This is a genomic window from Zoogloea sp., from assembly GCF_028689785.1.
Classification (GTDB): Bacteria; Pseudomonadota; Gammaproteobacteria; order Burkholderiales; family Rhodocyclaceae; genus Zoogloea.
Genome location: NZ_JAQVCN010000007.1, coordinates 56964 through 114634 on the forward strand (window position 1 = coordinate 56964; position 57671 = coordinate 114634).

Sequence of the window (57671 nt, forward strand, 5' to 3'; positions counted from 1 at the left end):
TCGTCCCGGGGGTTCTGCCTGCCTTTGCGGACAGGTGTGTCTGCGCTCACAGACACCTGGGCTCACTGTCCGCCAGCGATGCCCAGGGCGCTGAGCTTTTCGTAGAGAGACGCGCGGGAGATGCCCAGGTTGCGGGCGGCCTGGGCCTTGTTGCCCGCGGCGGCGGCAATGGCGGCGAGGATGGCCTCCCGCTCGGCGGTTTGGTGGACCTCCTCGAGGGTCTTCGGTGCGGCGCTGGTCCGGGTCGGCCGGCCGTCCGCCAGCCCGGGAAGGATCTGCTCGAAATCCTGTCGTTCGAGGCTGTCGGCGTCCGACATCAGCAGTGCCCGCTCCAGCACGTTGGCCAACTCGCGCACGTTGCCGGGCCAGTCATGGCGAGTCAGGTAAGTGAGGGCGTCCGGGGCGAGGGTGCGGGGCGGTTCGCCGAGGCGGCGGGCCACGCTGTCGGTCAGGGATTCGGCGATCACCGGCAGATCGTCCAGGCGTTCCCGTAGCGGGGGAACCTGCAGAGTCATCACATTGAGGCGGTAGAAGAGGTCGGCGCGGAAGCGCCCGGCATCCACTTCCTCCTGGAGCCGTCGACTGGTGGCGGCGATGATGCGTACATCCACGCTGATCAGGCGGTTCGAGCCTACCGGCTCGATCTCCTTCTCCTGCAGGGCGCGCAGCAGCTTGGCCTGCAGGGCTGGGGACATGTCGCCGATTTCGTCGAGAAAGAGGGTGCCCCCTTCGGCCAGCTCGAACTTGCCGCTCCGCCCCTTGCGGTCGGCGCCGGTGTAGGCCCCGGGTGCCACGCCGAAGAATTCGGATTCGAGCAGGGTTTCGGGGATGGCGGCGATATTCACCGCCACGAAAGGGCTGTTTGCCCGGGGGCCGGCGGCGTGGATCGCCTGGGCCAGCAGCTCCTTGCCGGTGCCTGTTTCGCCCAGGATGAGGACCGGGGCCGTGGAGCGGGCGGCCCGGCGAGCCTGGTCTTTCACGGCGAGGCAGCCCGGGCTGGTGCCGACGAAGTTGGCGAAGCTGTACTTGGTCCGCCGCGCCTCGTCCAGCTTGCGCCGGGTGTCGGCCAGCTCGTGGCGCAGGCTCTGGAAGCGCGACATGATGGGGGCGAGCTGGCGGGCGTCGTCGAACAGCACCAGGCCGAAGCCGCCGATGATCTCGCCGGATTCATCCCTGACCGGCAGGCGCATCACCACGAAGGCGTCGCTGCCGAAATCCATGATGTCGAGCATGATCGGCCGGCCGCTGGTCACCACGCTGCGCATCTGGCTGTTGGGGATCACCTCCTCCACGGGCTTGCCGATCACCGCGGCGGGGTCGGGCAGCTGCAGGTGACGGGGGTACTGTTCGTTCATCCACACGATGCGGGCTTCGCGATCCACGATCAGGAGCCCCTCGGAGAGCTCGGAGAAAGCGCCCAGCAGGGTGTCCATGACCCGTTGGCGGATGCGTTCCGCTTCGGCGGTAAAGCTGTTGGGCGGCATGCGGGTCTCCCTCTTCTTTTCCTTATCTGCGGGCTCGTTTCCGGTGGTGTGCTTGCTCAACGGAAAGGCGGATCCCGCGGAGCATAGCGCAGGGGAGAGAAAGCGGATGTCAGTGCTTACCGCAATGTGCCGGGGCCGGGCAGGGTACCGGATGCCGACGTCAGCATCTCATCCAGAAAGGCGCGGGCCGGCACCGGCAGGATCTTCTGGCGCAGATGCACCAGGTTCCAGGGGCGGTGCAGGGGAAAACCTTCTACATCAAGGATCACCAACCCCTCGCCGTCGAGGCGTTCGCCCAGCGCATGGCGGGAGATTACCGCCAGCCCCATGCCGGTCCCGGCCAGCTCCAGCAGGGCCTCGTTGCTGCCCAGGGCCAGGCGCACGCGCAGCTTGACGCCGGCCTGGCGGGCAAAGTCGTCGATGGCCCGGCGGGAGCCGGAGCCCGGCTCCCGCAGCAGGAAGGGCTCGTTGCCCAGCTCGGCCAGACTCACCCGCCGTTCGGCCGCCCAGTGGCCAAGGGGGGCGAGGACGACCATTTCGTTATCGAGGAAGGGGTGCACCACGATGTCCAGGTCGTCTGGCGGGTAGGACATCACGTACAGGTCGTCTTCGTTGTTGCGCAGGCGCTCCACCACCCGGTCGCGGTTGGCGATCTCCAGCTCGATGGAGATGTCGGGATAGCGCTTGCAGAAGGCCCCCAGCATGCGCGGCAGGAAGTACTTGGCGGTGGTCACCAGGGCCACCCGCAGCTTGCCGCGCTTGAGACCCCGCAGCTCGTCAATGGCCGACTCGAAGCGGTTCCAGATATCGTCCAGGCGGCGCGTGGTGGCGAGTAGTTCGTCCCCGGCCGCGGTCAGGCGCAGGGCCCGCCCGCTCTGGTCGAAGAGGGGCATGCCGACGGTCTCGGCGAGCTGGCGGATCTGGATGGAGACGGCTGGCTGGGTCAGATGCAGGGCCTCCGCCGCACGGCTGAAGCTGCCCAGGCGAGCGACGGCGGCGAAGGTTTCGAGCTGGCGGAGGGTGATGCGTCTGCGGGACATGTATAAGTTTTTTCTAATGGCAAAGTAGATTTTTGTTCATTGGATTTTATATCTCAACGCGTCCATCCTGCGAGCCGTCGCCCATCGGCGCGGGCTTTGGCCCGTTTCCACGGGCCTTGAGGAGAAAGCACCATGCATCAACGTGTTGTGAGCCCCCACCCCGATCATCGGGGCCGGGAAGAGGGATCAGTCCGGTCCCGGCATCAGGCGGTCGCGCAAAGGGAGAGGCTGCATCATGTCCTTTGAGCCCGTCGTCCTGTTCTTCATGCTGGGCCTGCTGGCCGGGGTGCTACGTTCGGATCTGAAGATTCCGGGGGTGGTGTATGAGGCCCTCAGCATCTTCCTGCTCCTCGCCATCGGCCTGAAGGGCGGTGTCGAGCTGGCCCGCCATGATGTCCTCGATTTGGCCGGCCCGGCCCTGGTGGTGGTGGGCGTGGCGGTGCTGATTCCCCTGGCCTGCTTCTCCGTGCTGCGCGGGCTGGCGGGCTTTCCCCGTGCCGATGCTGCCTCCATCGCGGCCCACTACGGTTCGGTCAGTGTGGTGACCTTTGCGGTGGCCAGCAGCTTTCTGGCCAGCCGTGCCGTGGCGGCAGATGGCTACATGACCGTGTTCCTGGCCCTGCTGGAGTTGCCGGCCTTGCTCGTGGGGGTTTTCCTGGCCCGCCGTGGTCAGGGCCAGGTGGGCTGGCGCACCCTGCTGCATGAGGTACTGGCCGGGAAGAGCATCGTCCTGCTGGCAGGCGGGCTGCTCATCGGCTGGCTGGCCGGGCCTGATGGCATCCATCCCCTGGACCGGGTGTTCTTCGACCTGTTCAAGGGCATGTTGGCCTTCTTCCTGATGGAGATGGGGCTGGTGGCGGCGGGGCGGTTGGCCGACCTGCGTCGGGCAGGGCCTTTCCTGGTGGCGTTTGCGGTAGGGGCGCCTGTCTGTGCGGGGCTGCTGGGGATCGTCACTGCCGGGCTGCTCGGCTTCTCGGTGGGTAATGCCGTGCTGCTGGCCACCCTGTATGCGAGCGCCTCCTACATCGCCGCGCCGGCCGCCATGCGCATCGCTGTACCGGAGGCCAACCCGGCTCTGTCCATCGGCGCTTCGCTGGGGGTCACCTTTCCTTTCAACCTGATCGCCGGTATTCCGCTGTATTACTGGCTGGCGTTCCGCCTCCATGGAGTCCTGGTATGAGCCCCGCGCTGACCTGCAGAAAACTTGTCACCATCATCTGCGAGGCGGAGCTCGAGACGCTGCTCCTGCCGGAGTTGGCTCGCCAGGGGGCCCACGGCTACACCCTCACAGAGGCTCGCGGGCAGGGTGCCCGGGGCGTGCGCGACGGAGCCTGGCGCGCCTCGTCGAACATCCGTATCGAAGTGCTGTGTGGCGTGGGGGTGGCGGAGCGCCTGGTGGAGATGCTGCAGACACGCTTCTATGCCGACTACGGCGTCGTGGTGTTCGTCGTCGATGTGGAGGTTCTGCGGCCCGGGAAGTTCTGATTGGGGCGGCTGGCGTTCAGCGTGCTGCAGCGAGCCCGATCTCGGACGCGGTGACAGGCCCGATCAGGGCTTCGCCGAGATGGCCCGGAATCTCGGCCCGGTCTTCTTCCAGGGGAATGCGCCCGGCCATGATCTCGGCGAAGCGCTGGGGGTGACGGGGCTGGCGGTCTGGTTCGGCATAGCCGTCCGGGTAGAGAGGCTGATTGGTGCGCAGGTCGTACTTGTCGCTGGCCCCCAGGGTATGGAGCAGTTCGTGGGCGATGACCACCAGGTTGCGCTCACGCTCGTTGCGGCTGGCGAATACCTTGATGACTCCGATCATGCCCTTGCGCAGGCCGAGGGAGTGGTCCAGGTGCGGGGTGAGGGCCGGGTCGTGGTAAAGCACGAACAGTCGGATCTGCGGCCGCGGCCCTGGTGCAGCGTCGTGGCGCCAGGCCCACCAGCGCAGCTGCAGGCTCCACCAGCCGATCTCCAGACTGCTGCCGCCAGCGGGAAAGGCTGGCGGTAGGGCGTCGAGGGGCGGGGCGAGATTGAGGGCCAGGGGTTGGAGCAGTGGGCTGCCATGGCGGTGCACCTCGTCCTGCAGCCACTCCCCGATGGGCGCAAAGTCGTCAACACGCACCCGGGCCAGGGCCTGGCGGGTGACCGGCGAGTCGTCGGCAGCGATGGGGTAAAGGGTGACGTGGAGGGAGTTCTTCCAGTCGGTGGCCTGGGCGCCGCTGCGCCATGCGCCGACCGCCACGGTGGCGAGAATGAAAAGCAGAATCCCGATACGCAGTTTGCGGAACATGGTGATGGAGACAGTGCCAAGGGATGATGAAAAAACCCGGCACGAGGCCGGGTTCCTTGCTGTGCTTGCCGGAGATCAGGCCACGGCGACCGGGATCTTGCCGATCTTGGCCTGCCACTCCTTCGGGCCCGTGTTGTGCACGCTGGTGCCGGAGGAGTCCACCGCCACGGTGACGGGCATGTTCTCCACGTCGAACTCGTAGATGGCTTCCATGCCCAGGTCGGCAAAGCCGACGACCTTGGCCGACTTGATGGCCTTGGCCACCAGGTAGGCGGCGCCGCCGACGGCCATCAGGTAGGCGGACTGGTTGTCCTTGATGGCCTCGATGGCCGTGGGGCCGCGCTCGGATTTGCCGACCATGGAGATCAGACCAGTCTGCTCAAGCATCATGCGGGTGAACTTGTCCATGCGGGTGGCGGTGGTGGGGCCGGCGGGGCCGACCACTTCGTCACGCACCGGGTCCACAGGGCCCACGTAGTAGATCACGCGGTTGGTGAAGTCCACCGGCAGCTTCTCGCCCTTGGCCAGCATGTCGGCGATGCGCTTGTGGGCGGCGTCGCGGCCGGTGAGCATCTTGCCGTTGAGGAGGAGCTTCTGGCCCGGCTTCCAGGAGGCGACCTGCTCCTTGGTCAGGGTGTTCAGATCAACCTGGGTGGCCGACTTGAGATCCGGCGTCCAGGTGACGGCGGGCCAGTCTTCCAGCTTCGGCGGCTCGATCTTGGCCGGGCCGGAGCCGTCGAGGTGGAAGTGGCAGTGGCGGGTGGCCGCACAGTTGGGCACCAGGGCCACCGGCAGATTGGCGGCGTGGCAGGGGTAGTCCAGCACCTTCACGTCGAGCACGGTGGTCAGGCCGCCGAGGCCTTGCGCGCCAACGCCGAGGGCGTTGATCTTTTCGATCAGCTCAAGGCGCAGCTCCTCCGGGCGGGTCAGCGTGGCACCGCTGGCGGCCTTGGCCTTGAGTTCATGGATGTCCACCGGCGCCATGATGGACTCCTTGGCCAGCAGCATGGCTTTTTCCGGCGTGCCGCCGATGCCGATGCCGATGATGCCCGGCGGACACCAGCCGGCGCCCATCTCGGGGATCTTCTTGAGGACCCAGTCCACCAGGTCGTCGGAGGGGTTGAGCATGGCGAACTTGGACTTGGCTTCGGAGCCGCCGCCCTTGGCCGCGCAGATCACCTCCACGTGGTGGCCCGGGACGAGCTCGAAGTGCACCACCGCGGGGGTGTTGTCCTTGGTGTTCTTGCGGGCGCCGGCCGGGTCGGCCAGCACGGAGGCGCGCAGGGGGTTGTCCGGGTTGGCGTAGGCACGGCGCACGCCTTCGTCGATCATCTGCTGCACGCTCATGGTGGCGTCCGGCCAGGTGACCTGCATGCCGACCTTGATGAAGACCATCCCGATGCCGGTGTCCTGGCAGATCGGGCGGTGGCCTTCGGCGGCCATGCGGGAGTTGGTCAGGATCTGGGCGATGGCGTCCTTGGCGGCGGGGTTCTCCTCGCGCTCGTAGGCTTCACCCAGTGCCTTGATGTAATCCAGCGGGTGGTAGTAGCTGATGTACTGGAAGGCGTCCGCGACGGACTGGATCAGGTCTTCCTGTTTGATGGCGGTCATGGGTGAAGCTCCCTCTCTTTAGTGTTTTGACAGCAAAACGGTCTGGTTCATGATCTTGTCCACCATCGCCATGGCGAGAGCGGACAACAGGAACACGACATGGATGATCACCTGCCACATGATCGTGTGCTCGGCCAGGTTGGCGGCATTGATGAAGGTCTTCAGCAGGTGGATCGAGGAGATGCCGATGATGGCGGTGGACAGCTTGATCTTGAGGACGCCGGCGTTCACGTGGGACAGCCATTCGGGCTGGTCCGGGTGGTCATCCAGTTCCAGGCGCGACACGAAGGTCTCGTAGCCGCCGATGATCACCATGATCAGCAGGTTGGCGATCATCACCACGTCGATGAGGCCGAGGACCACCAGCATGGTCTCGGTTTCACTGATGTGGCCGCCGGATTCGAAGACCGAGCCGATCAGATGGCCCAGTTCGGCCATGAATAGGTAAACGTAGATGCCTTGGGCAACGATCAGCCCGAGGTAAAGGGGCGCCTGAAGCCAGCGGCTCCAGAAGATGAAGCGTTCGAGTTGTTGCGGACCTTTGCTCATGATGGGGGTGCTGCTGTTGGGGGAGCCTGGATTTTATCATCGGCGAACGGCCCTCCAAGACGGTAAAATGGAGAACTTTGCTTTTTCGCCTCAAGGCCTTTACGCATGAATCTCCAGCCCATCACCGCCCTGTCGCCCCTCGACGGCCGTTACGAATCCAAGGTTTCCGCCCTGCGCGAGCATTTTTCCGAGTTCGGCCTGATCCGTAACCGGGTCAAGGTCGAGATCGAGTGGCTGAAGGCCCTCGCCGCCGCGCCCGAGCTGGCCGAAATTGCGCCCTTCTCGGAGGCCACCGTGGCCGAGCTGGACGCCGTGATCGCCAACTTCTCGGTGGCTGATGGCGAGGCCGTGAAGGCCATTGAAGCCACTACCAACCATGACGTGAAGGCCATGGAGTACTGGCTCAAGGAACGCCTCGGCCACAACCCCGAAGTCACCCGCGTCACCGAGTTCATTCACTTCGGCTGTACTTCGGAAGACATCAACAACGTCTCCCACGCGCTGATGCTGCGTGATGGCCGCGACGGCGTGCTGCTGCCCTCCCTCGACAAGATCATTGCCCGCCTCGTCGAGCTGGCCCACCAGCATGCCGAGCTGCCCATGCTCTCCCGCACCCACGGCCAGCCCGCCAGCCCCACCACCCTGGGCAAGGAAATGGCCAACGTGGTGCACCGCCTGCGCCGCACCCGCAAGGCTATCGCCGGGGTCGAGCTGACGGCCAAGTTCAACGGCGCCGTGGGCAACTACAACGCCCACCTGTCGGCCTACCCCGACTTCGACTGGGAAACCTTCAACGGTCGCTTCATCGAGTCCCTGGGCCTCACCTTCAACCCCTACACCATCCAGATCGAGCCCCATGACGCGATGGCCGAGCTCTACGACGCCACCGCCCGCGCCAATACCATCGTGCTGGACACCTGCCGCGACATCTGGATGTACATCTCCCTGGGCTACTTCAAGCAGAAGCTGAAGGCCGGGGAGATCGGCTCGTCCACCATGCCCCACAAGGTCAACCCGATCGACTTTGAGAACGCCGAGGGCAACCTGGGCCTCGCCAACAGCGTGCTGCGCCACCTGGCCGACAAGCTGCCGGTGTCCCGCATGCAGCGTGACCTCACCGACTCCACCGTGCTGCGCAACATGGGCGTGGCCTTCGGCTACGCTGTGCTGGCCTACGACTCCTGCCTGCGTGGTCTGGGCAAGCTGGAAGCCGATCCGGCCCGCCTGGCGGCCGACCTGGACGCCTGCTGGGAAGTGCTCGCCGAGCCCATCCAGACCGTGATGCGCCGCTACGCTGTGCCCAACCCCTACGAGCAGCTCAAGGAGCTGACCCGTGGCAAGGGCATCACCAAGGAGGCCCTGCAACAGTTCATCGGCACCCTGGCGATCCCCGAAGCCGAAAAGGCCCGCCTGCTCGAGATGACCCCGGGCAGCTACATCGGCAAGGCGGCAGAGCTGGCCAAGCGCATCTGACATCCCGCCGGCGCGCAGGTGCCGGCATGGGCAGAAGGGCGACATGGGTCGCCCTTCGCGTTTCAGTTTCAACCTGATTGAGGAGGTTCATTCATGGCTTTTGCCGACAAGCTCAAGGCCCTGCCGGGCGTCTCGCATCTGGCGTCGATCCAGCTGCTGGGGGCTGGCGACGAGGTGGTGGCCACCATCGAGAACAAGCCCGGCCAGGCCGGCTCGCTGGCGGTGTACAACCACCTGGCGCAGATCCACGGTGCCATCACTCCGACGGCCGCGGCCCAGGGCATCGAGATCTACTCGGAGCACAGCGAGGACGCACGCCTCAATCCGGGCAAGCATCCCAACATCGACCGCCTGATCGGCCTCGTTGAGCGGGGCGAGACCCTGCGCGTCAAGCATGTCTTTGCCGCGTGAGCGGCTTTCATGCTGTCTGGGAGGGCTGCCTGCGGGCAGCCTTCTTTTTGTGCGATCGATACTGTTGACACATACCGACCGATCGGTATGTAATTGACTCCACCATGAGTCGCCAGCCTGATATCACCCGCGCCTGCATCCTTGATGCTGCCTTCGCCGAAATCCACCGAGAAGGCTTTCGTGCGGCCAGCGTGGCCAACATTCTGGCGGCAACCGGACTCACCAAGGGGGCCTTCTACCATCACTTTCCGAGCAAGAAAGCGCTGGGGTTGGCCGTGATTGACGAGCGCATCGCGCCCTTGCTCGACGATTGGGTGGTGCGTCCGCTGGACGACGGACCCCCGTCGTCGCTATCGGCGTTGCTCGACCTGTTGGAGCGTGGCCGTTCGGCGGATGCGTCGGCGATCAATCTCGGCTGCCCGCTGAACAACCTGATGCAGGAGATGAGCGCCCTTGACGAGGATTTTCGTGCCCACCTCGGGGCCATCCTGGAGTGCTGGCTGCGCAAGCTGACCGCGCTGCTGCTGCGGGCGCAGGTTGCTGGGGAAATTCGCGCCGACGTCGATTGCGAGGTCTGCGCGCTGTTTATCGTTGCGGCCTGGGAAGGCGCCGTCAGCGTGTCGAAGAACCTGCAGTCGGCGGCGGTCTTCCATGCGACGATGGCGCAGCTGCGTACTTACGTGGAGAGCCTGCGCCCCCGGCGCTGATTTTTTTACCCTTTTACATACCAACCGGTTTGTATGTTTTGACCCTCAGGAGAACCATGATGAAAGTATCCGAAGCCATCCGCCAGCGCCGTGCCGTCAAGGCCTTTGACCCGACGCACCGTATCCGCGAGGATGAAATCGAGGCGCTGATGCAGTTGGTCAAGCTGTCGCCGACGGCTTTCAATATCCAGAACTGGCGCTTTGTCCTCGCCGAGGACCCCGCGCTACGTCAGCAACTGCGCGATGCCGCGTGGGGGCAGGCGCAGGTGACTGACGCGTCCCTGCTGTTTGTCTTGACCGCCGACCTGAAGGCCTGGGAGAAGGCGCCGAAGCGCTATTGGCGTGATGCTGCGGCGCCAGTGCAGGAGGCCATCCTGCCGATGCTCGACGGCTACTACCGCGGCCGTGACGCGGTTCAGCGTGACGAGGCGATGCGCTCTTGCGGGATTGCTGCGCAGACCTTGATGCTTGCGGCGCAGGAGATGGGCTACGACAGCTGCCCGATGGATGGCTTTGACTTCGATGCGGTAGCCCGTTTGATCCAGCTGCCGTCCGATCACGTCATTGCGATGTTCGTTGCCGTCGGCAAGGCGGCCCAGCCGGCGCACCCGCGCAGCGGCCCCTTGGCGCTCGACGAGATCGTGGTGCGCAATCGCTTTGTGGTGGCCTGATTCCGGATGCCAGGGCAGCGCTCAAACCAAACGGGCGGCCCTGGCGCGGATCAGCCACGCGCCGATGAAAATGCCGGCCGTGTCGGCAATGACGTCCCAGGGGTCGCCGACACGATTGGTGGTGAGGGTGTGCTGGCAGAGTTCGATCAGCACGCCGTAGGCCATGAGGCCGGCAGCCACTGGCTTGGTGCACTGGGGCCAGCCGGCCCAACCGATCAGCATCAGCCCGGCGAAAGCGACGGCGTGTTCGACCTTGTCCTGGTAAGAAACCACCGTAGGCACCGCTGACAGCGGAATCATGGCGAGGATGAACACGCCGATGAGGGCCGTCACGAAGCCGCCCCGGACGAGTGGCGACGACAGCAGCGGAGTAAGGAGTCGGGACAGCATGGGGGGCGGCCAGGTTTGCGGGACGCGCATTGTAAGACTGCGCAGCTGAGGCGAGTCAGGTATGGGAGCGCAGCTTTTCCCAGATCAGGCCGCTTGGCGCGTCGCGGCCGGTAAGCACGAAGTCCAGGGTGTGGCCATTGAACAGGGTCAGGTCGAGATCCTTGCGGGCGGATTCGCGACCGACCAGCAGCAGTTGATCTCCAAGCCGGATGTCCTGCTCGGCGTCGGGCAGCAGGCGGGGCTCATCACCCTCACGCAGCAGCAGCAAGGTGCTGCAGGCGAGGGGGGGGCGATCCGTAACCGGGGTGCGCAGCAACTGGCCAAGATGGAGCGGTTCGTGACGCATCAGCAGGCGATAGATCGACGGCGCCTGGGCAATATTGACGGTGATGCTCCAGACCGCAGGCACGTCCCAGCCGAAGCGCTGGGTGAGCGCATCGAGCAGGTGCTGCGACCACGCGTCGTCGGCTCGACGGACTGCATCGAGAAAAGGGGCAAGCAGCGGGGTGGTGAGGATGGCGAGACATTCGTGGGCGACGATCTCGCTGGGCACCATGACGAAGTCTGATTCGAATGCTGCGAACAGCGCACGGTTGGAGACGTGGTTCTGGCGGAGCACGGTGAACAGCCGCGGGTTGAGTTCCCGGGCGGTGACCACGGAGGACAGGTTGTTCACGTCGTTGGCGGTGGCGGCCACGATGCCCACCGCGTCAGTGATGCCGGCCGCACGCAGGGCGTCTGCGCCAGTGCCGTCACCCTTGATCCAGGTGTGGCTGGGGTCGATGGGCGGGGCTCGGTCGATGATGGTGACCGGCAGGGCCGCGTTTTCGAGGGCCTGGGTCATGACCTTGCCAAAGTTGCCGTAACCACAGAGCACCCACTTGCCGGCGGGTGGGTCGCGGTGCCGTGTCACCGTGGTGCCAGGCAGGCCGGTGAGCCATAGCAGAAGGTGGTAGGCGGCCGGCGAGTGCAGGGCGAGGGCCATGTATTCGCCGAACTTCTCAAAGGGGTTGATGATGTGTTTTGTGCCGAAGGAGGCCATGTTGGCCACGGTGTCTGCATGTTCGGCGCGGCACAGGGCTGGCAGGGTCGGGGCGAGCAGGCGGGCGGCAATGGCGACTGCCAGGTTGGTGCTGTCGTCGTTGGTCAAGGCGATGACCCCCCGGCAATACTTGCTGGTGAGGCCGGCAAATAGCAGGGTGTCGGGTTCGCCTGCGTCGGCGCACAGGGCAGGCATGTCGGCGGAGTAGCTTTGCAGCTCCAGGTCGCCTACCTTGGCTTCGTCCTTTTCGATCACCACAGCCCGGTAGCCGAGCTCGTCCAGAGCCTTGCAGATCAGGCGCCCGGTTTCGCCGTAGCCGCACACCAGAAAGAAGTGTTCGCGCAGGCGTCGCACCTGGCGGGCAAAGCGCTGCACGGCCACGGCGTTGAGGAAGTTCTTGTCCTGAAGCATCGCGAACACGGTGCCCAGGGTGTAGGCCCAGCCGATCACCGACAGGTAGATGCTCAGGGTCACCCACAGGCGCTGTTGCTCGGAGAAGGCGTAGGGGATTTCACCGAAGCCGATGGTGGTGGCGGTGTAGCTGAAGAAATATACCGCATGGAAGAAGCTCAGGCGCTGGATCGCCCCGTTGGCGTCGGGGGGGCCGGGTACCAGGGTGAGCCCTAGCACCGACAGGGCGAAGATGATGATGAGCACGATCAGCGGCGTGCGCAGCCGCCGCAGGACAAGAAAGATCGTGCTGGTCGGGGTGCTGCTGGTCACGGCATCAGCGCCGCTGCATGATGGTTTCGGCGATCAGGATGATCACCGAGATCACGTTGGCAAAGAGGGCGCCACCAGATAGGGAGACGATGCTCGCCATGACGCCGGCGCTCAGGCCGGTGCCGGCCACGTGCACGGCGTAGCCCCATACCATGGCAGCGGCGAGCAACTGCAGATCGGCCACCAGGCTGGTGGCCAGGTGGATGGCGCCGATCTGGGTACGGTCGCCAAACTTGAGCACGGTGGCAATCAGATTGACGACGATGGCGGCAAAGAGCTCATAGATGTCGTGGTGACTCGGGTTGTCGATCTCACCAATGAAGAAGCCGAAGTTGAGGGTGGCGGCAAAGACGATGAAGAAGCCAAAAATGACTTTCTCGAGGTTCATCTGAGGTGTCCAAAGTGGGCGATGCCGTAATGCTAGCATTCCCCGCCAAACGCCGGCCCCCGCGGCGCTAGCTCTCCGCTGCCCAGGCCAGGGCGCCTGTGTGCGTCCAGTAACCGAGATAGGCCTGGCGGTAGATCCAGGCCTCGTCGCGGCCACCAACGGTGTACACCCCGGGGCGCATTTTCGGCTTGCGTGGCGCCGCTGCGCTGAGGGTTGCCCAGATCCGGGGGCTGTTGGCCTGGCACTCACGCAGGGCTTGCTGTGCCTCATCGAGCCGCCCCAGGGAAAACAGGGCCAGGACCCTGCCATGGCGGCTGAAACTGTCATCGGGCTTTGCGTGTGCGGCCACCACCAGGGCCTCGGCGGCGTGGCCGCAGCTTGCCAGGTTGTGCACCAGCAGGTCGCGCAGACCGGCTTCGTCGTCAGGGTTGGCGACCTGCACTGACCAACGCAGGGCGGCGAGGGCGGTGTCGTCGCCGGGGGCTGCAAAGTGTCGGGCATGGTCAGCGGCCAGGCGCAGCAGGGGCTGGTTGCCCGGGTGGCGCCAGGGCAGGTGCCTGTCGGTGGCGTGCAGGGTGTCCAGCACCACCCTGCGCAGGGCCTCGCCGCGCAGCAGAAGGGTTCGAGTCACGGCCCGGGCGGAGGCCGGGTTGCCGACGGGGGCCTGCTGCATCATCTCGGCCATGTCGTTGAGGACCAGAAAGGACTGACCGCTCAGGCGCTCGCCGAGCAGCACGTCCACCCAGGCGCCAGCTGTGGCGGCGTCGTTGAAGGGGGAGACGGCGGCCCAGCGTGCCTCCAGTCTGCTCAGGCCCGGATCGGGGCTCAGCGCTGCCGCCTCGCGCAAGCGGTAATGGCAGACAGGGGCGGGCCAGGCGTCGATCCGTTGCAGGATGCGATCGATCAGGCGCTGCTGGTCGGGGCCGTCATCGGTGAGTACGGCGGGGTCGTGGCTAGCCATGTCATGAAGGTGGGCGATGAGGTCGGAGAAATCACGGGCGGGATTGCTGGCCAGGCGCATGGCCCATAGGCCGGCCTTGTGGCGAGCTTCGTCCCGGCGCCCTTCGGCCATGAGTGTGGTGACCTCGAGACAGGCCAGGGCTGGCGCGGCGGGGTTAAGGCGGGCGGCTTCGTCGAAGGCAGCCCAGGCGGAGGGGAAGCGCCCCCGGGCGGCATCGAAGGCGCATAGGCGCTGCCAGCCGAGGGCGCGCAGATCGGGTGAGGGGGTCTCCCGCAGGGCCGCCAGAAAATGCTCGGCCTTGCGTGGCGAGGCAGCGTCAAGATAGGTGTCGAGGATCAGGTCGGCCGCGGGGCCGCGGTCTGTCCCCGGGGCGGGCAGGTGCGTGAACAGGGCTTCCAGCAGGGCGATGACGCGTCTCTCATGGCTGTTTCCCCCCAGCCTGGGGGTGGCAGGGCTATCGGCAGGGGGCTTCCGGCGGACGGTGTCTGGTGGGCTTGGCATGACCACATGGGTTTAATGCAATGTTCATTATCTTAATCTCATTATATTCATATTGAATCGTCTTTTTCGGGGCAGGCGCGGAGGGCGCTGGGAGCCACTCCCCTTGGCGGGGAATCGGCAGCATTCCGGCCGGCACACCCGGGATGGCGCCAGCCACCGCAGCCAGCTTGTGTGGCCCGGGGAAGGAAGGGATGGCGAACAGGTCCGCGTCGGGGCGCCACGACGCTACCGGGGGGTTCGGTTTTCCAGACGCGGGCGGTGGGCTTTATCCGGATAACCGAACAAGCCTTCTTGGTGGAAAAATTGAAATCGTTTTGAATCAATGTCTTATGAGTAGTGGCGGACGAACGTCGGCCTGGCATGCGTTCTGCAATGAAAGAAGGGTCCGGCCGGCTGCATGCCGGCTCCCGGCCCCACCCAAGGAGACATATATGAACACCGCCACCACCCGCCTTGAGCACGATCTTCTCGGTGACAAGGAAGTTCCGACCGCCGCGTACTACGGCGTGCACACCCTGCGCGCCCTCGAGAACTTCCCCATCACCGGCATCACCATCGCCGTCTATCCGGACCTGGTCCGCGCCCTGGCCCAGATCAAGCGTGCCGCCGCCCAGGCCAACTGCGAGCTGGGCCTGCTTGAGCGGGAGCACATGGAAGCCATCGTCGCCGCCTGTGACGAAGTAGTGGCCGGCCGCCTGCACGAACAGTTCGTGGTGGACGTTATCCAGGGCGGTGCCGGCACCTCCACCAATATGAATGCCAATGAGGTCATCGCCAACCGGGCCCTGGAAATCATGGGGTACCAGCGTGGCGAGTACGCCTTCCTGCACCCCAACGAGCACGTCAACATGAGCCAGTCCACCAACGACGTGTATCCCACGGCGTTGAAGCTGGCTACCTATGTGGGCATCTTCCGCCTGGTGGACGCCATGGCCTACCTGCGTGCCGCCTTCGAGCGCAAGGCCGAGGAATTTGCCGACGTGCTGAAGATGGGCCGCACCCAGCTGCAGGACGCGGTGCCCATGACCCTGGGCCAGGAGTTCTCCACCTACGCCACCATGCTTGGCGAGGACGAGGAGCGCCTGAAGGAAGCGGCCCTGCTGATCCGCGAGATCAATCTCGGCGCCACCGCCATCGGCACCGGCATCAACGCCCACCCGGATTACGCCGGCCTGGTGTGCCGCCGCCTGGCCGAGATCACCGGCATCCCGGTGGTCACCGCCCCCAACCTGATCGAGGCCACCCAGGATTGCGGCGCCTTCATCCAGCTCTCCGGGGTGCTCAAGCGGGTGGCGGCCAAGCTCTCCAAGGTGTGCAACGACCTGCGCCTGCTTTCCTCCGGCCCGCGTGCCGGCTTTGGCGAGATCAATCTGCCGCCCCGCCAGGCAGGGTCGTCAATCATGCCGGGCAAGGTGAACCCGGTGATCCCGGAAGTGGTGAACCAGATCGCCTTCGAGGTCATCGGCAACGACATGACCGTCACCTTCGCCGCCGAGGCCGGCCAGCTTCAGCTCAACGCCTTCGAGCCCATCATTGCCCACAGCCTGTTCAAGAGCGTGCTGCACCTGAGCAAGGGCTGCGTGGTGCTGGCCGACCGCTGCGTGGACGGCATCACCGCCAACCGGGACGCCCTGCGCGCCAGCGTGGAGCGCTCCATCGGCATCGTCACCGCACTGAACCCCTACATCGGCTACGCCCATGCCACCGACGTGGCCGCCGAGGCCCATGCCAGCGGTCGCGGTGTCGCCGAGATCGTGCTGGAGCGCGGACTGATGACCGCCGAGGCCCTGGCCGAGGTGTTGCGCCCCGAAGTGCTGACCCGTCCGCGCGCCCTGCCGGCCCGCAAGCTCGCCTGATCCATCACCGGGATACGATCATGAAAGCCAACAAATCCTCACTGCTGATCTTTGCCGCCCTGATTCTCGGCATCCTCGTCGGTTACGTCTGCAATCAGGCGGCACCAACGCCCGAGGCGGCCAAGGAGATCGCGGGATACTTCGGCATCGTCACCGACATCTTCCTGCGTCTGATCAAGATGATCATTGCGCCGCTGGTGTTTGCCACCCTGGTGTCCGGCCTGGCCAACATCGGCGACTCCAAGACCGTCGGCCGTATTGGTTCCAAGGCGCTCGGCTGGTTCATCGGCGCCTCCCTGGTGTCGCTGACCGTCGGGCTGATCTTCGCCAACCTGCTGCAGCCCGGCCATGCGCTCAACATGCCCCTGCCCGAGGCCGGCGCCGCCACCAACCTGAAGACCGGTGCCCTCAACCTGAAGGATTTCATCACCCATGTCTTCCCGAAGAGCATCGTCGAAGCCATGGCGGGCAATTCGGTGCTGCAGATCCTGGTGTTCTCGGTGTTCTTCGGCCTTGCCCTCGGCAACCTGCACAGTCAGGCGGCCCGCAGCCTGGTGCAGACCATGGATGAAGTGGTCCATGTGATGCTTAAGGTTACCGACTACGTGATGCGTTTTGCACCGCTGGGCGTCTTCGCAGCGGTCGCGGCCGTGGTGACCACGCAGGGGCTGGGCATGCTGAGTGTGTTCGGCAAGCTGCTGGCCAGCTTCTACATTGCCCTGGCCGTGCTGTGGACCCTTCTCATCGGTGCCGGCTATGCGGTGCTGGGCCGCGAAGTGTTCCGACTCATCAAGCTGGTGCGCAGCCCCATGCTGCTGGGCTTCTCCACCGCCAGCAGCGAGTCGGCCTACCCCAAGCTGATGGAGCAGCTGGAGAAGTTCGGGGTGAAGAACCGCATCACCGGCTTCGTCCTGCCCCTGGGCTACTCCTTCAACCTCGACGGATCCATGCTGTACACCGGTTTCGCCGCCCTGTTTGTGGCCCAGGCCTACGGCATCCCCATGTCCATCGGTGAGCAGATCACCATGCTGCTGGTGCTGATGGTCTCCAGCAAGGGTGTGGCGGGTGTGCCCCGTTCGTCCCTGGTGGTGGTGGCAGCTGTCCTGCCCATGTTCAACCTGCCGGAGGCTGGCCTGCTGCTGATCATGGGCATCGACCACTTCCTCGACATGGGGCGCACGGCGACCAATGTGCTGGGCAATGCCATCGCCACCGCCGCTGTCGCCAAGTGGGAAGAGGGCATCGACCCGGTGGATCCGAGGCTGGACGACGCCGATGAGGCGCTGCCGGTAGCAGGTGAAGCTGTGCCGGCGAACGGCACGGCCTGAGCATCCCTCCCCATGCCTTCCTCCCTCGGGGTCGGGCCCTTTTTTCTTCCGGCGTGTGCGCCCCGTTGTCCGGGGGGGCTTTTGTGTGCAGTCGCCCCAGCCCTCGAACCGTAACAAGGAAAAGCCATTATGTGTTTGGTGCCCTTGCCCTGTATCCATCTTGTCACGCGGGATGCCGCAGCCTGCGGGCAGGTTGCGCTTCTGGCGAGCAGCCTGCCCGCAGGCTTCCGAGTCTGGCCGGATGCCGACAGCTTCCTTTCTGCGCTTGACCGTGAAGCTACCGGAGCGCTTCTCGTCGAGCTTGCTGGTACTGGTCCGGAGCTGGCATTGCTGGGCCGCCTTGGCCTCATGGGCATTGATTTGCCGGTGATCGTGCTGGCGCGTGACGCCACGGTGGAGCTATGCCGACAGGCCTTCAAGGCCGGTGCGCAGGAATTCCTGCCCCTGCCCGCCGCGGAGGGCAGCCTCCCGGAGGTTCTGCGCAAGGCCGTGGGCCAGCATGTGCTCGAACGCCAACGTCAGCAACGCTCCCGTCACGCGCGCAGCCTCTACACCCGTCTCTCCGAGCGGGAGCGGGAGGTGCTGGGCCTGGTGGTGGCGGGCCTGACCAACAAGGAAATCGCCCGGGCCCTGGTCGTATCGCCCCGCACGGTGGAGGTTCACCGTTCCCGCCTTGCCGAAAAACTCGAGACGGACTCCCTGGCCCAATTGGTCCGGCAGTACGCCGATCTGGTGGACGAGGACGCTTGTCGTCCGGATCTGGTCTGCGGGCAGGCCTGGGGGGCGCCGCTGGCAGTGACTGCGCGGCGTCCGGTATGATGGATTTCGGTCTATCCGCGATGCCTCTCGAGTTCATCTTTCTTGGCGCTGTCGCCTTCTTTGCCGGCATGGTCGATGCAGTGGTCGGCGGTGGGGGGCTGATCCAGATCCCTGTCCTGCTCAGCCACTATCCTCAGGTGGCCATTCCCACCCTGTTCGGCACCAACAAGCTGTCCAGCATCGCCGGAACCAGCGCCGCCCTGTGGCGCTACGCGCGAGCGGTGTCCATTCCCTGGACTGTGGTGGTGCCGGCGGCCCTGGCAGCCCTGCTTGGTGCCTGGGGCGGTGCTGCCGTAGTCGCCTGGCTGCCCCGCGACGCGATGCGTCCCCTGGTGCTGGTCATGATGCTGGCGGTGGCCGTCTACACCTTCCGGCGCAAGGATTTTGGCCATGCCGAGACCCGCGAACTGACCCCCGCCGACCGCTGGCGGGCGGTGGCCTTCGGGGGCGTGATCGGTTTCTACGACGGCTTTTTCGGGCCGGGGACCGGCAGCTTCCTGATCTTCGGTTTCGTGCGTCTGTTCGGCATGGACTTTCTGCGCGCTTCGGCCAGTGCCAAGCTCATCAACGTGGCCACCAATGTATCGGCCATCGGCTTCTTCGCCAGCCATGGGCCGCTGCTGTGGACTCTGGGGCTGGTGATGGCCGCCTGCAACCTCGCGGGTGCCCACATCGGCACTTGGCTCGCCCTGCGCCGCGGTACCGCCTTTGTGCGTCAGGCATTCCTGATCGTGGTGTCGGTGCTGATCGCCAAGCTGGCGTGGGATATGGTGAAGACGGTGTAAAGGCCGTCATGGCGTTCCTCCGTCATCGCCAGGGGGCGCGCTAGCGGGGGCAGAACGCGTTGCGCACCCACGCCGTATAGGTTCGGCCCACGCGGATCTCGGCGCCGTCCCTCAGGGTGACGACCAAGGCGGCAAAAGGCGCCGGCCGGATGCGCACGATCGCATCGCGGCGGACGATGTGGCCACGGTGAATGCGCATGAACTCATCCGGGTCCAGGCGCCGTTCCAGCGCGGCGAGGCTGTCCTGATACAGGTATTGGGCGCCGCTGGCGTGGATGCGCACGTAATCGCCCTCCGCCTGGAAACGCAGGATGCTCTCCTGGGCGACCCGCAGGTGTTCGTCGCGAACCTTCACCCAGAAATCCCGGGCTGCCCGCTCGCGCTGGCCGAGGGCGCGCTTGAGGGCGGCAATGGTTTCCTGGAGCTCGGTGACGCGATCTATTTGCTGTCGCGATTCCACGGCGACGCGCGCCCGCTCCAGGGCAATGCCGAAGCGTCCTGCATCCACCGGCTTGGTCAGGTAGTCGAGGGCGTTGGCATCGAAGGCGCGCAGGGCGTGGTGATCGAAGGCCGTCACAAAGACCACCGCCGGCGCCTTCGGCCCCAGCCCTTCCATCACATCGAAACCGCTGCCGCCGGGCATCTGGATGTCGAGGAGCAGGATGTCCGGCCATGATTCCTCGATCTGGCGGCGGGCTTCGCCCACGTCGGACGCTTCGATGATCTGCCCGACCCATTCCAGCCTGCCCAGCAGGCGGAGCAGCCGGCTTCGGGCCAGGGGCTCGTCGTCGGCGATCAGCACCGTCAGTCCGGGCACGCTTGCCTCCACGGCAGATCGATGCTGACCCGGTAGCGCCCGGGGGCAATGGGGCCCGACGAGAGGCGGCCATCCCCCTGAAACCGCAGCGTCAGGCGTTCGGCGACATTGCGCAGGCCTATCCCCATGCCCACCGGCGTCTGCCTGCTGCCGCGCTCCGGCGGCATGTCGTTTTCCAGACTGATATGCAGGCGTTCGCCGTCCCGGCGGGCGGCCAGCACGATCTCCACCGGTCCGCTGGTGGCCCCCACGCCGTGCTTGATCGCATTCTCGATCAGGGGCTGGAGGATGAGGCTGGGGACGAGGGCTCCACGCACGGCCCGGGGCACCTCGATGCGAAAGCTCATGCGGTCGGAGAAGCGTTCCCGTTCGATGGCCAGGTATTCCTCCTGGAGCGTCAGCTCGTCCGCAAGAGGCAGATCGTGCATGGGGTCGAGGGACAGGGTGGTGCGCATGAAGCTCGACAGGGACAGCACCATGCGCTCGGCCCGGCTGGCCGCGCCTTCCTCGATCAGTGCGGCGATGGAATTGAGCGTATTGAACAGGAAGTGCGGATTGACCTGGTAGCGTAATGCCCGCATTTGCGTGCTCAGGGCTTCCTCGCGGATGGCGGCCAGCCGGCGCTCCCGTTCGCGCACCTCGAAATGATAGAGCAGGGCGACGAACAGGCAGGACCAGCCGAACAGCATCGACGCCCCCTCGATCAGCATGTAGCCCGAATAGACCGGGTCGAAACTCACGGGCTTGGGGTACTGGCACAGCATGTAGTTGAAGAAATCGACCGCCGTGAACACCGGCGCGGTGACGGCGGTCATCAGGAAGCACAGCAGGGCCTTGCGGGTGAAGGACAGGCGCCGCAGTCGGAACAGCAGCAGCGACATGCCATAGGTCATGACCGCGCCCGCGCCGAACAGCACGAACTTCAGCGGTGCCGACTCGATCGGGTCGATGTGGATGAAGTAGCCCAGCACGCTGTCGGCGACAAACATGCTGGCCCAATAGACCAGGCTCAGGCGCAGCGTCGCGCGGACGATGTCTTCGGGATAAGCCGCCGTGGCGGGGGCCCGCAGCCCGATGATGGTAGCCATGGCGGCATTATCCCTCCGCCGGGGCGGGCTGTTCGTGCAGTTCATCCCCCCGGATCAGCCATTGGCAGAAATCCCCCGCATTCGGCGGCACCACCGCTCCGCTTGCCTGAAAGTGCATGGCGGCTTGCAGGCGGCTGATTAGACTGCCGCGGAAATGCCGTGGGCAACGGGCTCCAGGCGCTTTTCATCAAATTTCTTCGCGGAGTCACATCTTGAAAACTCTTACCCGTGTTCTCGTTCTCACGGCCCTGCTCACGGGGGCGGCCCGTGCGGATGTCATTTCCTTTTCGGATTCGTATTCCCCGGGGGTGGCCAACAGCTGGAACCACAGCTTTGCCCTGGATCGCTTTGACACCCGCCTCGGCGTCTTGAATTCCGTGACCTTCAATTACGGTGGCAGCGTGACGAGCCAGTTCCGTCTGGAAAATCTCGAGGCCCGACCTGTCACGCTGATGACCCAGGCCGGGGCCAACCTGGTCTTCTACGGGCCGGTGTCCAGAAGCATCGCGGCCTACGCGTCCGCCAGCGAAGCGGTGGGCGCCTTCGACGGTGTGGTGGACTACGGCGGCGTCTCCGGCGCGCTGATCGGCCCCGTCACGGCGACCAACGCCAATACCATGGGGCCGCTGGGGGCGCTGGCGGACCTGCTCGGGGTCGGGCGCTTCACCATCGATGCGCAAGCCTTCGGCTCGCCCTCGGCCCGCGGTGACGGCCAGCTTGCTGCGGATATCGTCACCGAAATCACGGGATGGATCAGTGTGAGCTACGACTACACACCGACGGTCGGCAACCTTCCTGAGCCAGCGACCATGGCCTTGGTCGGCATCGCCGTGCTGGGCATGGGCGGTCTGCGCCGCCGACGCGCGGTTGGCCTCTGAAGCCGGCGTCCGGCGCGCAGTGATTCAATTTCAAGGAGCTTTCATGATGACTCAAGTTCAACGATGGTCCCGATGGGCGCTGGGGAGCTGCCTGCTGCCCCTGCTCGCCGCCTGCGGTGGGGATGGCTCGGTGTCCGGCGTCGGCTACAGTGTCGGCGGGCAGCTGACCGGCCTGACTGCCGGGAAGAGTGTGGTGTTGCAGAACAATGGCAGGGACGACCTCACCATCACCGCCAACGGGGGCTTCACCTTTTCCCGGCTGGTGTCGGCCAATGGCACCTACGCCGTGACCGTCCGGACCCAGCCTGCGGGTCAGTCCTGTGCGCTGACCCGCGCCTCCGGCACTGTGACGGGCAACGTCACCAATGTCAGCGTGCATTGCCAGGACATTTCCGCCGCCATCATCAAGCCCATCTACCTTGCCGACACCTATCGTGCCGATCGTGCCGGTTTGCTCACGCAGGCCAATGGACGAGGGGCGAGCGGCTATTCCTATTTGTCCGGGCTGGCGATTTCCGCCTCGGAGTACATCAACCTCTATGTGAAGGATCTGGCCACGACCTACACCTGGGAGGCGCTTGACCTTCCCTCCAGCGCCGCCGACCTGCAGGCCCAACTCAATGCCCAGGGGGCGCGAGGCTATGCGCACAGCGGCTTCCTGACCGACGGCAATACCAACAGCGTGTATTACGTGAAGGATGCTCAGGGTCTGGCGCCGTTCAGCTATGAGTTGCTCCCGGCCCAGAACAGCAGTACCGCCTTCCTCAGCCAGGCCAACGCCCAGGGGGCGCGGGGCTTTCACCTGGTGGGGAATTTCATCATCGGGGGCAGCACCGTGGCGATCTATGGCAAGGACAGTAGCAGCGCGCGCTATACCTATGCGCTTCAGGCCTCGACCGGCTACGCCGCACCCGAGAACTTCCTCGTCCAGGCCAACGGGCAAGGGCAGCAGGGATATCGCTTTGTCGGGGAGTATTTTTTTTCGGGTGAAGCAGGGGGGCAGGCATCGAAGAACATCTACGTGAAGGACACGACCCAGAGCGCCACCTTCGATTACAAGGCGCTGGCGGTCACCACCGGGGGCAGCGCGTTGATCTCGCAGGCCAATGGGGAGGGCCAGTCCGGCTATTTCTATGCCGGGTCGATGATCTTCTTTCCCAACGGCCAGACGCAGCCCGGTGTGACCCGCAACCTTTACGGCAGGCCGATCAACTGCACAGGCGCGGTGCTGTGCCGCGGCAGCAAGCAGCTTTGAGGCGGGTTGTTGTGTCTGCGTGGGGGGGGGGGCGAATTTTTCAATCCGCTTATTGCTGGTTGAGGCTTTGCTGGGTGGATTTCCCGGCGTTTGGCGCATCGTTGGCCGGGATTTCGCCCCGGCGGGCGACCTACTTTCTTGCTTCGCCAAGAAAGTAGGCAAAGAAGGCGACCCGGCTTCACCGGTCGGCCTTCGGCCGACTGCCCTGCGCTGCTCCCAACGGGCGGCCGGCGCGGAACTCGCCCTTCGGACTCAGACAGCCGCGCCGGACTTCCCCGCCCGTTGCTGCGCTGCTCGGCGGCTCAGACGGGCTTTCCGCCAAGCACCGAGCCTCTCCGGAAGCCGATATGGCGACCGACCGTTGATCACCTGCATTTTCTTTCCCCTCTGACGTGCCGACTGGAGGTGATGACGGGCGGAAAAAGGGCTTCGCATGTCTGAGCCCGAAGGGCGAGTTTGCGAAGACCCCGCCCGGCATTGCCGGAAGGAGGGAACCCCCGAAGGGGGCGCGGCAGCGGGGTACGTTTCTTTGCCTTCTTTCTTGTCGTACAACAAGAAAGAAGGTCGCCCGCCGGGGGCGAGTCCCCGGCCAATGTGACATCAAACACCGGAAATCCGCCCAGTAAAGCCTCACCCCGTAAGGCAAAGGGGGTAAGGGGCCTCCGGCCCCCGCCAACCTCATACCTTGCGATAGATCTCCGCCCCCGCCTTCACAAACTCCACTGCCTTGGTCTCCATGCCCTTTTGCAGCGCCTCGGCCTCGGCGATGCCCTGCTTGGCGGCGAAGTCGCGCACGTCCTGGGTGATCTTCATGGAGCAGAAGTGCGGCCCGCACATGGAACAGAAGTGGGCCACCTTGGCCGACTCCTTGGGCAGGGTCTCGTCGTGGAAGCTCTTGGCCTTGTCCGGGTCCAGGCCCAGGTTGAACTGGTCGTCCCAGCGGAACTCGTAGCGGGCCTTGGACAGGGCGTTGTCACGGATCTGTGCCCCCGGGTGGCCCTTGGCCAGATCGGCGGCGTGGGCGGCCAGCTTGTAGGTGATGATGCCTTCCTTCACATCGTTCTTGTCGGGCAGGCCGAGGTGCTCCTTGGGCGTCACGTAGCACAGCATGGCCGTACCGTACCAGCCGATCATGGCCGCGCCGATGCCGCTGGTGATGTGGTCATAGCCCGGGGCGATGTCGGTGGTCAGCGGGCCGAGGGTGTAGAAGGGGGCCTCCTTGCAGTGCTTCAACTGCAGGTCCATGTTCTCCTTGATCAGGTGCATGGGCACATGACCCGGCCCCTCGATGATGGTCTGCACATCGTGCTTCCAGGCGATGTCGGTCAGCTCGCCTAGGGTCTCCAGCTCACCCAGCTGGGCCGCGTCGTTGGCATCGTAGATCGAACCCGGACGCAGCCCGTCGCCCAGGCTGAAGGCCACATCGTAGGCCTTCATGATCTCGCAGATCTCCTCGAAGTTCGTATAGAGGAAGCTCTCCTTGTGGTGGGCCAGACACCACTTGGCCATGATCGAACCGCCCCGGGAGACGATGCCCGTCATGCGGTTGGCGGTCATGGGGATGTAGCGCAGCAGCACCCCGGCGTGGATGGTGAAATAGTCCACCCCCTGCTCGGCCTGCTCGATCAGCGTGTCGCGGAAGATCTCCCAGGTCAGTTCCTCGGCCTTGCCGTCCACCTTCTCCAGGGCCTGATAGATGGGCACCGTGCCGATGGGCACCGGGGAATTACGGATGATCCACTCGCGGGTCTCGTGGATGTTCTTGCCGGTGGACAGATCCATCACCGTATCGCCGCCCCAGCGGGTGGCCCAGGTCATCTTGTCCACCTCCTCGTTGATGGAGGAGCCGAGGGCCGAGTTACCGATGTTGGCGTTGATCTTCACCAGGAAGTTGCGGCCGATGATCATCGGCTCACTTTCCGGGTGATTGATGTTGTTGGGGATGATGGCGCGGCCACGGGCCACTTCCGAGCGCACGAACTCCGGGGTGATCTCGGTCGGGATGGCGGCGCCGAAATCCTGGCCCTTGTGCTGGCGGCCCAGGAGGGCGGCCATCTTCTCGCCCATGGGGCCGGTGGCACGCAGGCTCTCCAGATAGGCGGCGCGGTTCACGTTCTCGCGGATGGCAACGAACTCCATCTCGGGGGTGATGATCCCCTGGCGGGCGTAGTGCATCTGGGAAACGTTGGCACCCGCCTTGGCGCGGCGCGGTTTGCGGTGCAGGCCGGGAAAGCGCAGCTCGTCCAGTTTGGGATCAGCGGCGCGGGCGCGGCCGAACTCGGAGGAGAGATCGGGCAGCACCTCGGTGTCACCGCGCTCCTCGATCCAGCGCTGGCGCAGGGCGGGCAGGCCGGAGCGGATGTCGATGCGGGCAGTGGGGTCGGTGTAAGGGCCGGAGCAGTCGTAGACGAAGATCGGCGGGTTCTTCTCACCGCCGAAGCCGGTGGGGGTGTCGGCCTGGGAGACTTCGCGCATGGGCACGCGGATGTCGGGGCGGGAGCCCTCGATGTGGATCTTGCGGGAATTGGGCAGCGGGGCAACGGCGGCCTCGTCCACGTGGGCCGAGGCGGCGAGGAATTTTTCGGTGGCGTTCATGAAGGCTCCTTGGGGAGGGCCGCCAGCGGATGGAAAGGCGGCAGGAGCCACGTTTCCCTACGCCGGCATGACCCGGATCAGGTTCGGAGGGTAAGTCTCAGCCGTGCGACTGCGCACACCGGCACCCCTAACGTATGGCCCGCAAAGTACTGGAAGCGCTTTGTAAAGGCAAGATTTGGCGGGGTTTTTGTGGTTTTCCACATGTGGCGGCGGGGTTTGCAGAGAAGGTCGGTGCGGAGGGCTGGGGCGCCGGCTAAAGCTTTTGGGCCGGGATGCCGAAATGTGGGGCATTCGGGCCTTGTATGGCCCCGCACTCTTCCGGAGAAGAAAACATGCGCTCACGCATGCATCCCCTCGCTGCACTTCTGCTGGCTGCAGGCACGTCCTCGGTCCTGGCCGCAGACTGGCAGATGATTGCTTCCGACAAGAAGCGCACCATCGAACTCGACCGCGCCAGTATCCTCCAGTCCGACCCGGGCACAAAGGTGGCCTGGGGGCGCATCGTACTGGCCGAGTCCGAGGCCGAGGCTGCGGGCTACACCACCGTGAAGGCCCTCAACCGCTATGACTGCCGCAACCAGACTTTTGCCACCATCAAGCGCGTCTATCTGGACGCCGATTCGTCGGTGGTGAAGGACGAGAAGGTCAAGGTTGAAAAGGACATGCCAGTGGCGGCCGGCAGCGTGGATGAGAAGTTGTGGCGCGACGTGTGCAAGCCCACTGGCGGCGGCGCGCCCAAGAATATCTCCCAGCTGGCGATGAACGCCTCCAAGGCCGCCCAGGCGGCCCAGGCCGGCAAGCAGGATTTGCGGGTGGCGGACTATCGTCCGGTCAAGGGCACCGAAAGGCCGGCTGTGACCAAGGTGTCCGAGGGGAAGGGTGATCACGCCAACGAGCCGGCAATTCCGATCAAGAGGAACTTCATCGACAAGCCTGCCCCGCCTCCCAAGGCCGAGCCGGTGCCCGAGAAGCCTGTCCAGGCAGAAGCGCCTCCGCCTGAAGTGCGGCGGGTGCCGGCCTATGTGCCGCCGCCGCGTCCGCGGCCCCGGGTGGTACGTTCGCCGGTGGTGTCCGGTGAGGCCTACGCTGCTCATGGCGCAGGGGGCCCTGGTACGCCGCTGGCCCATCATGAGATTCACTGGAGCTACGAGGGGGAGGGCGCACCAGCCAACTGGGGCACACTCAAGCCGGAATGGCAGCTGTGCAACGTGGGCGAGCGGCAGTCGCCGATCGACATCCGTGACGGCATCAAGGTGGATCTGGAGCCGATCCGCTTTGATTACCGCCCGTCCAATTTCCGCATCATCGACAACGGGCACACCATCCAGGTGAATCTGGGCCCGGGCAACACCATCGCAGTGATGGGGCGCACATACGACCTGGTCCAGTTCCACTTCCATCGCCCCTCCGAGGAGCGCATCAACGGCAAGGGCTTCGACATGGTGGTGCACCTGGTGCACAAGGATCTGGACGGCCGCCTGGCGGTGCTGGCAGTGCTGCTGGAACGGGGGCAGGCCCACCCGGTAATGCAGACCCTGTGGAATAACCTGCCCCTCGAGAAGCACTCCGATTACTCGCCCGAGGGCGTGGCCATCGACCTCAACCAGTTGCTGCCCGAGAACCGCAGCTACTACACCTACATGGGCTCCCTCACCACGCCGCCGTGCAGCGAGGGGGTGATGTGGATGGTGATGAAGCAGCCGGCTCAGGTGTCCGCCGAGCAGATCGCCATCTTCTCCCGGCTGTATCCCATGAACGCCCGGCCGGTGCAGTCCGTCCGCGGGCGCCTGATCAAGGAGTCACGCTGAGGGGGCACTGATCACGCGAGAAAGGGGCCGGTCTGTGGATCGGCCTTTTTCATATGAGCCCGGCCGTGGTGTCTTTCTGCAGATGAAAGCCCCGCCCCAAATTGCCCGCAGCCAGCGCGGGTCAAGCGATTTGCATCAGCCAGTTCTCCACCGTCGCAACCGCCTCGGATACTTGCCGTCGGGTGGGTTTCAGCAGATGGTAGGCCATGCCGTCGAGTACGGGCTCGGCGACGATCTGAAGCAGCCCCATGCGCAGTTCTTCTTCGACCAGCAGCAGGCTCAGTAAGGCGACGCCCTGGCCTGCGACAGCGGCCTGTATGGCATGGCTTTCCTCGGAGTACCTGATGCCGGAGGACAGGTCTTCGGGGGCGTGTCCAGTCTTGCACGCCCAGGCAGCCCAGGTCAGGTCCACGGGCTGTGGGCGGTGCCAGTCGAAATGGATTCGTGGCCATTGCGCCGCATCCTGGCTGATTGCTGCCCGTAGTTCCGGGCTGGCGACGGGGGCGAAGTGATCTTCCCGCCACAGGCAGGCGATGACTTCGGGATAACGGCCGTGCCCGTACCTGATCGCCAGATCCGCCGTGCCGGCGTTGAGGTCAACGGGGGCATTGGAGGCATGGACGTGCAGGTCGATGTCTGGGTGGGTTGACTGGAATGCGTTCAGCCTGGGCACGAGTCACTTGGTGGCAAAGGCGGGCGTGACCGACAGCGTCACCGACGCCCGCGCGGGCCTGCGTACCTGTTCGATAGCCTCGGCGATGATCTGAAAGCCGCTGCTCGTTGCCGAGAGCAAGGTCTGACCACAGGGCGTCAGTTCGACGGCGCGAACCTTGCGCACGAACAATGGACGTTCGATGTACGCCTCCAGTACCCGGATGCGGTGGCTGATTGCCGTGGCTGTTACGGACAGCTCTTCCGCCGCCTGCTTGAAACTACGCAGGCGGGCAGCGGCCTCGAAGGCGCGCAAGGCGCTGAGGGAGGGGAGTCGGAGTGTCATGGATGGATGATCTCATGTCATCCATTTGCTGAGTATTGATCGTTTGTCTGCGCCTCTCGATCCGATGAAACTGCTCCGAACCTGATTCCACTTCATCCATCCGGAGCCTTTCAGCATGACTACGCTACTGCATATCGACGCCAGCGCCCGCTTTGGCGGCTCAGACATCAATCCCCATGGATCGCACACGCGTCGGCTGACGGCGCGCTTCGTTCAGCAATGGGCGGCCGTCGACCCTGGCGCGAAGGTGATCTACCGTGACGTGGGCCAGGAGCCCCCACCACCTGTCTCCGGTCGGTGGATCCATGCTGCCTTTACGCCCGAGCGCGAGCGTGAGGCGTGGATGCAGGAGGTATTGCGTGTCAGTGATGCGTTGGTGGACGAATTGCTGCAAGCGGATCTCATCGTTGCTGGGGTACCGATGTACAACTTCGGTCCGCCAGCGCAGTTCAAGGCTTACATCGACAACATCGTGCGCGTGGGGCGCACCTTCGGGTTCGACCGCAGCCGCTCTGGCGACCCCTACTGGCCGTTGTTGGAGAATGCCAGGAAGCGCCTGGTGATCCTGTCGGCGCGCGGCGATCACGGATACGCCGAGGGACAGCGCTTGGCCGAACGCAACCATGTGGAGGCCTCCGTGCGGACAGCCTTTGCCTATATGGGTGTAACGGACGCGCACAGCCTCGCCGTCGAGTACGACGAGTTCGGTGATCAGCGCCTGGCTGATTCGATCAGCCAGGCCGAAGCAGCAGTGGACGAATTAGTGGCTGCGCTGGTGCGGAGTGGATGCCTTTGAGTGGCGCCGGCCTTCTGAATGAAGCCGGTTTCCGATGCCCTGGCTACGGACCGTGTTTATGGGGTGAGGGAGGGGGTTCAGCCCTTGACGCGTGCTTCCAGTTCAGTGATGAGCCGTTGGAGGAGGCCTGCTAGCCGGGCGGCCAGGATCCGGCATTGGGGGTCGGCGATGCGGGCTGCCTGGTCGGTCGCGGCAGCAAGGGCCTGAACCTCGAAAGCCTTGAGGGACCCGGCCGTGCCCTTGATGCTGTGGGCGAGGAAGGCGATGTCGGCGCATTCACCATCGCCGGCGGCGAGCTGCTGCAGGCGCTCGGCGCTGACCCGGTAGTTTTTCAGGGCCTTCTCGGCCAGGCCGGTGACAAAGCGCGTCTTGCCGCGGAACTGGGTCTCGAGGCCGGGCCAGTCGACCAGCGCTTCGGTGGGTGGGTCCATGGCCCCGCATGGAGCGGGCTGTGTCTGTTCGATCACGGTGAAGCTCCCCAAGGCTGGCAGGTTGAACAGGGCGTCGCACGGACGCGAGTCCTCCATATAACGGGTCGATGTCGTGGATCTTTAAACTTGCCCGAGCTCCGGGTGTGACGTGCTTGGCATTTGTGTCGCTGCGGCCAGGGCATCGCCGAGAAAGCGCTCGAAGCGTGGGTGGGCGCAGAAGCCCACATTGAAGCGCAGGAAGCCAGAGGGCTGATTCTGGGGGCGGAACACGTTGCCCGGGGCAAGCAGGATGTCCTCCCGGGCCGCTCGCCGGGCCAGCTCGGAGCTGTCGGAGATGCCGGGGATGCGTGCCCAGACGAAGGGGCCGCCGGCAGGCTCCGGGTCGGGCTGCAGCCCGACCCGTTCGAGCAGGCGCAGGGTACGGCCGGTGGCTTCGGCCAGGCGCCCTTTCAGGCGATCCAGCAGCTTGCGATAGTGGCCGTCGGTGAGTAGCTGGTGGATCAGCTGTTCCGATAGCTCGGCGGATGACAGCATGGAGACGATTTTCACGTCGGTGAACAAGTGCGCAAGATCGGGGCGACAGGCCAGGAAGCCGACGCGCAGGTTGCCCGAGATGGTTTTGGAGAAACTGCCGGTGTAGATCACCCGGGAGAGTTGGTCGAGGCTGGCCAGGCGGGTGGCGGCATCGGGGGCGATGTCGCCGTAGATGTCGTCTTCCACCACCATGAAATCGTGCTTCTCGGCCAGTTGCAGCACGCGGAAGGCATTGGCCGGCGACAGGTTGCAGCCGGTTGGGTTGTGCAGCACCGACTGGGTGAAGAACAGGCGTGGCTGGTGGTGGGCGAGGATCTCTTCGAGGGCCTTCACGTCCGGCCCTTCCGGGGTGCGCGGAACGCCGAGCAGGGCCACGCCGTACAGGCGCAGGTTGCCGAACAGGTTCCAGTAGCCGGGGTCGTCCACCAGCACGCAGTCGCCGGGCTTCAGGAAGTAACGGCAGACGATGTCCAGGGCCTGGTGCACGCCGTAGGTCAGCATGATCTGGTCGGGTGTTGCGCCGATGCCGATCTCGGCCAGGCGCACTTGCAGCTGGGCGCGCAGGGGCGCGTAGCCCTGGGCGGAGCCGTAGCTCACCGGGCGCACGTCGCTGCGTCGGCTGAGGGTGCGCAGGGCGCGCAGCACGCCGGCCTCGTCGAGCCACTCGGGGGGCAGGCTGCCGGCACCCGCGAGGATGCGCTCGGGGCTGTCGTGGGCCATCTCGCGCATCAGCCAGGCCGCGTCGATGGCCCGTTCCATGGCGTCAACAGACTGGGCCGCGCGGACCGGCAGCGGGCGGTTGGCGACGTAGAAGCCCGAGCCCCGGCGGGACTGCAGGTGCCCCAAGGCGACCAGCCGGTCGTAGGCCTCGACCACCGTGAAGCGGGATACGCCGTATTGCTCGGCAAACTGGCGGATGGGCGGCAGGCGTGCGCCGGGGCGCAGGACGCGGTCGTCGATGCGGGTGCGGATGGCGGTGACGATCTGGTCCACCAGCGGGGTGGGGCTGTCGGCGGAAAGGACGATCTGCAGCATGAGGCACGCTCCGGTGTATTGGTCGCCGGGCCGGGCCAATTGGGTTGAAATGGCCGGTACGGAAAGGTGTTTTGTCTGAATAGTGTATCTGTGTGAGTCTTAAAGTGTTCGTTATTGTCAGGTCTCCTTGGTTTTCTCATTCATAGGGAGTCCTGTCATGTTCCGGTGTCCGAGCCCTTTCGCGTGGTCCTGTCTGCTTACCCTTGCGATCATCGTTCCGGCGCGGGCTGTGATGGCCGGGGAGGTGCTGCTCGATGTCCCCGACCTGAAGTGGGTGATCGTGACCCAGGCCGGAGGCAGCGCAGTGCAGGTGCTCGATTTGAGTCGTGGGGTCACGCCCCTTGCCACCCTGCGCACGGCGGGGCGGGGGCGACGGCTGGCGGTGCATCTGCAACGCGAGGGGCGGCGGGTGTGGGTGCTGGGGGAGCGCGGCCTTGATGTCCATGACGCCTACAGCGGCCGATTGCTTGAGCACTGGGCAACCCCGGAAGGGCTGCGGCCGGAACGTCTGGAGGCGGGGCCGGGTGGGCGTCCGCAGGTGGTCAGTGGCATGCAGCGGCATGAGGCTTTGCTGGGGGCGGCCTTCCTGGTGCCTGCCGATCGTCGGGTGAGCCTGCGCTGAGGCTTGCGGCGGTCCGTGCCGGGGCACGCCGCGTCGTTCGCGATGGGTGCCTTTACAAGCATCCTGGGCTCCACTAAATTACTGACCGGTCAGTTAGTAGTTTGGTGGAGCATCATGAGCCCTGTTGAAATCGCCCGCCGGCAGCGGCGCAAGGAGGCCCGTCCGGCCGAGCTTGCCGCCGCGGCTTTGTCCCTCTTCATTGAGAAAGGCTTTGCTGCCACCCGGCTCGACGAGGTGGCGGCCCGGGCCGGCGTGTCCAAGGGCACCCTGTACCTGTACTTCGACAGCAAGGAAGCCCTCTTCAAGGCGGTCATCGAGGAGGGCGTGGTGCCCCTCTTCGAGGAGTTCGAGACCAAGCTGGAGACGCTGCAGGACGACCCCGAGCGCCTGCTGCGGGAGATCCTCCAGGGCTGGTGGGACAAGGTGGGCTCCACCGACCTGGGCGGCATCTGCAAGCTGATGATCTCGGAAGCCGGAAATTTCCCGGAGGTGGCGCGCTACCACCACGAGGCCGTCATCGTGCGCTGGATGGCCCTTCTTGGCCGGGCCTACGCCATTGGCGTCGAGCGAGGCGTGTTCCGTGACATGGACGTGGAGACGGTGCGCCAGTTGGTGTTCTTTCCGTTGCTGATGCAGGCCGTGTGGAAGAACTCCATGTCCTGCTGTGAGCTCACCCGGGCCTTGCCCGAGGCCTATTTCAGTACCTATTTCGAAATGATCTTTCGCGGCCTGCGGGCTGCCTCTCTGCCGGAGTCCCGTCCATGAATCGCAGCTTTATTGTCGGTGTCCTCGCCACGGCCGCGCTGGCCGCGTGTGCTAAGCCCGAGCCGGTAGTCGAGGCGCCGCGGCCGGTGGTGGTGCACACCCTGGCCCTGGCGCCGGTCGCCGCTGGCGCCCTGTACTCGGGTGAGGTGCGTGCCCGCCACGAGTCCGACCTGGCCTTCCGCATCAGTGGCAAGGTTATTGAGCGCCGGGTTGATGTGGGGGCGGTGGTGAAGCCAGGGCAGGTGCTGGCACGGCTCGATCCGACCGATGCCGGGCTCGCTGCCGAGGCCTCCCGGGCCCAGTTGGCGGCGGCCCAGAATGAATACGCCTTTGCCAAAGCCGAGGTGGAGCGCTACCGGGACCTGGTGGGCAAGAACTTCGTCAGCCGCAGCGTGCTGGACTCCAAGGAGTCGGCCTTCAAGTCGGCGGCCGCGCGGGTCGAGCAGGCCCGTGCCCAGGCCTCCGTGGCCGGCAACCAGAAGGACTACACCACCCTCACTGCCGACCAGCCCGGGGTGATCACCGCGGTGGCGGCGGAGGTTGGCCAGGTGGTGAAGGATTCGACGCCGGTCATGCGCCTGGCCCGGGATGGCGAACGGGAGGTGCTGATCGCCGTGCCGGAAAGCCGCCTGGCCGACCTGCGCAAGGCCGGAGCCATCGAGGTGCGCCTGTGGTCCAGCCCCGATGTGGCCCTGAAGGGCCGGGTGCGGGAGATCGCCCCCAGTGCCGACGCCGCCACCCGGACCTACGCGGTGCGAGTGACGATTCTTGAGGCCAGCCCGGCAGTGCAGCTGGGCATGACGGCCAACGTCATCCTGCCCGATGCGGCTGCCGCTGCCGGCGCCCTGCTGGTGCCGGCCAGCGCTGTATTCGAGCATCAGGGCGGCAGTGCGGTGTGGGTGCTGCAGGCCGAGGGCGATGTGCTCAAGCCGCAGTTGCGCCCGGTGACGGTGCGCCAGTTTCGCGAGGACGGGGTGCTGATCGCCGATGGTCTGAAGCCGGGTGAGCGCATTGCCGCCGCCGGCGTGCACAAGATCGTTGCCGGCCAGGCCCTGCGCGCCATGGTGGCTGCGGCGCCGGCCGTGGCGGCGGGGGGCTGAGGGTGATGCGCTTCAATCTCTCTGAATGGGCCTTGCGTCATCAGCCCCTGGTCCGCTACCTCATCGTGGCCCTGGCCCTGGTGGGGGTCATGTCGTACCAGAAGCTCGGCCAGTCCGAAGACCCGCCCTTCACCTTCAAGGTGATGGTGGTACGCACCGACTGGCCCGGCGCATCGGCCCGGGAGGTGGAGGAGCAACTGACTGACCGCATCGAGAAGAAGCTGCAGGAAGTGCCCTACGTGGACACCATCCGCAGCTATTCGCGCCCCGGCGAATCGGTGGTGCTCTTCGTGGCCAAGGATTCGACCCCGACGAAGGATGTGCCGGAGGTCTTCTACCAGGTGCGCAAAAAGATCGGCGACATCAAGGGCAGCCTGCCGGGGGGCATTCATGGCCCCTTCTTCAATGACGAGTTTGGCGATGTCTTTGGCAACATCTATGCGCTGACCGGTGACGGCTTCAATTATGCCCAGCTGAAAGCCGAGAGCGACCGCATCCGCGCCGAATTGCTGCGGGTGTCCGGTGTGGCCAAGGTGGAGCTGATCGGCGAGCAGGAGCAGCGCATCTACGTGGAGCTGTCGAACACCAAGCTGGCCACCCTGGGGCTGGACGTGCAGACGGTGACCGACGCCCTGGCGCGTCAGAATGCGGTGGCGCCGGGGGGGTATTTCGAGACCCGGGACGAACGCATCTACCTGCGCCCCAGTGGGGCCTTCGATACGGTCGAAGCGATCCGCGAGACGCGCATCCGGGCCGGTGGCAGGGAGTTCCGCATTGGCGACATCGCCACCGTGGCCCGCGGATTTGTCGAGCCGCCGGCGCCGCGCTTCCGCTTCCAGGGGCAGGATGCCCTGGGCCTGGGGGTGTCCATGGCCAAGGGGGGCGACATCATCGCCCTCGGCCGTGACTTGAAGGCCACTACGGCGAGCATCCAGGCGCGTCTGCCGGTGGGCATGGAACTGGTGGAAGTGGCCAGCCAGCCGACGGCGGTGCAGCGCTCCATCAGCGAGTTCGTGCAGGCCCTGGCCGAGGCGGTGATCATCGTGCTGGTGGTGTGCTTCTTCTCCCTGGGTTTGCGCACGGGCCTGGTGGTGGCCTTGTCGATTCCGCTGGTGTTGGGGGTGACCTTCTTCGGCATGCGCCTGTTCGACGTGGGCCTGCACAAGATATCCCTGGGTGCCCTGATCCTGGCCCTCGGTCTGCTGGTGGACGATGCCATCATCGCCGTGGAGATGATGCTGGTGAAGATGGAGCAGGGCTGGGAGCGCTCCAAGGCGGCGGCTTTTGCATACACCAGCACGGCCGGGCCGATGCTGTCCGGCACTCTGGTGACGGTGGCGGGTTTTCTGCCCATCGCCACGGCCCAGTCGTCCACCGGCGAATACACCCGCTCGATCTTCCAGGTAAACGCCATTGCGCTCCTCGCTTCCTGGCTGGCGGCGGTGGTGGTGGTGCCCTACCTGGGCTATGTGCTGCTGCCGGACCCCCGTGGGCCCAAGAAGGCGAGCTGGTTCTCCACCCGCTTTCCGCGCCTGGATGCCTTCAAGGACCGCATCGGCCTGGGGGACCCGCATGTTCTGGAGGGGGACGAAGACGCCGTCTTCCGCACCCCTTTCTACAACCGCTTCCGCGCACTGGTGGATGCCTGCGTGCGGCGGCGCTGGCTGGTCATCGGCACCACGCTGCTGATCTTTGTGGGGGCCATGGTGGGCTTCGGCTCGGTGCAGCAGCAGTTCTTCCCCAACTCCACGCGGCTGGAGCTGCTGATCGACCTGCGCCTGCCGGAAGGGGCCAGCCTGCGCGCCACCCAGGCCGAGGCCGAGAAGGTGGAGGCTATCCTCAACAAGGAGGCCGGCATCACCAACTATGTGGCCTACGTGGGCACCGGCAGCCCGCGCTTCTATCTGCCGCTGGATCAGCAACTGCCTGCCGCCAATTTCGCCCAGTTCGTGATCCTCACCGACGACGTGCCGGCCCGGGAGGCCCTGCGGGAGCGCCTGATCACCCTGTTCGAGCAGGACTTCCCCAATCTGCGGGCCAGCATCAACCGGCTCGAAAATGGCCCGCCGGTAGGCTTTCCGGTGCAGTTCCGGATCAGTGGGCCGGACATTCCCACGGTGCGCCAGTACGCCGAGGAGATCGCCAGCGTGATGCGTGGCAACGCCAACCTGTCGGACGTGCAGATGGATTGGTACGAGCAGTCCAAGGTGCTCAAGGTGGACGTGGATCAACACAAGGCGCGCCTGCTCGGCATCACCACCCAGGACGTGGCCAACTTCCTCAACACCTCCCTGCGCGGCCTGGCGGCCACCAGCTACCGGGAAGGTATCGAGTCCATCGATGTGATACTGCGGGCTGACGCCGTGGAGCGGGACAAGCTGTCGCTGATCAGCGAGCTTTCCATTCCCACGCGGGCGGGCAAGTCGGTGCCGCTGGGCCAGGTGGCCACAGTGAGTTATGCCTACGAGCACGGCCTGGTGTGGCGCCGCAACCGTGAGCCCAGCATCTCGGTGCGCGGGCAGATCTACGATGGCCGCATCCAGGCGCCCACCGTTACCGCCCAGGTGCTGCCGCTGCTGGAGCCCATCCGGGCGCGTCTGCCCGCAGGCTACCGCATCGAAACCGGTGGCGCGGTGGAGGAGAGCGCCAAGGGGCAGAGCTCGGTGAATGCCGGTTTCCCGCTGTTCCTGGCGGTGGTGTTTACGGTGCTGATGGTGCAACTGGGCAGCTTCTCGCGCACCACCATGGTGGTGCTCACCGCGCCCCTGGGCTTGATAGGGGTGGTGCTGTTCCTGCTGCTCTTCAACAAGCCCTTCGGCTTCGTGGCCATGCTCGGCACCATCGCCTTGTTCGGCATGATCATGCGCAACTCGGTGATTCTGGTGGACCAGATCGAGCAGGATGTGGAGAAGGGTCTGAGTGTGTGGGAGGCCATCGTCGAATCGGCTGTTCGGCGCCTTCGGCCCATCGCCCTGACCGCGGCGGCGGCCGTGCTGGCCATGATTCCCCTGACCCGCAGTGCCTTCTTCGGGCCGATGGCGGTGGCCATCATGGGCGGGCTGATCGTGGCCACCCTGCTGACCCTGCTCTTCGTGCCGGCCCTGTATGCGGCGTGGTACCGGGTGAAGCGCGAACCGGGCAAGGTGGCCACGTGAATGATCTAAGCCATGCCCAAGTACGCTAAAATTCGAAAGTTTTTGGCAATCGCTAATGCATGCAGATCATCAATATTAGCTTGTGCTAATATTTACCCGGGAGTCACACAATGAATTTCGAACAAGCACGGTACAACATGGTCGAGCAGCAGATCCGCCCCTGGGAGGTGCTGGATTTCGGCGTGCTCGACCTGCTGATGAGCATCCGCCGCGAGGAGTTCGTGCCGGAAGCCTACAAGTCGCTGGCCCTGTCCGAGGCCGCAATTCCCCTTGGCCATGGCTCCAGCATGCTGGTGCCGGTCATCGAAGGGAAGATCCTGCAGGCCATCCAGGTCAAGCGTTCCGACAAGGTGCTCGAAGTCGGCGCCGGTTCCGGTTACTTCGCCGCCCTGATGGCCGCCAAGGCTGACTGGGTGCGCACCGTCGACATCGAGCCCGCCATGGTCAACCTGGCCCATGACAACCTCAAGCGCTACGGCGTCGAGAACGTCATCGTCGAAGAAGGCGATGCGATCTGTGGCTGGCCCAGCAATGCCCCCTACGATCTGATCGTGGTGTCCGGCGGTGTGCCCCAGATCCCCGAATCCCTGCTCCAGCAGGTCAAGGTCGGCGGCCGCCTGTTCGCCTTCGTCGGTGACGAACGCCTGATGACCGCCCAGCTGGTCACCTGCGTGGCCGAGGGCCAGTACCGCACCGAGTCCATTTTTGAAAACGCCGTTCCCATGATGCGCAACGCACCGCGCAAGAGTGAGTTCAAGTTCTGAGCGACTGAGTCCATGAAGCAGATCACCCCCACCGAGCTGTCCGTCTGGCTGAAGGACGCGGGCCGCGCGGCTCCCGTCCTGCTCGATGTCCGCGAGCCCGTCGAGTTCGCGCATTGCGCCATTCCCGGCTCCATCCCCATGCCCATGGCCAGCGTGCCGGCCCGCATGCAGGAGCTTGAGCCGGATGCCGAGATCGTGGTGATCTGCCATCACGGCGGGCGCAGCATGCAGGTGGCGATGTTTCTGGAGCGGCAGGGTTTTTCAAATCTGATCAACCTGGCCGGCGGAGTGGCCCAGTGGGCGGCCCAGGTCGACCCGTCCATGCCCCAGTATTGATGCACTCGAACCCACGGACGGAGAACCTGATGAGACGGATTGCGCGACATGCGGCCCTGGCATTGGCTGCGGGCCTGACCGCGGCCGGCGCGGCGGCGGCAGACCTGGAACAGGTCTATCGCGATGCGCTGGCTTACGACGCAGCCCTGGCTTCGGCCCGGGCCTCCCGCGAGGCCGGTCTCGAGAAGCTGCCCCAGGGACGGGCGCTGCTGCTGCCCTCCCTGTCCGTGACAGGCAACACCACCTGGAACGACCTCACCCTCAAGCATCTCACGCCCGACGTTTCCCGCGGCTACAACAGCAATGGCTGGCAGGCCCAGCTCACCCAGCCTCTGTTCCGCTGGCAGAATTGGGTCCAGTACAAGCAGGGGGAGCTGCAGTCCACCCTGGCCGAGGCTCAATACCAGCTGGCCCGGCAGGACCTCACCCTGCGTGCTGCCCAGGCTTACTTCGATGTGTTGACGGCCCAGGATGCCCTGGCCGCGGTCAGCGCCCTCTACGATGCCAACACCCAGCAACTGGCCCTGGCGAAGAAGAGCTTCGAGGTTGGCACCGTCACCATCACCGATGTCCACGAAGCCCAGTCCCGGGCAGATCTGTCTTCTGCCCAGGTGATTGCCGCCGAGAGTGATCTGGCCGTCAAGCGTCACGCTCTGCTGGTGCTTACCGGCAAAGAGCCCGACACCCTCAAGAGCCTGCGCAAGGGCGTGGCCCTGAGCCGTCCCGAGCCGGCCGACATCCAGTCCTGGGTGAGTGCCGCCGAGGGCAGCAATCTTTCGGTGCAGGCTGCCCAGATCGCCGGCGAGATCGCCGGGCGTGAAGTGGAGCGCAACCGGGCCGGGCACCTGCCCACTGTTGATGTGGTGGCTTCCTATGGCAACAGCGCCACTGCCAATGCGCTGGCCAACTTCATCAATACCGACATCCGCTCGACCGTCGTCGCACTTCAGGTGAATGTGCCGGTCTTCCAGGGCGGTGCCGTCAGCTCCCGCGTGCGCGAGGCTGCCGCCCTGCGCGACAAGGCCACGGCCGATCTCGACAACGCCCGCCGCACTTCGGCCCAGAATGCCCGCCAGGCCTACCTCGGGGTCACCAGCGGGCTGGCCCAGGTGAAGGCCTTCGAGGCCGCTCAGGTGTCTTCGGCCTCGGCCCTGGATGCCAACAAGCTGGGCTACGATGTGGGCGTGCGCATCAACATCGACGTGCTCAATGCCCAGAGCCAACTCTATGACACCCGTCAGAAGCTCGCCAAGGCCCGTTACGACACCCTGATGGCCCAGCTCAAGCTCAAGGCGGCGGCAGGCTCCCTGGTGGAGGACGATATCAAGGCCATCAACGCACTCCTCGACTGAAAACCGGCATGCCGGGTTTCGGCGTGCCGGATTCAGGTAAGGTACGGGGCTGCTTTGCAGCCCTTTCCTTTTCATCCATTCGATTCAATCAACTCGTCGCCCCATGCGTTATACCGACCTGCGTGACTTCATCTTCCAACTGGAACGCCTGGGCCAGCTCAAGCGTATCTCCGTCGAGGTCGACCCTCACCTGGAGATGACCGAGATCTGTGACCGGGTGCTGCGTGCCGGTGGCCCGGCGATCCTCTTCGAGCGGCCCAAGGGGCATTCCGTGCCGGTGCTGGCCAACCTCTTCGGAACACCCCAGCGAGTGGCGCTGGGCATGGGGGTGAGCGGCGATGACTGGCAAGGCGCCCTGCGCGAGGTGGGCAAGCTGCTGTCCTTCCTCAAGGAGCCCGAGCCCCCCAAGGGGCTCAAGGATGCCTGGGACAAGCTGCCCATGTTCAAGCAGGTGCTCAACATGTCGCCCAAGGTGGTGTCCTCGGCACCCTGCCAGCAGGTGGTGAAGGAGGGCAAGGACGTGGATCTGGCCAGCCTGCCGATCCAGCACTGCTGGCCCGGTGATGTGGCGCCCCTGATCACCTGGGGGCTGGTGGTGACCCGTGGCCCCAACAAAACGCGCCAGAACCTGGGCATCTACCGCCAGCAGGTGCTGGGCCCCAACAAGGTGATCATGCGCTGGCTGGCCCACCGGGGCGGCGCGCTGGATTTCCTCGAATTCCAGAAGGCCAACCCGGGCAAGCCTTTCCCGGTGGCGGTGGTGCTGGGCTGCGACCCGGCCACCATCCTCGGTGCTGTCACGCCGGTGCCCGACTCCCTCTCCGAATACCAGTTCGCCGGTCTGCTGCGCGGGGCGAAGACGGAGCTGGTCAAGTGCATCGGCTCCGACCTGCAGGTGCCGGCCTCGGCCGAAATCGTGCTTGAGGGCGTGATCCACCCCGGTGAAATGGCCCTGGAAGGGCCTTACGGTGACCACACCGGCTACTACAACGAGCAGTCGGAATTCCCGGTGTTCACCATCGAGCGCATCACCAGCCGGCCCGATCCGATCTATCACAGCACCTACACCGGCAAGCCACCCGATGAACCGGCGATGCTCGGTGTAGCCCTCAACGAAGTCTTTGTGCCCTTGCTGCAGAAGCAGTTCACCGAGATCGTGGACTTCTACCTGCCGCCCGAGGGCTGCTCCTACCGCCTGGCCGTAGTGAGCATCAGGAAGCAATACCCGGGGCACGCCAAGCGCGTGATGTTCGGCATCTGGAGCTTCCTGCGCCAGTTCATGTACACCAAGTTCATCATCGTGGTGGACGACGACGTGAACATCCGCGACTGGAAGGAAGTGATCTGGGCCCTGACCACCCGCATCGACGCTACCCGGGACACCACCCTGGTGGACAATACCCCCATCGACTATCTGGATTTCGCCAGCCCGGTGGCTGGCCTTGGCTCCAAGATGGGCCTCGACGCCACCAACAAATGGCCCGGCGAAACCCAGCGCGAATGGGGCACCCCCATCGTCATGGATGAGCAGGTGAAAGAGCGGGTGGACGCCATCTGGGCTGAACTGGGGCTCTGATCGGGCCTGGCCGCATTCCGCTGGCGAAGGTCGGCGCGGCCTTGCTCCGCGTTTTTTCATACTCCTGGTTTAAGCACCCTTGAGCCTGCTCATGAGCATCCTGCCCGGGCGCGCCCTGCGCCAAGCACGTTTCGCCCTGCCATTCCTCGCTTTGGCTTTGGGTGGCTGTGCAGTCACGTCCACTGTGGTGTCCAGCATCGGTGCCCGCTCGTTGAACGGCACGGCTGCCCTGCCGTTCGGGGCAGAGGGCGTGGAGCTTGCCCTGGTGGATTCGCCGCGTTCCCTGGCGGGCGGATCTGTGCTCCATTTCGCCGCGATGCCTTACTCCTCCCTGAGTACCGAACCTGGCGGCGAGCCTGCGGGCCGGATTCTCATGAAGCCGGCCGAAGTGCGCTGGGAAAGCGCAAGTCAGGGCGAGGTTACCCTCCTGCATGAGGGCGTGCCGAGAAGATTCGATGTCAGGCGCAGTGCCGTCCGAGGGCAGGACGTCATTGCCGTCGAAAGCCTGTACAGGCGGTGGTACGGCTATCCGGCCCAGAGCTTGTTGGTGGCCACTCTGCCGCTTGACGTGGCCATCGACGTCGTCGTGCTTGGCGGGGTGCTCGTGTCGATGCCGGTGGTTTACGGGGTGCGTGCGCTTCGGGGTGGGGAGGCGGTTGAATCAGAGAAGAGCCTGAGGGGGAGTCCTCCGTCGGACGGCGCCGGACGCTGATCTGCCAGCCTTCGGCGGTCGCCGCTCTGTCCTTGCTCTAGGCGGTGCCGCCGGGCAGCGGGGGGCGTTGCTGCACCATAGCCCGTTGCCGGCGGCCCCTTGCTTCAGATCACCCCCTGGGCCAGCATGGCTTCGGCCACTTTCACGAACCCGGCGACGTTGGCACCGTCGGCATAGCTGACGCTACCGTCAGGGCGCTGGCCGTGCTTCAGGCAGGCGGCATGGATGCCCGTCATGATCTCCTTGAGGCGGGCGTCCACTTCGTCCCGGGTCCACGACAGGCGCATGGCGTTCTGGCTCATCTCCAGGCCGGAGGTGGATACGCCCCCCGCGTTGCTTGCCTTGCCGGGGGCGTAGAGTACGCCGCTGTGTTCGAAGAGTTTGATGGCATCCACGGTGGTGGGCATGTTGGCGCCTTCAGCCACCGCGACCACACCGTTCCTGATCAGAGTGGCTGCATCGGTGGCGTCCAGCTCGTTCTGGGTTGCACAGGGCAGGGCCACATCCATCGGGACGTGCCAGGGACGCACACCGGCTTCGAAACGGACGCCAACCTGACGGGCGTAGTCGGAGACACGGCCGTAGTGGTGGTTCTTCACATCCATCAGGATGGCCAGTTTCTCCGCCGTGAAGCCTTCCTCGTCGATCACGGTGCCACTGGAGTCAGAGCAGGTGATGGGCTTGGCGCCCACCTGCAGCAGCTTCTCGATGGCGTACTGGGCCACGTTGCCGGAACCGGACACCCCCACACGCAGGCCTTCAAAGCTGCGGCCGGCGTGGCGCAGCATGGCGTCGGCGAAATAGACGGTGCCATAGCCCGTGGATTCAGGGCGAATCAGGGAGCCGCCGAAGGCCAGGCCCTTGCCGGTGAACACGCAACTCGCGTGGTTGGACAGCTTCTTCATCATGCCGGCCATGTAACCCACCTCTCGCCCACCCACACCGATATCACCGGCCGGCACGTCGGTGTCGGGGCCCACGTGGCGGTACAGTTCGGTCATGAAGGCCTGGCAGAAGCGCATCACTTCGCCCGGGCTGCGGCCCTTGGGGTCGAAATCCGAGCCACCCTTGCCACCGCCCATGGGCAGGGTGGTCAGAGCGTTTTTGAAAGTCTGCTCAAAGGCCAGGAACTTGAGGATGGACAGGTCTACCGACGGGTGAAAGCGCAGCCCGCCCTTGTAGGGGCCGATGGCCGAATTGTGCTGGATACGGTAGCCGCGATTCACATGCACCTCGCCCTTGTCGTCCATCCATGACACCCGGAACATGATCACTCGCTCGGGCTCCACCAGGCGGTCGAGCAGGGCGTGTTCGGCATAGCGCGGGTTGTTGGATATGAAGGGCCACAGGCTGGACATGACTTCGCCGACGGCCTGCAGAAACTCGGGCTGGCCCGGGTTGCGCCCATTCACGTAAGACAGAAAGGATTCGAGAGAGGTGTATTTCATGAGGCATTTCTCGTTCGGAGTGTATGTGCGCACCATTTTAGTGCACATAGTGTCCGAATTGGTGCGTTAGCATCTTTTGACGGGAGAGCCGAGGAGACCGCAAGGCGGAAAGATGCACGTCGAGCATGCCGGAATAGCGCAGTGGACAGCTCGCCCCTATCCAAAAAGCCTATTGGGATGGAATTGATTCGACTCCGCGGGAACGGCGGTCAAGCTCACGGGGGGAGCACTTCAAACCGAGTAAAGCAGGATGAGCTCAGCTTTACGCTGAGGTGCCTGGCAGCTGGTTTCCCGTGCAAAGGACCAAAAAAATGCAGCCCGCAGGCTGCATTTTCTGTTGAAGGCGTGAGGTTCAGCGTTTGCGGCGCGCCATCGCCAAGGCGCCGAGGGCGCCGCCCAGCAGTGCCAGGGAGGCGGGCTCGGGGATATTGGTGCCCGGATCGGTGACGCCAAGCACGCCGACGGTGATGCCATGCCAGCCTTCGCTGGTGTCGGTGAACGTGATTGAGGTGAAATCGCCGAGCAGTTCGATCACGCCATGGACTTCACCGTTACCGAAGAAGCCGGTGCCGGCCGGATTGACAATCGGCGTGCCGCATCCCCAGTAGCCGCACCCGTAGCTGAGCACATTGATCGGGACACCGAAATCCACCGTATTGCTGTTCCAGCTGACCAGGCCAATCAGGGGATTGTGTACGCTCTGGGAGAAGGTGATGGTCTTCGTGCCGCCTGCGTTGAGGGCAATGATGTCGGCGCTGGTCGGCCCGCTATCGACACTCGGGCTGGTGTAGATGAGCGGGTTGGTGGCCCAGTAGTTGGTGCCGCCGGAGGTCTGGGCAAACTGGTAGGGGCCGGAGTAGGTGACGCCGACGGTGGTGCTGCCGACGGTCAGGTCGCCAATGACCGTGGAGGCCAAGTTGCTGGTGCTGGTCCAGTCGGTCCAGTAGGCGGGGGCGGCGAGGGCGGGGGCGGAGGCCAGGGCGGCGATGAGGGCGGTGGCGAGCAGTCGCATGGTCAGATCCTTTGGGTGCGAGGCCATAAAAATGCTGCGTTTCCAAAGACTTAGCAAAATCGACGCCAGTTTTCTGTTTATGCAAAAAATCCTGATTTGTGTCTAATAATCAGAAGTTTGTGTCACAGGTGTGAACTCTGGCGCCACCCCAGGTATGGAGAGTTGTAAAGGCCGTCGACAGTGTCATCAATGTATGCGGCGACGCCCGGAACGAAAAAGCCAGGCGGGTGCCTGGCCTTTCCGGGGTGGGGTGTCTCGCGGCCTACTGGGGAGCCTCTGCGACAGGGCTTGCAGGGCGGGGGGCGGGGGGGGCAAGTACGGTTTCGGCGGCAATCTTCCACTGGCCGTTCACCTTTACCCAGTCGAGTTGTTTGCGCACGGTGTCCCGGTAGTTGCCGGCGCTGTAATGCTGGGTGAAGCGCGTGCTCAGGCGGTCGGTGCCCCGCGGGTGCAGTTTCAGACCGTCGATGCGGATGCTGGGGGATTGGGCCTGGCTGACGCGGCTGCGCCGTTCGCTCTCCCAGTCGGCGGTGCTGCGTCCCTTGCCGGGCTGGAAGTCGGCCAGGTAGAAGGCCCGGTAGGCATCGAAATCACGCGCAGCCCAGGCGGCGGCCCAGGCTTCGAGGCGTTGCTCGGGGCCTACGCTGTCCGACTCTGCTGCGGATGCAGCGGTGGGCTTGGTGGTGGGGGGCGCCAGTTCCATCTCCGGGGCGGGCAGGGCGTCCACCACCGGTACCGGGGCGGCCGCCAGGGCCGGGTTGTAGGGTGTGGTGCCCAGCAATTCGGGTTGGATGGGGGCCGGCTGGTAGCGGGTGCGCAGGGTTTCCCGCAGTTCACCGGCCAGACTCAGGAGTTGAGCCTGCAGGGTGGTCTGCTGGGCCCGATTCTCGATCAGGGCACGCTGGGCGTTGAAGAGATCCTCCTGGGCGATGGACAGGTCATTGAGGCTGCGCCGGCCCGCTTCGAAATGGAGCTCATAGGCCGCAGCCACCCGTTGGGCCGACACGACCCGCCGTTCGGTGAGGGGGGCGATCTCACGGGCTTCGGCAAATTGCCGGTAGAGGTCGGTGATTTCCCGAGAGACCTTCAGCAGCAGGTCGTCGGCATCGGCCTGGGCGGCCTGGTGACGTTCGACGGCTTCGCTGTGACGGCCGAGGTTCTTGCCGCCAAGAGGGATGTCGATGCTGACCTGGAGCTGGGCAGTCCGGTCGGTGTCGGAGACGGGGACTGGACTGGTGCTGTTGTCCAGACGTTTGGTGATAGACAGGTCGACGGCGGGGAAGAAGCTGCCCCTTGCCACCCCGATGTCGGCCTTGCGGGCCGAGCTGCGCTGCAGGGCGGCCCGCAGGCGTGGGTTGCGTTCCTGGATGCGTTCTACCAGCGCGTCGATGTCGCTTTCCACCGTCTTCGAGTGGATGCCCGGGGGCACCAGATCGCTGGGGGCTTCGCCGGTGAGCAGGCGGTAGCGGTACTCAGCGGTGCCGAGCTGGGCCCGCAGCTGGCCGAGAAGGGTGCGGCTCTGGATAAGGCGCACGTGCATCAGGTCAAGTTCGGCCGAGGAGATGCGGCCTGCATCGACGCGCTGGGCCACACTGGCTTCAACCCGCTCCTGGCGGGTGATGGTGGCCTGCAGGCTGCTCATGGTCTGGCGTAGCCGCACGACGTCGGCGTAGGTTTCGGTGATTTCGAAGGCAACCTGTTCGAGGACGCTGTCCAGGTCGGCGTCAGCGGCGTCGCGACTGAAGGCGGCGGAGCGCAGGCGGCTGGTGTCGGCGGCACCGTTGAAGACGTTCCAGCGCAGGCTGGCGTCGCTGCGGCGCACGTTGCGGTCCACAGGGCGGCCCTGGGTTTCGTCCCGGGCGTCGGAGTTGCGGTAGGTTAGCCCGAGGCTGGGCAGGAAGTCGGAGCGCACCTGGGTGATCTGGGCCTCGGTGGCCCGCAGCAGGGCTTGGGCGGAGCGCACACTGGGCTGTTGCAGCAGCACCTTGTCCACTACGCTGGGCAGGGGGGCGGCGTAGGCCGGTGCGCCAAGCAGGCCGCATGCGGCCAGCAGCAGGGCAAGGCGGCGTGGAGCGGGGAGAAACGAGGTCATCAGCGTTCGCGCAGGGATTTGTCGAAGGTCTTGACGATGGGCTTTAGCATGTATTCCATCATCGTGCGCTTGCCGGTCTGGATGCTGGCATCGGCGGCCATGCCCGGGGAGATGGTGAGATGCTCTGAGCGCTCGCCGAGGAAGTTCTTCTGTGTTTCCAGGAAGACTTCGAAGAAGGTGTCCTTGCGCTCGGCATCCACCACCGCGTCGGCACCCACCCGCACCACCTGGCCGGCGAGGGTGCCGAAGATGGAGGAGTCATAGGCGCTGATGCGGATCTTGGCTTCCTGGCCGGGTTTGATGAAGGCGATGTCCGAGGGCTTGACCCGGGCCGCCACCAGCAGGCGCTCCTCGGCCGGCACCACTTCCATGATGGTCTCGCCGGCCTTCACCACGCCACCGATGGTGGGGATGAGGAGGCGGTTCACCACCCCGTCCAGCGGCGCACGCAGCTCGCGACGGGCCACCTTGTCGCTGCGCCCGGTGAGCTGCTCGCCAAGGGTGGCGGCGCGCAGTTCGATCTCGTTCTTCTCCTTGCTGGTCTCGGTGAGGAAGCGCGAGCGGGTTTCGGACAGGCGAGCCTGGGCTTCGGCTACGGCGGCCTGGATGCGGCCGATGGCGATGCGGGTGGTCTCCAGTTCGCCCTTCTGGCTGGTGTAGCGCTGCTGTGCATTGAGCAGATCGGCGCGGGCTCCGGCGCCCGCGCCGGCCAGCTTTTCCTCGATGGCCAGGGCCTCCCGGGCCGGGCCGATGGCTTCCTGCAGGGCCTGGTGGCGGGCTTTGGCCTCGGCCAGTTCCTGCTGCCGCTGGCTGATCTGGCGGGAGAGGGTCTCGAGGGTGTTCTCGCGCTCCTGGCGACGGCTCTGCCACAACGTGCGTTGCTCGCGCACCAGGTCGGGGGCGTTCTGCTCCAGATCCGGCGGGAAGCTCGGGGTGATGTTGCGGGCTTCGGCGTCCAGGCGCACCAGGGCGGCGCGGGCTCCCCACAGGCTTTGCTGGGATTCGCCCAGGTCGGCTGCGAACTGCAGGTTCTGGACTACAGCGAGGACGTCGCCCTTTTTCACCACCGTACCCTCGCGGGCGTTGAGGGCCTGCAAAATGCCGCCTTCCATGCTCTGGATCTGCTGCAGGCGGCTGGAGGGTACGATGGAGCCGACGGCATTCACCGAGATGTCGAGTCGGGCCAGGCTCATCCATGCAAACAACAGCACGAAGAACAGGGCCGTGACCCCCAGCAGGATCAGGATGGCCCGGCGCGGCCCCCGGTCGAAATCGGGGTGATGGCTGATGGGTTCGCTATCGATGCGCGGGGCGGCGGTGGGCGCGTTGGTTTTCATGCGGCGTATTCCTTCGGTGCGGCCTGGGCAGGGCCGCCTTGCAGCTTGCGCAGGACTTCGGCGCGGGGGCCGTCGAGAACCACCCGGCCCTGGTCGAGCACGACCAGCCGATCCACCAGCGGCAGCATGGCCATGCGGTGGGTGACCAGCAGCAGGGTTACGCCCTTGATGCTGCGCAGGTTTTCAATGAGTCGGGATTCGGTGGCCGGGTCCATCATGCTCGACGGTTCGTCGAGGAGCAGCATGCGCGGCTGCTGGACCAGGGCGCGGGCGATGGAGACAGCCTGACGCTGGCCACCAGAGAGGCGATCACCGCGCTCGCCGACCTGGGTGCCGAGGCCGTGGGGCATCTGGGCGAGGGTCTCGTCGAGGCAGGACAAGCGCAGGGCTTCGAGGATTTCGGCGTCACCAGCCTGGTTGTTGCCGAGCAGGATGTTCTCGCGGATGTCGCCGTGGAACAGCACCACGTCCTGGGGGACGTAGCCCACCTGCCGGCGCAGGCTTTGGGGTTCGAGTTGGTTCACCGACATTCCGTCCACCATCACGTTGCCCTGGTCGGGACCGTAGAGGTTGAGGAGCAGCTTGAATAAAGTGCTCTTGCCGGAGCCGATGCGGCCGATGAAGCCGACGCGTTCGCCCGGGCGGATGCTCAGGTTGAGGCCCTTCAGCACGGGCGGGCAGTCCGGGTAGGAAAAATGCACGTCGCGGAAGTCGATGCGGCCCTGCATGCGGGGCAGGTGCAGACTGTCGGCGGTCTCGTCGGTGGGGGACTCCATGATCTTGTCGAGAGCTTCGAGCGCCTGGCGGGTCTGCTCGTAGCGCACGATCAGGGCGGCGATCTGGGTGGCCGGGGTGATGGCCCGGGCGGTCAGCATCGAGACGGCAATCAGCTGACCCATGGTCAGCTCGCCGGCGGAGATCAGCAGGGCGCCGAACATCACGATCAGGATGGTGGTGAGGTTGGTCACCACCATCGAGATGTAAGTCCCGAAAGAGGTCCATTCCCGCATCTTCACCGAGTTTTCGGAGATCTTGACGGTGAGCATTTCCCACTGGCGGCGGGCCCAGGCCTCGGCACCGAGAACCTTGATGGTGTCCACGCCGTTCATGGTCTCGAACAGGTGGGCGGTGCGCTGGGCCGACTCCTGCATGTTGGCCCCGAGCACCCGGATCAGGGGGCGCCGGATCAGCAGCGAGGAGGCGATGGTCAGGGGAATCATCAGCAGCGGGATGATCACCAGCCAGTGACCGACCAGCCCGATCAGCACCAGGAAGAACAGCATGAAAGGCACATCGCCCAACGCGGTGAGTGTCGAGGAGGTGACGAACTCGCGAACCGACTCGAAGTCCCGCACGATGTTGGCCAGCACCCCGCCGGAAGCCGGCCGGTTGGCCGCCCGCAGGCGCAGGGCATGGGCAAACACGTGGGATGACATGGCCACGTCCGCCTTGCGTGCCGCCGCCTCAAGCAGATAGCTGCGCAGCAGCTTGATGACGAGGTCGAAAAGCACCACTACCGCAACGGCGCCGGTCAGCACCCACAGGCTGTCGAGGGCATTGTTGGGCACCACGCGGTCATAGACCGACATCGTGTAGAAGGGGATCACCGCCGCAAAGACGTTGGTCAGCACGGTGGCCAGCAGGGCCCAGCCGTAGATGCTGCGGTTGGCCCGCAGGGTGTCCCAGAACCAGCGTCGCGGGCGCGGCAGATGGTAGAGCAGGCTGCGGGTGTCGAAGAACACCAGTGGCCGCACGAAGTAGGTGATGCCCGGGTAGTCGGCGGTGATGCTAGCCGCGCTCAGGGATACGCTGCCGCGGATGCCCGGCTGCACACATTCGAAATCGTCTCCCTTGCGACTCAGCACCACCAGCGGATCTCCGCCCTCGACGACGATCAGGGCGGGCAACTCGGAAGGCCGGAAGGCCTCTGGCGTCTTCGTGCTGCGACTGAGGGACAGGCCGCCGCGCTGGGCGCACTCACGGATGTGAGCCTCGCTGATGTGGCCATTGACCACAGGGGTGTCCGCCAGCAACTGGGTGGGATCGGCACGCTTGCCAAAGAAGTGTGCCAGGAACATCAACTGATCGATGATCCCGTCGACCGGCGCCTCGCCAGGGGTGGATGAGGGTGTTTCGCGCATGGGCAGAAAGCTCGGTTAGTCGTGCCGCGCAGAGACCGGAAATCGGCGTCCGCATGAATCAGGACGCCGATGGTGCCACAGGACCCCAAATGCCAAATGTTAAAAAGTCACGGGGTTTTTGCCTCCTCGATGCTGCTTGCGTACTTGGTCACATTTCTCCTGTGCGGGCGACGAAGAGCTCTGTGGGTATTTAAGCATTTTTAACAAATACGATGTATTTTTTCTGTTCACAGGTCCGATTTTTTCGCGTGTGCATTTGTTTTTCTTATTTTGCAAAAAAGTGTCAATTCACCTTTTGCAGGTGTGGCTTATTGCCTGTCGGAGATTTTCGAGGGGTTTTCGATAGCCGGGAAGTAGGGGGCAAGACCCTTTAGGGGGAAGTGTGAGGCGTTTTGTATTGTTTTAAATAGTCATATAAAACAATGACTAAAATTATATAAAAAACCCGTTTGAATGAATTTTTCATTGTCCTGTCTGCTGCTTCGCAATGCTTTTATTCAATCGGATGTGTCGGTTTTTTTTACAGCGGATAGTGGTTTGTGCTTTTTTACACACGTCAAAAACCCTGCAGATGCCATTAAGTTGTTGAGGGGCTTTGAAATTATCGTTTTTGACAGTTGTGGTCGGCGTGGTGGCCCGCAAATTGCAGTTGGATCTCCGTTTTTCTTTCTTCGTCTCCCCTTTTTGTAGGGCGGGCGACATAACACGCAAAAAGATGGAGGTCGTTCATGGCAACTTCGCGGTACTCAACCAGCGTTTCCCTTTGCGAGGACACCAGCAAGAATTTCGAGCTGTTCGATCTGCTCAAGCAAGCGGATCCCAACTACGCCGCCGTTGATCCGGCTCGCATCAAGCTTTACGTTTACGACGGCACCAAGTACGTCGAAACCACCTCCGGCTACTTCACGGCGGTGGACAAGGACACCTTCACGGTCGATGCGTCCCTGCTCCCGAACTTCAATGGTGAGCTGAAGGTTCGCGTTCTCGGCACCGACAGCACTGGCAACAGTTTCATTCTCGACATCACCATCGATGTCACCCCGGTGAATGACGCCCCCTCCGGCACCGACGACTCCGCCAATGTCGCCAGCGGCGACGTGTATGTGCTGGGGCTGGACGACTTTGGCTTTACCGATGCGGTCGAAGGCGATGCCTTCAAGTCTGTGCTCATCACCACCCTGCCGAGCGCCGGCACCCTGCTGCTCAATGGTGTTGCCGTCACCGCGGGTCAGGAAGTCCTGGCCGCTGACGTAGCCGCCGGCAGCCTGACCTACCTGGCCCCCAGCGATGCTGGCGGCGCCATTGGCTTCACCTTTCAAGTGCGCGACACCGGCGGTACCGACGGTTGTGGAGGCAACGACCTGGACCTGACCCCGAACACCTTCACCTTCAATGTGCCTCAGCCGGCCAAGGCGGTCATCGGTGACACCGTATGGGAAGACGCCAACGCCAATGGCCTGCAGGACGCCGGCGAAATCGGCATCGGCGGCGTGACCGTCCAGTTGCGTGATCCCCAGGGCAACCTGGTGCAGACCACCACCACCGACAGTGCCGGCAAGTACAGCTTCACGGTTAACCCGGGCAGCTACTTCGTCACCGTCGTGGCCCCCAACGGCTATGCCGCCACCGAACGGGACGTGGGCGCCAATGACGGCGTCGATAGCGACATCGACGGCACCGGCATCAGCCACCTTGTTACCGTTGCTGCGGGCGACATCGACAACACCGTCGACGCTGGCCTGTATCGCACTGCCGAGATCGGCAACCGCGTCTGGATCGATGCAAACGGCAACGGCCTGCAGGACGTGGGCGAAGCCGGCGTCCCGGGTGTCCAGGTCCGCCTGCTCGACGCCAACGGGAACGCCGTTGAAGGCCCGATCACCACCGACGCCAATGGGGAGTACTTGTTCTCCGGCCTCAAGCCCGGCGTTTACAGCATCGCCTTCGACCCGGCCACGCTGCCCGCCGGCTACCGCTTTACCACCCGTGATGCAGGCGCCGACACGGATGACTCCGATGCCAACCCGCTGGACGGCACCACCATCCAGACCGTTCTGGAGTCGGGCGAGTCGGACAAGACCTGGGATGCCGGCATTGTTGCCAAACCCGGTTCCATTTCCGGCTCCGTCTCCGAAGATCAGGACAACGACAACACCGGTGATGCCCCCATCGCTGGCGTGACGATTCAGCTCAAGGACAGCACCGGCACCGTGGTGCAGACCACCACCACCGATGCCAACGGCAACTACACGTTCAACAACGTGCCGGCTGGCAACTACACCGTCGTCGAAACCAACAAGCCGGGCTTCTCGGACGTGGGTGACGTGGATGGCGGCGATCCCAACGTGATCTCCGTGACCCTGCCTGCAGGTGGCAACAGCACCGGCAATGACTTCGTCGATGAGCGCCTGCCGGGCGTGGTTTCCGGCACCGTGCTGGAAGACCTGAACAACGACGACGTGGGCGATACCCCGATCCCGGGCGTGACCGTCGAGCTGAAGGACCCGGCTGGCAACGTGGTGCAGACCACCACCACCGACGCCAACGGCAACTACACCTTCAACAACGTGCCCCCGGGCAACTACACCGTTGTCGAAACCAACAAGCCGGGCTACACCGACGTGGGCGACAGTGACGGTGGCAACCCCAACACCATCGCCGTGACCGTGACCCCGGGCTCCTCAAGCACCGGCAACGTGTTCGTCGATGAGCGTCCGGCCACCCTGGGCGACCTCGTGTGGGAAGACAAGAACGCCAACGGCGTTCAGGACGCCGGCGAAGCCGGAATCGCCAACGTCACCGTCGAGCTCAAGGACACCAGCGGCAACGTGGTGAGCACCACCACCACCGACGCCAACGGCAACTACAGCTTCAGCGTCACCCCGGGCACCTACACGGTAGCCGTGGTGAAGCCGGCGGGCTACGAGATCACCGGCCAGGATCTGGGCGGCAATGAAGCCCGCGACAGCGACATCAACGCCGCGGGCAGCAGTGCTCCGGTGACCCTGCAGTCCGGCGAGAACAACCCGAACGTGGATGCGGGCCTGTACAAGCTGGCCGAGCTGGGCGACAAGGTTTGGTACGACACCAACAAGAACGGCGTGCAGGACGCAGGCGAAGCCGGCGTGCAGGGCGTGAAGGTGTCGCTGCTGGATGCAGCGGGCAACGTGGTCACCACCCAGACCACCGACGCCAACGGCAACTACCTCTTCACCAGCCTGAAGCCGGGCACCTATAGCGTGCAGTTCGACAAGGCCACGCTGCCCACCGGCTACGTGTTCACCTCGAAGGACGCGGGCGCTGACGGTGTGGACAGCGACGCTGACACCAACACCGGCAAGACCATCCAGACCGTTCTGGAATCGGGCGAATCGGACAAGACCTGGGATGCCGGCATCGTCGCCAACCCCGGCTCCATCTCCGGTACCGTGCGTGAAGACCTGGATAACAACGACACCGGCGATACCCCCATCGCTGGCGTGACGATTCAGCTCAAGGACAGCACCGGCACCGTGGTGCAGACCACCACCACCGATGCCAACGGCAACTACACGTTCAACAACGTGCCGGCCGGCAACTACACCGTCGTCGAAACCAACAAGCCGGGCTTCTCGGACGTGGGTGACGTGGATGGCGGCGATCCCAACGTGATCTCCGTGACCCTGCCTGCAGGTGGCAACAGCACCGGCAATGACTTCGTCGATGAGCGCCTGCCGGGCGTGGTTTCCGGCACCGTGCTGGAAGACCTGAACAACGACGACGTGGGCGATACCCCGATCCCGGGCGTGACCGTCGAGCTGAAGGACCCGGCTGGCAACGTGGTGCAGACCACCACCACCGACGCCAACGGCAACTACACCTTCAACAACGTGCCCCCGGGCAACTACACCGTTGTCGAAACCAACAAGCCGGGCTACACCGACGTGGGCGACAGTGACGGTGGCAACCCCAACACCATCGCCGTGACCGTGACCCCGGGCTCCTCAAGCACCGGCAACGTGTTCGTCGATGAGCGTCCGGCCACCCTGGGCGACCTCGTGTGGGAAGACAAGAACGCCAACGGCGTTCAGGACGCCGGCGAAGCCGGAATCGCCAACGTCACCGTCGAGCTCAAGGACACCAGCGGCAACGTGGTGAGCACCACCACCACCGACGCCAACGGCAACTACAGCTTCAGCGTCACCCCGGGCACCTACACGGTAGCCGTGGTGAAGCCGGCGGGCTACGAGATCACCGGCCAGGATCTGGGCGGCAATGAAGCCCGCGACAGCGACATCAACGCCGCGGGCAGCAGTGCTCCGGTGACCCTGCAGTCCGGCGAGAACAACCCGAACGTGGATGCGGGCCTGTACAAGCTGGCCGAGCTGGGCGACAAGGTTTGGTACGACACCAACAAGAACGGCGTGCAGGACGCAGGCGAAGCCGGCGTGCAGGGCGTGAAGGTGTCGCTGCTGGATGCAGCGGGCAACGTGGTCACCACCCAGACCACCGACGCCAACGGCAACTACCTCTTCACCAGCCTGAAGCCGGGCACCTATAGCGTGCAGTTCGACAAGGCCACGCTGCCCACCGGCTACGTGTTCACCTCGAAGGACGCGGGCGCTGACGGTGTGGACAGCGACGCTGACACCAACACCGGCAAGACCATCCAGACCGTTCTGGAATCGGGCGAATCGGACAAGACCTGGGATGCCGGCATCGTCGCCAACCCCGGCTCCATCTCCGGTACCGTGCGTGAAGACCTGGACAACAACGACACCGGCGACACCCCCATCGCTGGCGTGGCGATTCAGCTCAAGGACAGCACCGGCACCGTGGTGCAGACCACCACCACCGATGCCAACGGCAACTACACGTTCAACAACGTGCCGGCTGGCAACTACACCGTCGTCGAAACCAACAAGCCGGGTTACCTGGACGTCAATGACGTCGATGGTGGCAACCCCAACAGCATCAGCGTGACCCTGACTCCGGGTGCCTCCAGCACCGGCAACGACTTCGTCGATGAGCGCACCGCCACCATCGGCGACAAGGTGTGGCTGGATGCGAACGCCAACGGCGTGCAGGACGCCGGCGAAGCGGGTATCGCGGGTGTCACCGTCAAGCTGCTCGACAGCGCCGGCACTGTGGTGGGTACCTCCACCACCGATGCCAACGGCAACTACCAGTTCACCAACCTGGCCCCGGGCGACTACGCAGTGCAGATCGCTGCGCCGACCGGCTACTTTGTCAGCCCGAAAGACCAGGGCGGAAACGATACCATCGACAGCGACATCGATCCGACCACTGGCAAGACCGTCAACACCACCCTCAGCGCCGGTGAAACCGACCTGACCTGGGATGCCGGCCTGTACCAGAAGGCTTCCCTGGGCGACAAGGTGTGGATGGACACGAACAAGAACGGTGTTCAGGACGCAGGCGAAGCCGGTGTTTCCGGTGTCACCGTGAAGCTGCTCGACAGCAACGGCAACGTCGTCTCCATCGCCACGACGGATGCCAATGGCAACTACCTGTTCAAGGATCTGGTGCCGGGCAACTATTCGGTGCAGGTCGTCGCTCCGACTGGCACCAGCTTCACCGGTAAGGATCTGGGTGGTAACGACACCACCGACAGCGATGTGGATGGCACCGGCAAGTCCGGCGTCATCACGCTGGTGTCCGGTGAGACCAACACCAGCGTGGATGCCGGCCTGACCCAATCCAGCGCCTCCTACGGCGACAAGGTGTGGCTGGACAAGAACGCCAACGGTATCCAGGACGCGGGTGAAGGCGGTATCGCCGGCGTCACCGTGAAGCTGCTGAACAGCACCGGCGCCGTGGTGGCCACCACCACCACCGATGCCAACGGCAACTACCTGTTCGACAACCTGACCCCGGGTGACTACTCGGCCCAGATCGTGGCCCCCACCGGCTACTTCCTGAGCGCCAAGGATCAGGGCACCAACGACGCCATCGACAGCGACTTCGACCCGACTACCGGCAAGACGGTTGTGACTACCTTGGCGACCGGCGAAACGGACCTGTCGTGGGATGCAGGCCTGTACCAGAAGGCCTCTATCGGCGACAAGGTGTGGGCTGACTGCAACAACAACGGTATCCAGGACGCCAACGAAGCGGGCGTTGTGGGGGTGACCGTGAAGCTGCTGAATGCGTCGGGTGCCGTGGTGGCCACCACCATGACCGACGCCAACGGCAACTACGTCTTCAAGGACCTGGTGCCGGGCAGCTATTCGGTGCAGGTGGTTGCACCCACCGGCTACGCCATCACCCAGAAGGATCAGGGCACCAACGATGCCGTGGATTCCGACGCTGACCAGAGCACTGGCAAGACCGCGGTGACCGTGCTTGAGTCGGGTGAAAACGACATGACCTGGGACGCCGGCCTGACGGCGAAGGTTGTGACCGCCACCTTCGATTTCAACGGCAACATGGCTACCGATGGCAAGGATGGCAACATCCTGTGCTTCAGCAACAACGGTATCACCGTCAATGCCAGCGCTTTCAGCCGTGACAAGAGCAGCGGCGCATGGGCCAAGGCTTATCTCGGTGCTTATGGCGGTGGCCTGGGCGTGACCGATAGCTCGGAAGGTTATGGCTACGGCAGCACCCACACCGTCGACAACAACGGTACCCGTGATAACTACGTGCTGTTCGAGTTCAACCAGGCTGTGGTGGTCGACAAGGCCTACCTGGGCTACGTGGTTGGCGACAGCGACGCCAAGGTGTGGATCGGCACGGTGAATGGGGCCTTCGACAGCCACATCACCCTGTCTGATGCAGTGCTGGCCAGCATGGGTTTCACCGAGGTCAATTCCACCACCCTCACGTCTGCCCGCTGGGCCGACCTGAACGCCAACGGTTTCGTGGGCAATGTGCTCATCGTGGCTGCGGCTCCGGGCCAAACCAACGACTACTTCAAGATCCAGAATCTGGTCGTGAATACCCCGTCGGCCTTCTGCGCCACCGACGTCAGCATCGGTGACAAGGTTTGGGAAGACACCAACGCCAACGGCCGTCAGGACGCGGGCGAAGCCGGCATCGCCGGGGTAACCGTCAAGCTGCTCAACAGCGCCGGCACCGTGCTCACCACCACCACCACCGACGCCAACGGCAACTACTTGTTCAGCGGGCTGCCCGCCGGCAGCTACAAGGTGCAGGTCGTCACCCCGGCCGGCTACGTCATCACCACCAAGGATGCCACGGTGGCAACCGATGCCACCGACAGCGACATCGACGCCAACGGTATCTCCGGTCTCTACACCCTGACCGGCGGCAGCAACGACCTCACCGTTGATGCCGGCTTCTACAAGGCCCGCGCTTCGCTGGGCGACAAGGTGTGGTGCGACGCCGACAAGGACGGTATCCAGGATGCCGGTGAAGTGGGCGCCAGCGGCGTGACCGTGAAGCTCCTCGACGCCAGCGGTATCGTGGTGGCCACCACCACCACCGATACCAACGGCAACTACAAGTTCAGCAACCTGAACCCGGGTGATTACTCCGTGCAGGTCGTGGCCCCCACCGGCTACGTCTTCTCACCGAAGGACCAGGGCACCAACGACACCGTCGATTCCGACGTGGATACCACTACCGGCAAATCGGGTGTGGTCACCCTCGCGGCAGGCGAGAACAACGTGTCCCTCGATGCGGGTATCTACTACAAGACCACCACCGGCTCCATCGGTGACCGGGTGTGGGAGGACATGAACTACAACGGTATCCAGGATGCGGGTGAAGCCGGCATCAAGGGCGTGACCGTCAAGCTGCTCAATTCCTCCGGTTCCGTGGTGGCCACCACCACGACCGATGCGAGCGGCAACTACCTGTTCAGCAACCTCAACGCCGGCAACTACAAGGTGCAGGTGGTGGCCCCGACCGGCTACTACTACACCAAGCAGGATCAGGCGGGCTGGAACGGTACCGACAGCGCGGTCAATTCGTCGGGCTACACCGGCACCATCTCCCTGGCTGCAGGTGAGTCGCAGCTGAAGCTGGATGCCGGCCTGTATCGCAA

At 64.7% G+C, this 57671-nt stretch carries 45 protein-coding genes and 1 riboswitch (1 of these 46 only partly in view); of the genes, 24 read left to right on the forward strand and 21 right to left on the reverse strand.

All coding sequences use genetic code 11. The features are described 5' to 3' along the window. Positions 1-62: 62 nt before the first annotated feature. Both PHI64_RS05605 and PHI64_RS05610 read right to left on the reverse strand, forming a co-directional pair. Positions 63-1484, reverse strand: coding sequence for a sigma 54-interacting transcriptional regulator (locus PHI64_RS05605; RefSeq protein WP_299879891.1), 1422 nt, complete (start codon positions 1482-1484; stop codon positions 63-65). Positions 1485-1600: 116 nt separating this feature from the next. After that, positions 1601-2524 (reverse strand): LysR family transcriptional regulator, encoded by a 924-nt coding sequence (locus PHI64_RS05610; protein WP_299879894.1) that lies wholly within the window; start codon positions 2522-2524, stop codon positions 1601-1603. A 235-nt stretch (positions 2525-2759) separates the two neighbouring features. Between PHI64_RS05610 and PHI64_RS05615 the strand changes: the two genes are divergently transcribed. Together PHI64_RS05615 and PHI64_RS05620 are read left to right on the forward strand one after the other, a co-directional pair. Next, positions 2760-3704 carry a sodium-dependent bicarbonate transport family permease gene (locus PHI64_RS05615; RefSeq protein ID WP_299879897.1) on the forward strand — a complete coding sequence of 315 codons (945 nt, stop codon included), beginning with the start codon at positions 2760-2762 and terminating at the stop codon, positions 3702-3704. Then, complete coding sequence (locus tag PHI64_RS05620; protein WP_299879900.1) at positions 3701-4009, forward strand: transcriptional regulator; 309 nt, start codon at positions 3701-3703, stop codon at positions 4007-4009. The genes PHI64_RS05615 and PHI64_RS05620 overlap by 4 nt, the downstream gene beginning before the upstream one ends. 16 nt (positions 4010-4025) lie before the next feature. On the opposite strand, the gene PHI64_RS05625 is transcribed toward PHI64_RS05620, so the two are convergent. The 3 genes from PHI64_RS05625 to PHI64_RS05635 all read right to left on the reverse strand — a co-directional run bounded on the left by PHI64_RS05625 (position 4026) and on the right by PHI64_RS05635 (position 6959). After that, positions 4026-4799, reverse strand: coding sequence for a hypothetical protein (locus PHI64_RS05625; RefSeq protein WP_299879903.1), 774 nt, complete (start codon positions 4797-4799; stop codon positions 4026-4028). A 75-nt stretch (positions 4800-4874) separates the two neighbouring features. Further along, on the reverse strand, positions 4875-6410 hold the full coding sequence (locus tag PHI64_RS05630; protein ID WP_299879906.1) for a fumarate hydratase: 1536 nt from the start codon (positions 6408-6410) through the stop codon (positions 4875-4877). 18 nt (positions 6411-6428) lie between these two features. Then, positions 6429-6959: a TIGR00645 family protein gene (locus PHI64_RS05635; RefSeq protein WP_299879909.1), complete on the reverse strand. Its 531-nt coding sequence runs from the start codon at positions 6957-6959 to the stop codon at positions 6429-6431. A gap of 105 nt (positions 6960-7064) precedes the next feature. Between PHI64_RS05635 and purB the strand changes: the two genes are divergently transcribed. The 4 genes from purB to PHI64_RS05655 all read left to right on the forward strand — a co-directional run bounded on the left by purB (position 7065) and on the right by PHI64_RS05655 (position 10221). Continuing rightward, complete coding sequence (purB, locus tag PHI64_RS05640) at positions 7065-8432, forward strand: adenylosuccinate lyase (RefSeq protein ID WP_299879911.1); 1368 nt, start codon at positions 7065-7067, stop codon at positions 8430-8432. Positions 8433-8525: 93 nt separating this feature from the next. Then, positions 8526-8843 (forward strand): DUF2322 family protein, encoded by a 318-nt coding sequence (locus tag PHI64_RS05645; protein ID WP_153159947.1) that lies wholly within the window; start codon positions 8526-8528, stop codon positions 8841-8843. A gap of 104 nt (positions 8844-8947) precedes the next feature. Further along, a complete protein-coding gene (locus PHI64_RS05650; protein ID WP_299879915.1) occupies positions 8948-9550 on the forward strand; it encodes a TetR/AcrR family transcriptional regulator in 603 nt (200 codons plus the stop codon). 56 nt (positions 9551-9606) lie between these two features. Next, on the forward strand, positions 9607-10221 hold the full coding sequence (locus tag PHI64_RS05655; protein ID WP_299879918.1) for a nitroreductase family protein: 615 nt from the start codon (positions 9607-9609) through the stop codon (positions 10219-10221). 21 nt (positions 10222-10242) lie between these two features. On the opposite strand, the gene PHI64_RS05660 is transcribed toward PHI64_RS05655, so the two are convergent. The 4 genes from PHI64_RS05660 to PHI64_RS05675 all read right to left on the reverse strand — a co-directional run bounded on the left by PHI64_RS05660 (position 10243) and on the right by PHI64_RS05675 (position 14226). Next, positions 10243-10641 carry a VanZ family protein gene (locus PHI64_RS05660; protein WP_299879921.1) on the reverse strand — a complete coding sequence of 133 codons (399 nt, stop codon included), beginning with the start codon at positions 10639-10641 and terminating at the stop codon, positions 10243-10245. Positions 10642-10666: 25 nt separating this feature from the next. Beyond that, positions 10667-12376 (reverse strand): TrkA family potassium uptake protein, encoded by a 1710-nt coding sequence (locus PHI64_RS05665; protein WP_299879924.1) that lies wholly within the window; start codon positions 12374-12376, stop codon positions 10667-10669. Between the two features lie 4 nt (positions 12377-12380). Next, the gene (locus PHI64_RS05670; protein ID WP_299879927.1) at positions 12381-12764 is read right to left on the reverse strand and encodes a DUF6394 family protein; all 384 of its coding nucleotides are present in this window, start codon (positions 12762-12764) and stop codon (positions 12381-12383) included. Between the two features lie 67 nt (positions 12765-12831). Then, positions 12832-14226 (reverse strand): hypothetical protein, encoded by a 1395-nt coding sequence (locus tag PHI64_RS05675; RefSeq protein WP_299879930.1) that lies wholly within the window; start codon positions 14224-14226, stop codon positions 12832-12834. A 431-nt stretch (positions 14227-14657) separates the two neighbouring features. Between PHI64_RS05675 and aspA the strand changes: the two genes are divergently transcribed. From aspA to PHI64_RS05695, 4 genes are all read left to right on the forward strand, one after another. Next, complete coding sequence (gene aspA, locus PHI64_RS05680) at positions 14658-16082, forward strand: aspartate ammonia-lyase (protein WP_299879933.1); 1425 nt, start codon at positions 14658-14660, stop codon at positions 16080-16082. A 20-nt stretch (positions 16083-16102) separates the two neighbouring features. Beyond that, a complete protein-coding gene (locus PHI64_RS05685; RefSeq protein WP_299879936.1) occupies positions 16103-17410 on the forward strand; it encodes a dicarboxylate/amino acid:cation symporter in 1308 nt (435 codons plus the stop codon). A 129-nt stretch (positions 17411-17539) separates the two neighbouring features. Then, entirely contained in the window at positions 17540-18229 is a 690-nt protein-coding gene (locus tag PHI64_RS05690; protein ID WP_299879939.1) for a LuxR C-terminal-related transcriptional regulator, read from the forward strand. Between the two features lie 20 nt (positions 18230-18249). Next, positions 18250-19014, forward strand: a complete 765-nt coding sequence (locus tag PHI64_RS05695; RefSeq protein ID WP_299879942.1) for a TSUP family transporter — start codon at positions 18250-18252, stop codon at positions 19012-19014. A gap of 40 nt (positions 19015-19054) precedes the next feature. Here PHI64_RS05695 and PHI64_RS05700 read toward each other — a convergent pair whose 3' ends face one another. Beyond that, positions 19055-19831, reverse strand: coding sequence for a LytTR family DNA-binding domain-containing protein (locus PHI64_RS05700; protein WP_299879945.1), 777 nt, complete (start codon positions 19829-19831; stop codon positions 19055-19057). Then, positions 19819-20919 carry a histidine kinase gene (locus tag PHI64_RS05705; protein WP_299879948.1) on the reverse strand — a complete coding sequence of 367 codons (1101 nt, stop codon included), beginning with the start codon at positions 20917-20919 and terminating at the stop codon, positions 19819-19821. The genes PHI64_RS05700 and PHI64_RS05705 overlap by 13 nt, the downstream gene beginning before the upstream one ends. A 212-nt stretch (positions 20920-21131) precedes the next feature. Here PHI64_RS05705 and PHI64_RS05710 point away from each other — a divergent pair, with 212 nt between their 5' ends. Further along, positions 21132-21797: a choice-of-anchor E domain-containing protein gene (locus PHI64_RS05710; protein WP_299879951.1), complete on the forward strand. Its 666-nt coding sequence runs from the start codon at positions 21132-21134 to the stop codon at positions 21795-21797. 43 nt (positions 21798-21840) lie between these two features. Next, entirely contained in the window at positions 21841-23052 is a 1212-nt protein-coding gene (locus tag PHI64_RS05715; protein ID WP_299879954.1) for a hypothetical protein, read from the forward strand. A gap of 678 nt (positions 23053-23730) precedes the next feature. Here PHI64_RS05715 and thiC read toward each other — a convergent pair. Then, positions 23731-25647, reverse strand: a complete 1917-nt coding sequence (thiC, locus tag PHI64_RS05720; RefSeq protein WP_299879957.1) for a phosphomethylpyrimidine synthase ThiC — start codon at positions 25645-25647, stop codon at positions 23731-23733. Positions 25648-25684: 37 nt separating this feature from the next. Beyond that, positions 25685-25786, reverse strand: a riboswitch (TPP riboswitch). A 193-nt stretch (positions 25787-25979) separates the two neighbouring features. On the opposite strand from thiC, the gene PHI64_RS05725 reads away from it, so the two are divergent. After that, positions 25980-27455 (forward strand): surface-adhesin E family protein, encoded by a 1476-nt coding sequence (locus PHI64_RS05725; RefSeq protein WP_299879960.1) that lies wholly within the window; start codon positions 25980-25982, stop codon positions 27453-27455. A 121-nt stretch (positions 27456-27576) separates the two neighbouring features. Here PHI64_RS05725 and PHI64_RS05730 read toward each other — a convergent pair whose 3' ends face one another. Continuing rightward, positions 27577-28128: a LysR substrate-binding domain-containing protein gene (locus PHI64_RS05730; RefSeq protein ID WP_299879963.1), complete on the reverse strand. Its 552-nt coding sequence runs from the start codon at positions 28126-28128 to the stop codon at positions 27577-27579. Between the two features lie 3 nt (positions 28129-28131). Continuing rightward, a complete protein-coding gene (locus PHI64_RS05735; protein WP_299879966.1) occupies positions 28132-28452 on the reverse strand; it encodes a LysR family transcriptional regulator in 321 nt (106 codons plus the stop codon). 115 nt (positions 28453-28567) lie between these two features. Between PHI64_RS05735 and PHI64_RS05740 the strand changes: the two genes are divergently transcribed. Then, the gene (locus PHI64_RS05740; protein ID WP_299879969.1) at positions 28568-29248 is read left to right on the forward strand and encodes an NAD(P)H-dependent oxidoreductase; all 681 of its coding nucleotides are present in this window, start codon (positions 28568-28570) and stop codon (positions 29246-29248) included. A gap of 77 nt (positions 29249-29325) precedes the next feature. Here the strand turns inward: PHI64_RS05740 and PHI64_RS05745 are convergent, their stop codons facing one another. Together PHI64_RS05745 and PHI64_RS05750 are read right to left on the reverse strand one after the other, a co-directional pair. Beyond that, positions 29326-29775, reverse strand: a complete 450-nt coding sequence (locus tag PHI64_RS05745) for an Hpt domain-containing protein (protein WP_299879972.1) — start codon at positions 29773-29775, stop codon at positions 29326-29328. Between the two features lie 24 nt (positions 29776-29799). Next, complete coding sequence (locus PHI64_RS05750; RefSeq protein ID WP_299879975.1) at positions 29800-31248, reverse strand: PLP-dependent aminotransferase family protein; 1449 nt, start codon at positions 31246-31248, stop codon at positions 29800-29802. A gap of 157 nt (positions 31249-31405) precedes the next feature. Here PHI64_RS05750 and PHI64_RS05755 point away from each other — a divergent pair, with 157 nt between their 5' ends. The 9 genes from PHI64_RS05755 to PHI64_RS05795 all read left to right on the forward strand — a co-directional run bounded on the left by PHI64_RS05755 (position 31406) and on the right by PHI64_RS05795 (position 41630). Next, on the forward strand, positions 31406-31870 hold the full coding sequence (locus PHI64_RS05755; protein ID WP_299879978.1) for a hypothetical protein: 465 nt from the start codon (positions 31406-31408) through the stop codon (positions 31868-31870). 114 nt (positions 31871-31984) lie between these two features. Continuing rightward, the gene (locus PHI64_RS05760; protein ID WP_299879981.1) at positions 31985-32635 is read left to right on the forward strand and encodes a TetR/AcrR family transcriptional regulator; all 651 of its coding nucleotides are present in this window, start codon (positions 31985-31987) and stop codon (positions 32633-32635) included. After that, the gene (locus tag PHI64_RS05765) at positions 32632-33735 is read left to right on the forward strand and encodes an efflux RND transporter periplasmic adaptor subunit (protein ID WP_299879984.1); all 1104 of its coding nucleotides are present in this window, start codon (positions 32632-32634) and stop codon (positions 33733-33735) included. Before PHI64_RS05760 ends, PHI64_RS05765 begins: the two co-directional genes overlap by 4 nt. Before the next feature lie 5 nt (positions 33736-33740). Beyond that, entirely contained in the window at positions 33741-36890 is a 3150-nt protein-coding gene (locus PHI64_RS05770; protein WP_299879987.1) for an efflux RND transporter permease subunit, read from the forward strand. Positions 36891-37000: 110 nt separating this feature from the next. After that, positions 37001-37654 (forward strand): protein-L-isoaspartate O-methyltransferase, encoded by a 654-nt coding sequence (locus PHI64_RS05775; protein ID WP_299879990.1) that lies wholly within the window; start codon positions 37001-37003, stop codon positions 37652-37654. 12 nt (positions 37655-37666) lie between these two features. Next, entirely contained in the window at positions 37667-37990 is a 324-nt protein-coding gene (locus PHI64_RS05780; RefSeq protein WP_299879993.1) for a rhodanese-like domain-containing protein, read from the forward strand. A 29-nt stretch (positions 37991-38019) separates the two neighbouring features. Next, the gene (locus PHI64_RS05785; protein WP_299879996.1) at positions 38020-39342 is read left to right on the forward strand and encodes a TolC family outer membrane protein; all 1323 of its coding nucleotides are present in this window, start codon (positions 38020-38022) and stop codon (positions 39340-39342) included. Between the two features lie 103 nt (positions 39343-39445). Further along, positions 39446-40918 carry a 4-hydroxy-3-polyprenylbenzoate decarboxylase gene (gene ubiD / locus PHI64_RS05790; RefSeq protein ID WP_299880000.1) on the forward strand — a complete coding sequence of 491 codons (1473 nt, stop codon included), beginning with the start codon at positions 39446-39448 and terminating at the stop codon, positions 40916-40918. A gap of 91 nt (positions 40919-41009) precedes the next feature. Beyond that, positions 41010-41630, forward strand: a complete 621-nt coding sequence (locus tag PHI64_RS05795) for a hypothetical protein (protein WP_299880003.1) — start codon at positions 41010-41012, stop codon at positions 41628-41630. 104 nt (positions 41631-41734) lie between these two features. On the opposite strand, the gene gdhA is transcribed toward PHI64_RS05795, so the two are convergent. From gdhA to PHI64_RS05820, 5 genes are all read right to left on the reverse strand, one after another. After that, positions 41735-43078, reverse strand: coding sequence for an NADP-specific glutamate dehydrogenase (gene gdhA, locus PHI64_RS05800; protein ID WP_299880005.1), 1344 nt, complete (start codon positions 43076-43078; stop codon positions 41735-41737). A gap of 352 nt (positions 43079-43430) precedes the next feature. Next, the gene (locus PHI64_RS05805; RefSeq protein ID WP_299880008.1) at positions 43431-44090 is read right to left on the reverse strand and encodes a PEP-CTERM sorting domain-containing protein; all 660 of its coding nucleotides are present in this window, start codon (positions 44088-44090) and stop codon (positions 43431-43433) included. A 262-nt stretch (positions 44091-44352) separates the two neighbouring features. After that, entirely contained in the window at positions 44353-46182 is a 1830-nt protein-coding gene (locus PHI64_RS05810; RefSeq protein ID WP_299880011.1) for a TolC family protein, read from the reverse strand. Then, a complete protein-coding gene (locus tag PHI64_RS05815; RefSeq protein ID WP_299880014.1) occupies positions 46182-47519 on the reverse strand; it encodes an HlyD family type I secretion periplasmic adaptor subunit in 1338 nt (445 codons plus the stop codon). The genes PHI64_RS05810 and PHI64_RS05815 overlap by 1 nt, the downstream gene beginning before the upstream one ends. Next, positions 47516-49660, reverse strand: coding sequence for a type I secretion system permease/ATPase (locus PHI64_RS05820; protein WP_299880017.1), 2145 nt, complete (start codon positions 49658-49660; stop codon positions 47516-47518). Before PHI64_RS05820 ends, PHI64_RS05815 begins: the two co-directional genes overlap by 4 nt. A gap of 728 nt (positions 49661-50388) precedes the next feature. Here PHI64_RS05820 and PHI64_RS05825 point away from each other — a divergent pair. Beyond that, positions 50389-57671: the 5' portion of an SdrD B-like domain-containing protein gene (locus PHI64_RS05825; protein ID WP_299880020.1), read on the forward strand. The gene runs 1084 nt beyond the window's last position; 7283 of the gene's 8367 nt are visible here — the first part of the coding sequence; the start codon lies at positions 50389-50391; its stop codon lies off the right edge, out of view.

Coding starts and splice junctions, on each gene's coding strand:
- PHI64_RS05630 (WP_299879906.1), bottom strand. CDS start 6,410: ATGACCGCCATCAAACAGGAAGACCTGATCCAGTCCGTCGCGGACGCC.
- PHI64_RS05685 (WP_299879936.1), top strand. CDS start 16,103: ATGAAAGCCAACAAATCCTCACTGCTGATCTTTGCCGCCCTGATTCTC.
- PHI64_RS05615 (WP_299879897.1), top strand. CDS start 2,760: ATGTCCTTTGAGCCCGTCGTCCTGTTCTTCATGCTGGGCCTGCTGGCC.
- purB (WP_299879911.1), top strand. CDS start 7,065: ATGAATCTCCAGCCCATCACCGCCCTGTCGCCCCTCGACGGCCGTTAC.
- PHI64_RS05815 (WP_299880014.1), bottom strand. CDS start 47,519: ATGAAAACCAACGCGCCCACCGCCGCCCCGCGCATCGATAGCGAACCC.
- PHI64_RS05605 (WP_299879891.1), bottom strand. CDS start 1,484: ATGCCGCCCAACAGCTTTACCGCCGAAGCGGAACGCATCCGCCAACGG.
- PHI64_RS05625 (WP_299879903.1), bottom strand. CDS start 4,799: ATGTTCCGCAAACTGCGTATCGGGATTCTGCTTTTCATTCTCGCCACC.
- PHI64_RS05620 (WP_299879900.1), top strand. CDS start 3,701: ATGAGCCCCGCGCTGACCTGCAGAAAACTTGTCACCATCATCTGCGAG.
- PHI64_RS05810 (WP_299880011.1), bottom strand. CDS start 46,182: ATGACCTCGTTTCTCCCCGCTCCACGCCGCCTTGCCCTGCTGCTGGCC.
- PHI64_RS05820 (WP_299880017.1), bottom strand. CDS start 49,660: ATGCGCGAAACACCCTCATCCACCCCTGGCGAGGCGCCGGTCGACGGG.
- PHI64_RS05670 (WP_299879927.1), bottom strand. CDS start 12,764: ATGAACCTCGAGAAAGTCATTTTTGGCTTCTTCATCGTCTTTGCCGCC.
- aspA (WP_299879933.1), top strand. CDS start 14,658: ATGAACACCGCCACCACCCGCCTTGAGCACGATCTTCTCGGTGACAAG.
- PHI64_RS05755 (WP_299879978.1), top strand. CDS start 31,406: ATGTTCCGGTGTCCGAGCCCTTTCGCGTGGTCCTGTCTGCTTACCCTT.
- PHI64_RS05765 (WP_299879984.1), top strand. CDS start 32,632: ATGAATCGCAGCTTTATTGTCGGTGTCCTCGCCACGGCCGCGCTGGCC.
- PHI64_RS05760 (WP_299879981.1), top strand. CDS start 31,985: ATGAGCCCTGTTGAAATCGCCCGCCGGCAGCGGCGCAAGGAGGCCCGT.
- PHI64_RS05780 (WP_299879993.1), top strand. CDS start 37,667: ATGAAGCAGATCACCCCCACCGAGCTGTCCGTCTGGCTGAAGGACGCG.
- PHI64_RS05735 (WP_299879966.1), bottom strand. CDS start 28,452: ATGACACTCCGACTCCCCTCCCTCAGCGCCTTGCGCGCCTTCGAGGCC.
- PHI64_RS05785 (WP_299879996.1), top strand. CDS start 38,020: ATGAGACGGATTGCGCGACATGCGGCCCTGGCATTGGCTGCGGGCCTG.
- PHI64_RS05650 (WP_299879915.1), top strand. CDS start 8,948: ATGAGTCGCCAGCCTGATATCACCCGCGCCTGCATCCTTGATGCTGCC.
- thiC (WP_299879957.1), bottom strand. CDS start 25,647: ATGAACGCCACCGAAAAATTCCTCGCCGCCTCGGCCCACGTGGACGAG.
- PHI64_RS05775 (WP_299879990.1), top strand. CDS start 37,001: ATGAATTTCGAACAAGCACGGTACAACATGGTCGAGCAGCAGATCCGC.
- PHI64_RS05635 (WP_299879909.1), bottom strand. CDS start 6,959: ATGAGCAAAGGTCCGCAACAACTCGAACGCTTCATCTTCTGGAGCCGC.
- ubiD (WP_299880000.1), top strand. CDS start 39,446: ATGCGTTATACCGACCTGCGTGACTTCATCTTCCAACTGGAACGCCTG.
- PHI64_RS05745 (WP_299879972.1), bottom strand. CDS start 29,775: ATGGAGGACTCGCGTCCGTGCGACGCCCTGTTCAACCTGCCAGCCTTG.
- PHI64_RS05695 (WP_299879942.1), top strand. CDS start 18,250: ATGCCTCTCGAGTTCATCTTTCTTGGCGCTGTCGCCTTCTTTGCCGGC.
- PHI64_RS05660 (WP_299879921.1), bottom strand. CDS start 10,641: ATGCGCGTCCCGCAAACCTGGCCGCCCCCCATGCTGTCCCGACTCCTT.
- PHI64_RS05655 (WP_299879918.1), top strand. CDS start 9,607: ATGATGAAAGTATCCGAAGCCATCCGCCAGCGCCGTGCCGTCAAGGCC.
- PHI64_RS05675 (WP_299879930.1), bottom strand. CDS start 14,226: ATGCCAAGCCCACCAGACACCGTCCGCCGGAAGCCCCCTGCCGATAGC.
- gdhA (WP_299880005.1), bottom strand. CDS start 43,078: ATGAAATACACCTCTCTCGAATCCTTTCTGTCTTACGTGAATGGGCGC.
- PHI64_RS05795 (WP_299880003.1), top strand. CDS start 41,010: ATGAGCATCCTGCCCGGGCGCGCCCTGCGCCAAGCACGTTTCGCCCTG.
- PHI64_RS05715 (WP_299879954.1), top strand. CDS start 21,841: ATGATGACTCAAGTTCAACGATGGTCCCGATGGGCGCTGGGGAGCTGC.
- PHI64_RS05690 (WP_299879939.1), top strand. CDS start 17,540: ATGTGTTTGGTGCCCTTGCCCTGTATCCATCTTGTCACGCGGGATGCC.
- PHI64_RS05750 (WP_299879975.1), bottom strand. CDS start 31,248: ATGCTGCAGATCGTCCTTTCCGCCGACAGCCCCACCCCGCTGGTGGAC.
- PHI64_RS05645 (WP_153159947.1), top strand. CDS start 8,526: ATGGCTTTTGCCGACAAGCTCAAGGCCCTGCCGGGCGTCTCGCATCTG.
- PHI64_RS05725 (WP_299879960.1), top strand. CDS start 25,980: ATGCGCTCACGCATGCATCCCCTCGCTGCACTTCTGCTGGCTGCAGGC.
- PHI64_RS05705 (WP_299879948.1), bottom strand. CDS start 20,919: ATGGCTACCATCATCGGGCTGCGGGCCCCCGCCACGGCGGCTTATCCC.
- PHI64_RS05770 (WP_299879987.1), top strand. CDS start 33,741: ATGCGCTTCAATCTCTCTGAATGGGCCTTGCGTCATCAGCCCCTGGTC.
- PHI64_RS05805 (WP_299880008.1), bottom strand. CDS start 44,090: ATGCGACTGCTCGCCACCGCCCTCATCGCCGCCCTGGCCTCCGCCCCC.
- PHI64_RS05740 (WP_299879969.1), top strand. CDS start 28,568: ATGACTACGCTACTGCATATCGACGCCAGCGCCCGCTTTGGCGGCTCA.
- PHI64_RS05610 (WP_299879894.1), bottom strand. CDS start 2,524: ATGTCCCGCAGACGCATCACCCTCCGCCAGCTCGAAACCTTCGCCGCC.